Source organism: Delftia sp. JD2 (assembly GCF_001682645.1).
Taxonomy (GTDB): domain Bacteria; phylum Pseudomonadota; class Gammaproteobacteria; order Burkholderiales; family Burkholderiaceae_C; genus Comamonas; species Comamonas acidovorans.
This window is the reverse complement of sequence record NZ_LFJT01000032.1, coordinates 1-54,656: the sequence shown is the minus strand read 5'-3', so window position 1 is coordinate 54,656 and position 54,656 is coordinate 1. Positions and strand designations below refer to the sequence as shown.

General features: G+C 64.2%; 57 protein-coding genes, 6 tRNA genes and 1 pseudogene (1 of these 64 running past the window's edge). 49 read left to right on the top strand and 15 right to left on the bottom strand.

Going from position 1 to position 54,656, the window contains the following annotated elements:
- From rplB to ACM14_RS17935, 8 genes are all read left to right on the top strand, one after another.
- Positions 1-481 carry the 3' portion of a 50S ribosomal protein L2 gene (gene rplB / locus ACM14_RS17970; RefSeq protein ID WP_012202332.1) on the top strand. Its footprint begins 344 nt before the window's first position, so only the last 481 of its 825 coding nucleotides appear in the window; the start codon falls outside the window, past its left edge; it ends in the stop codon at positions 479-481.
- A 10-nt stretch (positions 482-491) separates the two neighbouring features.
- The gene (rpsS, locus tag ACM14_RS17965) at positions 492-767 is read left to right on the top strand and encodes a 30S ribosomal protein S19 (RefSeq protein ID WP_012202333.1); all 276 of its coding nucleotides are present in this window, start codon (positions 492-494) and stop codon (positions 765-767) included.
- Positions 768-777: 10 nt separating this feature from the next.
- Positions 778-1,110: a 50S ribosomal protein L22 gene (rplV, locus tag ACM14_RS17960; RefSeq protein ID WP_012202334.1), complete on the top strand. Its 333-nt coding sequence runs from the start codon at positions 778-780 to the stop codon at positions 1,108-1,110.
- 16 nt (positions 1,111-1,126) lie between these two features.
- On the top strand, positions 1,127-1,999 hold the full coding sequence (rpsC, locus tag ACM14_RS17955; RefSeq protein ID WP_012202335.1) for a 30S ribosomal protein S3: 873 nt from the start codon (positions 1,127-1,129) through the stop codon (positions 1,997-1,999).
- Between the two features lie 2 nt (positions 2,000-2,001).
- Entirely contained in the window at positions 2,002-2,418 is a 417-nt protein-coding gene (rplP, locus tag ACM14_RS17950; protein ID WP_012202336.1) for a 50S ribosomal protein L16, read from the top strand.
- A 10-nt stretch (positions 2,419-2,428) separates the two neighbouring features.
- Positions 2,429-2,626 (top strand): 50S ribosomal protein L29, encoded by a 198-nt coding sequence (gene rpmC / locus ACM14_RS17945; RefSeq protein WP_012202337.1) that lies wholly within the window; start codon positions 2,429-2,431, stop codon positions 2,624-2,626.
- Between the two features lie 13 nt (positions 2,627-2,639).
- Complete coding sequence (rpsQ, locus tag ACM14_RS17940) at positions 2,640-2,909, top strand: 30S ribosomal protein S17 (protein ID WP_012202338.1); 270 nt, start codon at positions 2,640-2,642, stop codon at positions 2,907-2,909.
- Positions 2,910-3,027: 118 nt separating this feature from the next.
- Complete coding sequence (locus ACM14_RS17935) at positions 3,028-3,534, top strand: peroxiredoxin (RefSeq protein ID WP_013800250.1); 507 nt, start codon at positions 3,028-3,030, stop codon at positions 3,532-3,534.
- Between the two features lie 112 nt (positions 3,535-3,646).
- Here ACM14_RS17935 and ACM14_RS17930 read toward each other — a convergent pair whose 3' ends face one another.
- Both ACM14_RS17930 and ACM14_RS17925 read right to left on the bottom strand, forming a co-directional pair.
- A complete protein-coding gene (locus ACM14_RS17930; protein ID WP_065346900.1) occupies positions 3,647-4,138 on the bottom strand; it encodes a GNAT family N-acetyltransferase in 492 nt (163 codons plus the stop codon).
- A gap of 65 nt (positions 4,139-4,203) precedes the next feature.
- Positions 4,204-4,902 carry a cytochrome b/b6 domain-containing protein gene (locus tag ACM14_RS17925; RefSeq protein WP_065346899.1) on the bottom strand — a complete coding sequence of 233 codons (699 nt, stop codon included), beginning with the start codon at positions 4,900-4,902 and terminating at the stop codon, positions 4,204-4,206.
- Between the two features lie 158 nt (positions 4,903-5,060).
- On the opposite strand from ACM14_RS17925, the gene ACM14_RS17920 reads away from it, so the two are divergent.
- Positions 5,061-5,507 carry a cytochrome c gene (locus ACM14_RS17920; protein ID WP_065346892.1) on the top strand — a complete coding sequence of 149 codons (447 nt, stop codon included), beginning with the start codon at positions 5,061-5,063 and terminating at the stop codon, positions 5,505-5,507.
- Between the two features lie 72 nt (positions 5,508-5,579).
- Here the strand turns inward: ACM14_RS17920 and ACM14_RS17915 are convergent, their stop codons facing one another.
- Positions 5,580-6,083 carry a TlpA disulfide reductase family protein gene (locus ACM14_RS17915; RefSeq protein ID WP_043780365.1) on the bottom strand — a complete coding sequence of 168 codons (504 nt, stop codon included), beginning with the start codon at positions 6,081-6,083 and terminating at the stop codon, positions 5,580-5,582.
- Positions 6,084-6,206: 123 nt separating this feature from the next.
- Here ACM14_RS17915 and ACM14_RS17910 point away from each other — a divergent pair, with 123 nt between their 5' ends.
- From ACM14_RS17910 to ptsP, 4 genes are all read left to right on the top strand, one after another.
- Positions 6,207-6,824, top strand: a complete 618-nt coding sequence (locus ACM14_RS17910) for a hypothetical protein (protein ID WP_170962108.1) — start codon at positions 6,207-6,209, stop codon at positions 6,822-6,824.
- Positions 6,825-6,949: 125 nt separating this feature from the next.
- Entirely contained in the window at positions 6,950-7,411 is a 462-nt protein-coding gene (locus tag ACM14_RS17905) for a PTS sugar transporter subunit IIA (protein WP_170962107.1), read from the top strand.
- Positions 7,380-7,649 (top strand): HPr family phosphocarrier protein, encoded by a 270-nt coding sequence (locus ACM14_RS17900; RefSeq protein WP_012202346.1) that lies wholly within the window; start codon positions 7,380-7,382, stop codon positions 7,647-7,649. Before ACM14_RS17905 ends, ACM14_RS17900 begins: the two co-directional genes overlap by 32 nt.
- Before the next feature lie 117 nt (positions 7,650-7,766).
- Positions 7,767-9,542: a phosphoenolpyruvate--protein phosphotransferase gene (ptsP, locus tag ACM14_RS17895; protein WP_012202347.1), complete on the top strand. Its 1,776-nt coding sequence runs from the start codon at positions 7,767-7,769 to the stop codon at positions 9,540-9,542.
- A gap of 393 nt (positions 9,543-9,935) precedes the next feature.
- Here ptsP and lipA read toward each other — a convergent pair whose 3' ends face one another.
- The 3 genes from lipA to ACM14_RS17880 all read right to left on the bottom strand — a co-directional run bounded on the left by lipA (position 9,936) and on the right by ACM14_RS17880 (position 11,966).
- Positions 9,936-10,916 (bottom strand): lipoyl synthase, encoded by a 981-nt coding sequence (lipA, locus tag ACM14_RS17890; protein WP_013800257.1) that lies wholly within the window; start codon positions 10,914-10,916, stop codon positions 9,936-9,938.
- Positions 10,917-10,926: 10 nt separating this feature from the next.
- The gene (lipB, locus tag ACM14_RS17885) at positions 10,927-11,568 is read right to left on the bottom strand and encodes a lipoyl(octanoyl) transferase LipB (RefSeq protein ID WP_254662080.1); all 642 of its coding nucleotides are present in this window, start codon (positions 11,566-11,568) and stop codon (positions 10,927-10,929) included.
- An 80-nt stretch (positions 11,569-11,648) separates the two neighbouring features.
- Positions 11,649-11,966 (bottom strand): YbeD family protein, encoded by a 318-nt coding sequence (locus ACM14_RS17880; protein WP_034397898.1) that lies wholly within the window; start codon positions 11,964-11,966, stop codon positions 11,649-11,651.
- A gap of 286 nt (positions 11,967-12,252) precedes the next feature.
- Between ACM14_RS17880 and ACM14_RS17875 the strand changes: the two genes are divergently transcribed.
- From ACM14_RS17875 to ACM14_RS17835, 9 genes are all read left to right on the top strand, one after another.
- Positions 12,253-12,735, top strand: coding sequence for an ATP synthase subunit I (locus ACM14_RS17875; protein WP_012202351.1), 483 nt, complete (start codon positions 12,253-12,255; stop codon positions 12,733-12,735).
- Between the two features lie 21 nt (positions 12,736-12,756).
- Positions 12,757-13,620: a F0F1 ATP synthase subunit A gene (atpB, locus tag ACM14_RS17870; RefSeq protein WP_012202352.1), complete on the top strand. Its 864-nt coding sequence runs from the start codon at positions 12,757-12,759 to the stop codon at positions 13,618-13,620.
- Between the two features lie 51 nt (positions 13,621-13,671).
- Positions 13,672-13,920: a F0F1 ATP synthase subunit C gene (gene atpE, locus ACM14_RS17865; protein ID WP_011803767.1), complete on the top strand. Its 249-nt coding sequence runs from the start codon at positions 13,672-13,674 to the stop codon at positions 13,918-13,920.
- A 35-nt stretch (positions 13,921-13,955) separates the two neighbouring features.
- Complete coding sequence (locus ACM14_RS17860) at positions 13,956-14,426, top strand: F0F1 ATP synthase subunit B (protein WP_012202353.1); 471 nt, start codon at positions 13,956-13,958, stop codon at positions 14,424-14,426.
- Between the two features lie 12 nt (positions 14,427-14,438).
- Positions 14,439-14,978, top strand: coding sequence for a F0F1 ATP synthase subunit delta (locus ACM14_RS17855; RefSeq protein ID WP_012202354.1), 540 nt, complete (start codon positions 14,439-14,441; stop codon positions 14,976-14,978).
- 48 nt (positions 14,979-15,026) lie between these two features.
- Positions 15,027-16,580 carry a F0F1 ATP synthase subunit alpha gene (gene atpA, locus ACM14_RS17850; RefSeq protein ID WP_012202355.1) on the top strand — a complete coding sequence of 518 codons (1,554 nt, stop codon included), beginning with the start codon at positions 15,027-15,029 and terminating at the stop codon, positions 16,578-16,580.
- An 18-nt stretch (positions 16,581-16,598) separates the two neighbouring features.
- Positions 16,599-17,471: a F0F1 ATP synthase subunit gamma gene (gene atpG / locus ACM14_RS17845; protein ID WP_043824939.1), complete on the top strand. Its 873-nt coding sequence runs from the start codon at positions 16,599-16,601 to the stop codon at positions 17,469-17,471.
- 34 nt (positions 17,472-17,505) lie between these two features.
- Entirely contained in the window at positions 17,506-18,915 is a 1,410-nt protein-coding gene (gene atpD, locus ACM14_RS17840; protein ID WP_012202357.1) for a F0F1 ATP synthase subunit beta, read from the top strand.
- Between the two features lie 160 nt (positions 18,916-19,075).
- Positions 19,076-19,492 carry a F0F1 ATP synthase subunit epsilon gene (locus tag ACM14_RS17835; RefSeq protein ID WP_012202358.1) on the top strand — a complete coding sequence of 139 codons (417 nt, stop codon included), beginning with the start codon at positions 19,076-19,078 and terminating at the stop codon, positions 19,490-19,492.
- 65 nt (positions 19,493-19,557) lie between these two features.
- Here the strand turns inward: ACM14_RS17835 and ACM14_RS17830 are convergent, their stop codons facing one another.
- The 4 genes from ACM14_RS17830 to ACM14_RS17815 all read right to left on the bottom strand — a co-directional run bounded on the left by ACM14_RS17830 (position 19,558) and on the right by ACM14_RS17815 (position 21,951).
- On the bottom strand, positions 19,558-19,818 hold the full coding sequence (locus ACM14_RS17830) for a hypothetical protein (protein WP_012202359.1): 261 nt from the start codon (positions 19,816-19,818) through the stop codon (positions 19,558-19,560).
- 107 nt (positions 19,819-19,925) lie between these two features.
- Entirely contained in the window at positions 19,926-20,468 is a 543-nt protein-coding gene (locus tag ACM14_RS17825; protein WP_012202360.1) for a TPM domain-containing protein, read from the bottom strand.
- A 1-nt stretch (position 20,469) separates the two neighbouring features.
- Positions 20,470-21,330, bottom strand: coding sequence for a YgcG family protein (locus ACM14_RS17820; protein WP_065346897.1), 861 nt, complete (start codon positions 21,328-21,330; stop codon positions 20,470-20,472).
- A 33-nt stretch (positions 21,331-21,363) separates the two neighbouring features.
- A complete protein-coding gene (locus tag ACM14_RS17815) occupies positions 21,364-21,951 on the bottom strand; it encodes a LemA family protein (RefSeq protein ID WP_065346891.1) in 588 nt (195 codons plus the stop codon).
- Between the two features lie 148 nt (positions 21,952-22,099).
- Here ACM14_RS17815 and ACM14_RS17810 point away from each other — a divergent pair, with 148 nt between their 5' ends.
- The gene (locus ACM14_RS17810; RefSeq protein WP_065346890.1) at positions 22,100-23,086 is read left to right on the top strand and encodes a YheT family hydrolase; all 987 of its coding nucleotides are present in this window, start codon (positions 22,100-22,102) and stop codon (positions 23,084-23,086) included.
- Positions 23,087-23,091: 5 nt separating this feature from the next.
- Positions 23,092-23,643, top strand: a complete 552-nt coding sequence (locus ACM14_RS17805; protein WP_065346889.1) for a DUF2946 family protein — start codon at positions 23,092-23,094, stop codon at positions 23,641-23,643.
- Between the two features lie 69 nt (positions 23,644-23,712).
- On the opposite strand, the pseudogene ACM14_RS17800 reads toward ACM14_RS17805, so the two are convergent.
- The 4 genes and pseudogenes from ACM14_RS17800 to ACM14_RS17785 form a co-directional block, all read right to left on the bottom strand.
- A pseudogene (locus ACM14_RS17800) lies at positions 23,713-24,231 on the bottom strand (cytochrome c5 family protein); the annotation flags it as partial.
- Positions 24,232-24,449: 218 nt separating this feature from the next.
- On the bottom strand, positions 24,450-25,907 hold the full coding sequence (locus ACM14_RS17795; RefSeq protein ID WP_065346888.1) for an efflux transporter outer membrane subunit: 1,458 nt from the start codon (positions 25,905-25,907) through the stop codon (positions 24,450-24,452).
- Positions 25,900-29,055, bottom strand: coding sequence for an efflux RND transporter permease subunit (locus tag ACM14_RS17790; RefSeq protein ID WP_065346887.1), 3,156 nt, complete (start codon positions 29,053-29,055; stop codon positions 25,900-25,902). Before ACM14_RS17790 ends, ACM14_RS17795 begins: the two co-directional genes overlap by 8 nt.
- Before the next feature lie 15 nt (positions 29,056-29,070).
- Entirely contained in the window at positions 29,071-30,363 is a 1,293-nt protein-coding gene (locus ACM14_RS17785) for an efflux RND transporter periplasmic adaptor subunit (protein ID WP_043825886.1), read from the bottom strand.
- A 192-nt stretch (positions 30,364-30,555) separates the two neighbouring features.
- Here ACM14_RS17785 and ACM14_RS17780 point away from each other — a divergent pair, with 192 nt between their 5' ends.
- From ACM14_RS17780 to ACM14_RS17680, 21 genes are all read left to right on the top strand, one after another.
- On the top strand, positions 30,556-31,188 hold the full coding sequence (locus ACM14_RS17780; protein WP_169807227.1) for a TetR family transcriptional regulator: 633 nt from the start codon (positions 30,556-30,558) through the stop codon (positions 31,186-31,188).
- Positions 31,189-31,268: 80 nt separating this feature from the next.
- Positions 31,269-31,344, top strand: a tRNA-Arg gene (locus tag ACM14_RS17775).
- Positions 31,345-31,435: 91 nt separating this feature from the next.
- Positions 31,436-31,521, top strand: a tRNA-Tyr gene (locus tag ACM14_RS17770).
- 55 nt (positions 31,522-31,576) lie between these two features.
- Positions 31,577-31,650, top strand: a tRNA-Gly gene (locus ACM14_RS17765).
- Positions 31,651-31,693: 43 nt separating this feature from the next.
- Positions 31,694-31,768 (top strand) — tRNA-Thr (locus ACM14_RS17760).
- Positions 31,769-31,846: 78 nt separating this feature from the next.
- Entirely contained in the window at positions 31,847-33,037 is a 1,191-nt protein-coding gene (tuf, locus tag ACM14_RS17755; RefSeq protein WP_013800270.1) for an elongation factor Tu, read from the top strand.
- A gap of 9 nt (positions 33,038-33,046) precedes the next feature.
- Positions 33,047-33,122 (top strand) — tRNA-Trp (locus ACM14_RS17750).
- Positions 33,123-33,208: 86 nt separating this feature from the next.
- Positions 33,209-33,592, top strand: coding sequence for a preprotein translocase subunit SecE (secE, locus tag ACM14_RS17745; RefSeq protein WP_012202436.1), 384 nt, complete (start codon positions 33,209-33,211; stop codon positions 33,590-33,592).
- Positions 33,592-34,176: a transcription termination/antitermination protein NusG gene (gene nusG, locus ACM14_RS17740; protein WP_012202437.1), complete on the top strand. Its 585-nt coding sequence runs from the start codon at positions 33,592-33,594 to the stop codon at positions 34,174-34,176. The genes secE and nusG overlap by 1 nt, the downstream gene beginning before the upstream one ends.
- 140 nt (positions 34,177-34,316) lie before the next feature.
- Positions 34,317-34,748 carry a 50S ribosomal protein L11 gene (gene rplK / locus ACM14_RS17735; protein ID WP_012202438.1) on the top strand — a complete coding sequence of 144 codons (432 nt, stop codon included), beginning with the start codon at positions 34,317-34,319 and terminating at the stop codon, positions 34,746-34,748.
- The gene (rplA, locus tag ACM14_RS17730) at positions 34,749-35,444 is read left to right on the top strand and encodes a 50S ribosomal protein L1 (protein ID WP_013800271.1); all 696 of its coding nucleotides are present in this window, start codon (positions 34,749-34,751) and stop codon (positions 35,442-35,444) included.
- A 226-nt stretch (positions 35,445-35,670) separates the two neighbouring features.
- Positions 35,671-36,198 carry a 50S ribosomal protein L10 gene (rplJ, locus tag ACM14_RS17725; protein ID WP_012202440.1) on the top strand — a complete coding sequence of 176 codons (528 nt, stop codon included), beginning with the start codon at positions 35,671-35,673 and terminating at the stop codon, positions 36,196-36,198.
- Between the two features lie 37 nt (positions 36,199-36,235).
- Positions 36,236-36,613 (top strand): 50S ribosomal protein L7/L12, encoded by a 378-nt coding sequence (rplL, locus tag ACM14_RS17720; RefSeq protein WP_012202441.1) that lies wholly within the window; start codon positions 36,236-36,238, stop codon positions 36,611-36,613.
- 276 nt (positions 36,614-36,889) lie between these two features.
- Positions 36,890-41,002 (top strand): DNA-directed RNA polymerase subunit beta, encoded by a 4,113-nt coding sequence (gene rpoB, locus ACM14_RS17715; RefSeq protein ID WP_013800272.1) that lies wholly within the window; start codon positions 36,890-36,892, stop codon positions 41,000-41,002.
- Between the two features lie 23 nt (positions 41,003-41,025).
- Positions 41,026-45,255: a DNA-directed RNA polymerase subunit beta' gene (gene rpoC / locus ACM14_RS17710; protein WP_065346886.1), complete on the top strand. Its 4,230-nt coding sequence runs from the start codon at positions 41,026-41,028 to the stop codon at positions 45,253-45,255.
- Positions 45,256-45,390: 135 nt separating this feature from the next.
- The gene (locus tag ACM14_RS17705; RefSeq protein ID WP_034397916.1) at positions 45,391-46,020 is read left to right on the top strand and encodes a LemA protein; all 630 of its coding nucleotides are present in this window, start codon (positions 45,391-45,393) and stop codon (positions 46,018-46,020) included.
- Positions 46,017-47,405: a 16S rRNA (cytosine(967)-C(5))-methyltransferase RsmB gene (gene rsmB, locus ACM14_RS17700; RefSeq protein ID WP_065346885.1), complete on the top strand. Its 1,389-nt coding sequence runs from the start codon at positions 46,017-46,019 to the stop codon at positions 47,403-47,405. The genes ACM14_RS17705 and rsmB overlap by 4 nt, the downstream gene beginning before the upstream one ends.
- A 64-nt stretch (positions 47,406-47,469) precedes the next feature.
- A complete protein-coding gene (locus ACM14_RS17695; RefSeq protein WP_034397920.1) occupies positions 47,470-48,033 on the top strand; it encodes a DUF4390 domain-containing protein in 564 nt (187 codons plus the stop codon).
- Positions 48,030-50,372 carry an ATP-binding protein gene (locus ACM14_RS17690; protein WP_065346884.1) on the top strand — a complete coding sequence of 781 codons (2,343 nt, stop codon included), beginning with the start codon at positions 48,030-48,032 and terminating at the stop codon, positions 50,370-50,372. The genes ACM14_RS17695 and ACM14_RS17690 overlap by 4 nt, the downstream gene beginning before the upstream one ends.
- A gap of 41 nt (positions 50,373-50,413) precedes the next feature.
- Positions 50,414-51,085, top strand: a complete 672-nt coding sequence (locus tag ACM14_RS17685; protein ID WP_012202448.1) for a response regulator — start codon at positions 50,414-50,416, stop codon at positions 51,083-51,085.
- Between the two features lie 66 nt (positions 51,086-51,151).
- Positions 51,152-51,227: transfer RNA gene (locus ACM14_RS17680), tRNA-Phe, on the top strand.
- A gap of 108 nt (positions 51,228-51,335) precedes the next feature.
- On the opposite strand, the gene ACM14_RS17675 is transcribed toward ACM14_RS17680, so the two are convergent.
- Positions 51,336-51,671, bottom strand: coding sequence for a cupin domain-containing protein (locus ACM14_RS17675; RefSeq protein ID WP_065346883.1), 336 nt, complete (start codon positions 51,669-51,671; stop codon positions 51,336-51,338).
- Between the two features lie 121 nt (positions 51,672-51,792).
- Here ACM14_RS17675 and ACM14_RS17670 point away from each other — a divergent pair, with 121 nt between their 5' ends.
- The 4 genes from ACM14_RS17670 to ACM14_RS17655 all read left to right on the top strand — a co-directional run.
- Complete coding sequence (locus ACM14_RS17670; RefSeq protein ID WP_065346896.1) at positions 51,793-52,986, top strand: NnrS family protein; 1,194 nt, start codon at positions 51,793-51,795, stop codon at positions 52,984-52,986.
- 13 nt (positions 52,987-52,999) lie between these two features.
- Positions 53,000-53,452: an Rrf2 family transcriptional regulator gene (locus ACM14_RS17665; protein ID WP_065346882.1), complete on the top strand. Its 453-nt coding sequence runs from the start codon at positions 53,000-53,002 to the stop codon at positions 53,450-53,452.
- Positions 53,449-53,901: a CopD family copper resistance protein gene (locus tag ACM14_RS17660; RefSeq protein WP_065346881.1), complete on the top strand. Its 453-nt coding sequence runs from the start codon at positions 53,449-53,451 to the stop codon at positions 53,899-53,901. The genes ACM14_RS17665 and ACM14_RS17660 overlap by 4 nt, the downstream gene beginning before the upstream one ends.
- Before the next feature lie 70 nt (positions 53,902-53,971).
- On the top strand, positions 53,972-54,656 hold a 685-nt coding region (locus ACM14_RS17655), incomplete at its 3' end, for an exodeoxyribonuclease V subunit gamma (RefSeq protein ID WP_139093451.1).

Sequence of the window (54,656 nt, the reverse complement as noted above, 5' to 3'; positions counted from 1 at the left end):
GATCGTCAGCGGTTCGGAAGCCCCGATCCGCGTGGGCAACACCCTGCCGATCCGCAACATCCCCGTGGGTTCGACCATCCACTGCATCGAACTGAAGATCGGCGCTGGCGCGCAGATCGCCCGTTCGGCAGGTACGTCGGCTACGCTGCTGGCCCGTGAAGGCATCTACGCCCAAGTGCGTATGCGTTCCGGCGAAGTGCGCAAGGTGCACATCGAATGCCGCGCGACCATCGGTGAAGTCGCCAACGAAGAACACAGCCTGCGCCGTCTGGGCAAGGCCGGTGTGAAGCGTTGGATGGGTATTCGCCCGACCGTTCGCGGCGTGGTGATGAACCCTGTCGATCACCCGCACGGTGGTGGTGAAGGCAAGACCGGTGAAGGTCGTCACGCTGTTGACCCATGGGGCAACCTGACGAAGGGCTACCGTACCCGTAACAACAAGCGCACGCAGTCGATGATTGTGTCGCGTCGCAAGAAGTAAAGGGTAGCAAATGACTCGTTCTCTTAAAAAGGGTCCGTTTGTTGACCATCACTTGCTGGCAAAGGCCGAAAAGGCCGTCGCCACCAAGGACAAGAAGCCCGTCAAGACCTGGTCGCGTCGCTCCATGGTTCTGCCCGAGTTCATCGGTCTGACCATCGCCGTGCACAACGGCAAGCAGCACGTGCCCGTGTATGTGACTGACCAGATGGTCGGCCACAAGCTCGGCGAATTCGCGCTGACCCGTACCTTCAAGGGTCACCCGGCGGACAAAAAAGCCAAGAAGTAAGGAATAGAACATGTCTGAAACACGTGCTGTTCTCCGTGGCGTCCGCCTGTCTGTGGACAAGGGTCGCCTGGTCGCGGACCTGATCCGCGGCAAGAAAGTGGACCAAGCCCTGAACATCCTGACGTTCACGCAGAAAAAAGCTGCCGTGATCATCAAGAAGGTGCTCGAGTCCGCCATCGCCAACGCCGAGCACAACGACGGCGCCGACATCGACGAACTGAAGGTCAAGACCATCTTCGTCGAACAAGGCACCACGCTCAAGCGCTTCACCGCGCGTGCAAAGGGCCGCGGCAATCGCATCAGCAAGCCCACGTGCCACGTGTACGTGACGGTTGGCAACTGAAAGGCCTGGGAAGAATATGGGACAGAAAATCCATCCTACCGGCTTCCGCCTGGCTGTTAGCCGCAACTGGGCCAGCCGTTGGTACGCAAGCAACCGTGACTTCGCCGGCATGCTGGCCGAAGACATCAAGGTGCGCGAGTTCCTGAAGGCCAAGCTGAAGAATGCCGCCGTGTCGCGCATCCTGATCGAGCGTCCTGCAAAGAACGCCCGCATCACGATCTTCTCGGCACGTCCTGGTGTCGTGATCGGCAAGAAGGGCGAGGACATCGAGAACCTGAAGAAGGAACTCGCAACCCGTCTGGGCGTGCCCGTGGCTGTGAACATCGAAGAAGTGCGCAAGCCTGAAATCGATGCCAAGCTGATCGCCGATTCGATCTGCCAGCAGCTCGAAAAGCGCATCATGTTCCGCCGCGCCATGAAGCGTGCAATGCAAAACGCCATGCGTCTGGGTGCCCAAGGCATCAAGATCATGTCTTCGGGCCGTCTGAACGGTATCGAAATTGCACGTTGCGAGTGGTATCGCGAAGGCCGTGTGCCACTTCACACACTGCGCGCCGACATCGACTATGGCTTCTCCGAAGCCAAGACGACCTACGGTGTGATCGGTGTGAAGGTCTGGGTCTACAAGGGTGACACGCTGGGTCGTAACGACCTGCCGGCAGCCGAGACCCCCCGCCCCGAAGAAGAACGTCGTCCTCGCGGCCCCCGCCGTGATGGTCGCGGCGATGGTCGTCGTGACGGTGCTGGCCGTGGTGCCCGCCGCCCCGCAGGCGCTAACGCAGCACCTGCTGACGGCAGCGATAAGCCCGCCGGCGCTGGCGCTGATTCCGTTAAGCGCGTTCGCAAGACTGACGCGCCCGCTACAGCAGCGGACGGTAAAGGAGAATAAAGATGCTGCAACCTGCTCGCCGCAAATACCGCAAGGAGCAAAAGGGTCGCAACACCGGTATCGCAACGCGTGGTAACTCCGTTGCTTTCGGTGACTTCGGCCTGAAGTCCACTGACCGTGGTCGCCTGACGGCGCGTCAGATCGAAGCGGCTCGCCGCGCGATCTCGCGTCACGTCAAGCGTGGCGGTCGTATCTGGATCCGCGTGTTCCCGGACAAGCCAATCTCTACCAAGCCCGCAGAAGTGCGTATGGGTAACGGTAAGGGCAACCCCGAGTACTACGTGGCCGAAATCCAGCCCGGCAAGGTGCTCTACGAAATCGTGGGCGTCCCTGAAGAGCTGGCTCGTGAAGCGTTCCGCCTGGCCGCTGCAAAGCTGCCGCTGCGTACGACCTTCGTGTCCCGTCAAATTGGTGCCTAAGGAGAACAACATGACGAAAGCTGCTGAACTCCGCCAAAAAGACGTTGCCGGCCTGGAAGCCGAAGTGAAGTCCCTGCAAAAGGCTCACTTTGGCCTGCGTATGCAAAAGGCTACGCAACAGCTGGGTAACACGAACACGCTGCGTACCACGCGCCGTGACATCGCCCGCGCCAAGACCATCCTTGCTGAAAAGCAAGCTGCCAAGTAATCAGGAAGCCGACATGACGGAAGCTAAAAAATCCCTCAAGCGCACCTTGATTGGCAAGGTGGTCAGCGACAAGCGTGCCAAGACCGTGACGGTCATGGTTGAACGCCGCGTCAAGCACCCGATCTATGACAAGATCATGATCAAGTCCAGCAAGTACCACGCTCACGACGAGCAAGGTGAATACAAGCTGGGCGACGTGGTTGAAATCACGGAAAGCCGCCCGCTGTCCAAGACCAAGAACTGGGTTGCTACCCGCTTGGTGCAAAAGGCTGCTCTGGTGTAAGCCTACACAGGCCCACCGGCTGCAAGGCCACAGGAAACGACCCACAATGTGGGTCGTTTTTTCGTTTGGGGACCACCATTTCGGCGGCCCCCGGTTTTGCACCACAAAGGAGATAGAGATGATCAAAGTCGGAGATGCCCTGCCCGCTGCCACCCTGATGGAATACGTGGAAGTCGAAGGCAATGGCTGCAGCATCGGCCCCAACCCCGTGAAGCTGCCCGAAGCCGCTGCCGGCAAGACCATCGCGGTCTTCGCCGTGCCCGGCGCATTCACTCCCACCTGCTCGGCCAAGCATGTGCCCGGCTTCGTGGAGCAGGCCGAAGCCTTCAAGGCTGCCGGCGTAGACGAGATCTGGTGCCTGTCGGTCAACGACGCCTTCGTGATGGGCGCGTGGGCCCGTGACCAGAAGACCGACGGCAAGGTGCGCATGCTGGCCGACGGCGATGCCGCCTTCGCCAAGGCCACCGGCCTGACGCTGGACCTGAACGGCAAGGGCCTGGGCCTGCGCAGCAACCGCTACTCCATGCTGGTCAAGGACGGCAAGGTCGCCACGCTGAACGTGGAAGGCCCTGGCAAGTTCGAAGTCAGCGACGCTGCCACCCTGCTGGGCCAGGCCAAGGCCTGATCCTGATCGTGCTGCAGGCCTGCAGGGCCTGGGCACCGCGCTTTTGCGAAAAAAGGCATTGCACCCAGGTGCAATGCCTTTTTGTGTTTCAGGGGGCTGCTTCAGCCGGGCCCTAGAAGATATCGGCCTTGAGGTAATGCGCCCCTGCGATGGGGTTGTGATAGTAGGGCGGGATTTCCTGGAAGCCCAGGTCCGTGTAGAGGGCGCGTGCCGACTCCATATCGTCCAGCGTGTCCAGCAGCACATGGTCATAGCCAGCCTGGCGCGCCACATCGAGCATGGCCTCGGCGAGCTGGCGGCCCAGGCCGAAACCGCGAAAGGCCTTGCGTACGAACAGGCGCTTCATCTCGGCGGCGTTGGCGTAATCGCAGTTGTCCAGCGGGCGCAAGGCGCAGCAGCCGGCCACGGCGCCATCGACCTTGGCCAGCAGGATGTGGCCGCGCGGCGATGCGTATTCGCCAGGCAGATCGGCGATCTCGGCCTCGAAATCTTGAAATTGCAGATCGACATCTAGGCTTGCGGCGTACTCCTGGAAGATCTGGCGGACTTCGTCCATGTCTTCCAGGGGATTCGGCGCCAGCAAGGCGACAGCAGGCTTGTCCACGGGCACTTGGCTAAAACGACGGAAAACGCAGTGTAGCGGCAAGCTGGCAACGTCTGGCCACGCCGTCAGAAAGCAGCCCCCAGCTGCTGCACCCACCATGCGGCGGCGCCCGCCACCAACGCCAGGACCAATGCCAACAGGCGGCTGGCTGCCGTGTCGCGTGAAGAGGGCAGGGGTTCGGGCAAGTGCTTGTCTCCCGTCACCATGGCGCGCACCAGACCCCGTCCGCGCCAGGCATAGAACAGGATGGCCAACAGGTGCAGGGCCACCAGCGCGTACAGCAGATACTGCCCCCAGTGCGCGTGGTAGGCGGTGGCCTGTGCCACGGTGTCGCCCGATACAAAGCGGCCCAGCGGCCCGGAGAACGCAATCTCGTCGTCGCTGAGCAACCCGCTGCCCACCTGGGCGATCAGCACGGCCAGCATGGCAAACACGGACAGGGCGCCCAGCGGGCTGTGGCCTGCGCTGTCGCTCTCCGTTCCTTGTCCCCGCACATGGCGCAGCACGGTGGCGGGCGCGTGGATGAAGCTGGCAAATCGCGACCAGCGGCCGCCCACCAGGCCCCAAAGCAGGCGGAACAGCAGCAGGGCCAGCATGGCATGGCCCAGCAGCAGATGCCAGTTCATGGCATTGCCGCCCAGCTTGGCCGTCACGACCAAGCCGACCACCGTTACGGCCAGCAGCCAGTGAAACAGCCGGGTGGGCAGGTCCCAGATGCGGACCTTGTGCTTGGCGGCGCCTTGTGCGGTCGATTCTTGTGCCATGGCATGAAAGCTGGGATGGGGATGGGGCATTGTGCCGCCCCGCATTCCTGCGAGCACCAGGAATGCACCCTGGCCGTGGTCAATCAAAGCGGCGCCGGCAAGATGCCGCTGCCATACTGGTCCGGCAGATTTCCCCACACTCCCAAAGGAAAACCACGATGAAGAAAGTTTCTGCATGGGCGCTGGCCGCCCTGGTGGCCGCCACGGCGCTGCCCGCGTCCGCACAGTTCGCCAAGTCTGAAGACGCCATCAAGTACCGCCAGGGCGCGCTCGCCGTGCTGGGCCAGCATTTCGGGCGCCTGGGCGCCATGGCGAACGGAAAGATCCCCTTCGATGCCAAGGCGGCCCAGGAAAACGCCGAGGTGGTGGCCTTCATGGCCAAGCTGCCTTGGGCCGCGTTCGGCGCGGGCACGGAAGGTGGAAAGGCCAAGCCTGAAATCTGGAAGGAGCAGGCCAAGTTCCAGGACCTGTCGGAGAAGATGCAGGCCGAGACGGTCAAGCTCGCGGCTGCGGCCAAGTCCGGCAACCTGGACCAGCTCAAGGCCGCCTTCGGCCCGGCCGCCGCCAGCTGCAAGGCCTGCCACGACAGCTTCCGCAGCCGTTGAGCGGCGGGCGGAGGATGCACCAATGAAAAACCGGCCTGATGCCGGTTTTTTTGTGCCCTGGTCTGCGCTGTATCAGGCCTCGGCCAGCAGCTTCTCGATCAGCCGATGCAACTCAGCGAAGTCAGGTGCGCCCACATAGCGCTTCACGATGTCGCCGCGCTTGTTGACGATGTAGGTGGTGGGAGTCAGTTGCACATCGCCCCAGGCCCGGGCCACGGCGCCGGTGTTGTCCAGCGCGACCTTGAAAGGCAGCTTGCGCGAATCGGCGAAGTTCACCACATAGCTGGGCGGGTCGTAGCTCATGGCCACGGCCAGGGTCTCGAACCCCTGGCTCTGGAATTTCTGGTGGGTGGCAACGATCTCGGGCATCTCGGCCACGCAGGTGGTGCAGCTGGTGGCCCAGAAATTCACCAAGGTCACCTTGCCCTTGAGGTCGGCCGTGGTCTGCTTGCTGCCGTCCAGCAGCACGAAGGTGGACTGCGGCGCGGCCGTTTGGCCGGCACCCGAATACACCCATGCGCCCATGCCGGCGGCTGCGGCGATCACCACGCCTGCGATCCAATGTTTGCTTGCCATAGCGACGATTGTGCCCAAAGTTGCGCCCGAAGGCCTGCACGCATGCCGTGCACCGCCTTTCGATGCGCAGCAAGGGCAAAAGTTCGGGGCTCGGACAGGTCGGGCCATGCCGATAATGCCGGCATGACATTGATGGAAAGCTTTTCGAAAGCAAAGGGCCGCGCTCTGGCCCTGCGGCTTGGCGCCGCGATGCTGGTGTTGGCGCCCCTGGCCGCCTGCAGTCCCAGGCTGGATTGGCGGCAGGTCGCGGTCGAAGGCACGCCGCTGCGCGTGCTCTTGCCCTGCGATCCGCAATCCGCAACACGGCCGGTGGAGCTGGGCCAGGGCATGGGCACGGTGCAGATGTCCATGATGGGATGCGATGCCGATGCGTCGACCTACGCGGTGTCCCACTTCCTGGTCAGCGAGCCGTCCAGAGCCGCCGAGATGCTGTCGTATTGGCAGGCAGCCGTGCTCGGCCAGATGAACCCGGGTGCTCCGGGGCAGGCCCCGGCGGGCGCCAAGCAACTGCGCTCCAAGGAAGATGGCCCTTTCCTGCCTGCAGGCGCACTGAATCTGCCGCAGTCGCTGCGCACCACGTTTGAAGGCGTGGGGCCCCAGGGCTGGAAGCTCACCGCCCATGGCGTGTGGTTTGCACGAATGGAGCCGGCAGGCGCACGCCTCTACCATGCCGTCATCTACAGCGACAAGCCGCGCACAGACGAGGCCAACAACTTCTTCGCCAGCCTGCAACTGCAATAGCAACGGCAACAGGTTTCGGAGCCACGGATGCGGGAGGCAGCTGTGGCATGGAACGCAGTGCAGGCGCGCCGGTTGCCCTGCATGCGCCTGCGCACGCCATAATCGACTCCGAACCCTGTGACTTCATGACCACGCGCATCCTTTTGTTCACCCACGCACCTTTGGCCCATGCACTGCGCGAATGCGCCTTGCATGTGTTCGCCGACAGTGCCGAGGACGTCCTTGCCCTGGATGTGCCCGCTCAGGAGCCGCCCGAGGCCACCCTGATGCGTGCCGAGCAGTTGCTTGAGGACCATGGCGGCCTGGTGGCGCTGCCCACGCTGGTGCTGACCGACCTCTTTGGCGCGACGCCCTGCAACGTGGCGCAGCGCCTGGTGGCGCAGCTGCCTGCCGGGCGGCTGGTGGCCGGAGTGAACTTGCCCATGCTGCTGCGCTCCATAGGCTATCGCCACGAGGCGCTGGAAGCCGTGGCCGAGCGTGCCTTGGCGGGAGGCAGCCATGGGGTGATGCAGGTGGGCGTGAACACGCCTCAGAACCAGAGTCCGCGACCATCCAATGATCAAGACCCCTATAACCATCAGCAATAAACTGGGCCTGCACGCCCGCGCCTCCGCCAAGCTCACCAAGCTTGCAGGCAGCTTTCCCTGCGAAGTCTGGATGAGCAAGGGCGAGCGGCGCATCAATGCCAAGAGCATCATGGGCGTGATGATGCTGGCTGCCGGCATGGGCTCCGAGGTGCTGCTGGAAACCGAAGGACCGCAGGAGCAGGAAGCCATGGATGCGCTGACGGCCCTGATCAACGACAAATTTGGCGAAGGCCAGTGATGGGCCTCCGCTGCGCTGGCAGACGGTGAGCGCAAAAGAGCAACACGCGCCGGGCCCGGACGATGCCGCATTGCGACGGCCCGGGGCCTGCGCAGCAGCAGGCAAAGGACAGGCGCAATGACGTTTGCAATCCACGGACTGGCCGTTTCACGGGGCATTGCGATAGGACGCGCGGTGGTGGTGGCCTCCAGCCGCATGGAGGTGGTGCACTACTTCATCCGGCCCGACCAGGTGGACGCGGAAATCGACCGCGCCCGCAGTGCACGCAACGCCGTCATCGACGAGCTGCGCCGTCTGCAGGATGAAATGCCCCAGGATGCGCCGGGCGAGCTCGATGCCCTGCTCGACGTCCACCTGCTGCTGTTGCAGGACGAGGCCCTGGCCGCCGCCATCAAGCACTGGATTTCCGATCGTCTCTACAACGCCGAATGGGCGCTGACCACGCAGCTCGAGGTCGTCTCGCGCCAGTTCGACGAGATGGAGGACGAGTATCTGCGCGAGCGCAAGGCCGACCTGGAGCAGGTGGTCGAGCGCATCCTGCGCTACATGAAGGGCATGGCCAGCCCCGTGCCCGCGCCTGCCGCGCTGCCGCGAGCCGATGCAACGGGGGAGGGCGCGCCGCAGCAGCCGCTGCTGCTCGACGAAGTCACCGATGTGCCCCTGGTCCTGGTGGCGCAGGACCTGTCGCCGGTGGACATGCTGCAGTTCAAGAGCCGGCTGTTTGCCGGCTTCATCACGGCCGTGGGCGGTCGCACCTCGCACACGGCCATCGTGGCGCGCAGCATGGACATCCCGGCCGTGGTCGGAGCGCGCGCGGCCAGCCAGCTGATCCGCCAGGACGACTGGATCATCATCGATGGCAACGCAGGCGTCGTCATCGTCGATCCTTCTCCCATCATCCTGGCCGAATATGGCTTTCGCCAGCGCCAGAACGAGCTGGAGCGCGAGCGCCTCTCACGCCTGCGCCACACGCCCGCGCTGACGCTGGACGGAGAGCGCATCGAGTTGCTGGCCAATATCGAGCAACCCGGCGACGGGCCTGCGGCCGTGCATGCAGGCGCCGTGGGCGTGGGGCTGTTCCGCACGGAATTCCTGTTCATGGGGCGCGGCGGCAACCTGCCCGGTGAGGAGGAGCAGTACCGTGCCTACCGCGAAGCGGTGGACGGCATGCAGGGCATGCCCGTGACCATTCGCACGCTGGACGTGGGCGCCGACAAGCCGCTGGACAAGGCACAGCCCAAGGATTACTACCTGAACCCCGCGCTGGGTCTGCGTGCCATCCGCTGGAGCCTGGCTGACCCTGCCATGTTCCGCACCCAGTTGCGCGCCATCCTGCGTGCGGCGGCGCATGGGCAGATCCATCTGCTGTTTCCCATGCTGGCCCACCAAAGCGAGATCGAGCAGACCCTGGCCCAGGTGCGGCTGGCGCAAAGCGAACTCGACGCGCGAGGCGTGGCCCATGGCCCGGTCAAGCTGGGCGCCATGATCGAAGTGCCTGCGGCCGCGCTGATCGTGCGCACCTTTTTGCGTTACTTCGACTTCCTGTCGATCGGCACCAACGACCTCATCCAGTACACGCTGGCCATCGACCGCGCCGACGAGACCGTGGCCCATCTCTATGACCCCTTGCATCCCGCCGTGCTCAAGCTGGTGGCAGACGTGATTGCCGAAGGAAGGGCGCAGGGCAAGAGCGTCTGTGTCTGCGGGGAGACCGCCGGGGATGTGGGCATGACGCGCCTGCTGCTCGGCCTGGGTCTGCGCAGCTTTTCCATGCATCCGGCGCAGATACTGGTCGTCAAGCAGGAAATCTTGCGTGCCGACACACGCAAGCTGACTGCCTGGGCGCAGGAAGTCCTCCGCTCGGACAGTCCCGCAGCGCTGCTGGGACCATGAATTCATGCAGGCGAGGATGCGCAGAAAAAGATTTGCAACTTTAGTTGCGATTGATTCTCATTCGATGCTATGATCAGCCCCAATGCAGCAAGAAACTCTCTGGTGGGGAATTCGAGCTGCAAGCCTTTTTCAGTTTCATCGTGGGGCGACTCGCCAGGCCTGTTCAGCCTGCAGCAAGTCGGTTTGCCAGCCAGCGGTCTGCCGGTTAGCCAGGCTTTTTTTCTACGATGTCAGAAGAGGCAACATCGCCTCCAATTCAAGCAGAGCATGCGTCAGCGGCTCTGCTTTTTTGTTGCCTGCGCGTCTTGATGTGCCGTCATGCGGCCATGAAAAAGCCCTCGGCAGCAGGGCTGGCGAGGGCTGGGCATTGAGGGCCGCCTGGGTGCGGCGAGCTCAAACGCCTGCGGCGTGTGCCTGCTGATCCGCGTGGTAGCTGGAGCGCACCATGGCGCCCACGGCGGCGTGCGTGAAGCCCATCTTGTAGGCTTCTTCCTCGAACATCTTGAAGGTGTCGGGGTGCACATATCGGCGCACCGGCAGGTGGCTGTTGCTGGGCGCCAGGTACTGGCCGATGGTCAGCATGTCGATGTCATGGGCGCGCATGTCGCGCATCACCTGCAGGATTTCCTCGTCGGTCTCGCCCAGGCCCACCATGATGCCGCTCTTGGTCGGAACCTTGGGGTGCAAGGCCTTGAACTTCTTGAGCAGGTTCAGCGAGAACTGGTAGTCCGAGCCGGGACGCGCTTCCTTGTACAGGCGCGGTGCGGTCTCCAGGTTGTGGTTCATCACATCGGGAGGTGCGGCCTTGAGGATTTCCAGCGCACGGTCGTCGCGGCCACGGAAGTCGGGCACCAGGATCTCGATCTGGGTTAGCGGCGAGAGCTCGCGGATGTTCTTGATGCACTCCACGAAATGGCCCGAGCCGCCGTCGCGCAGGTCATCGCGGTCCACGCTGGTGATCACCACGTACTTCAGGCGCAGCTCGGCAATCGTCTTGGCAAGATTGAGCGGCTCGTTGGTGTCCAGCGGGTCGGGGCGGCCGTGGCCCACGTCGCAGAACGGGCAGCGGCGCGTGCACTTGTCGCCCATGATCATGAAGGTGGCCGTGCCCTTGCCGAAACATTCGCCGATGTTGGGGCAGGAGGCTTCCTCGCAGACCGTGTGCAGCTTGTTGGCGCGCAGGATGTCCTTGATCTCGTAGAAGCGCGTGGTGGGGCTGCCCGCCTTGACGCGGATCCACTCGGGCTTCTTGAGGGCCTCGCCATGCTCGACCTTGATCGGGATGCGCGAAAGCTTCGCTGCCGCCTTCTGCTTGGCCAGCGGGTTGTACTCGGCTTGGGACTGCGCTTCGCGCACGACGGTGTTGGTGGTCATGGTTCTGGATTCAGGGGGCTAGGCGGCGCTGCAACTGTCGTCCCAGCACGCGCGCGGCTTCGTCCCAGGTTGTCTGAACGCCGATTGTAGAAAGGTCCACCGTTTGCAGTCCTGCATAGCCGCAAGGGTTGATCCGTTCGTAGGGTTCCAGGTCCATGGCGGCATTCAGGGCAACGCCGTGATAGGTGCAATGCCGGCTGACCTTGATGCCCAGGGCTGCAATCTTGCCCAGCCCCGAAAAATCGGGCTGGGGCGCGGGCGAGCCGGGTGCGCGCAGTTGCGGGCGCTGGGCCAGCATGGCGTGGCTGCGAGGATCGTCGAGGCGCACGTAGATGCCGGGGGCGCCTTCCACGCGGTGGCCGGTGATGCCGAAATGCTCCAGCGTGCGGATGACCGCATCTTCGATGCGGAACACGTATTCCTTGACGAAGTAGCCCAGGCGCTGCAGATCGAGCAACGGATAGGCGACCACCTGGCCCGGGCCGTGGTAGGTGACCTGCCCGCCGCGGTTGGTTGCGACCACGGGAATGTCGCCAGGGCTCAGCAAGTGGTCACTTTTCCCGGCAAGGCCTTGCGTGAAATGCGGGGCGTGCTCGCAGATCCAGAGCTCGTCGCGCGTGCCGGCATCGCGGCCGCTCGTGAATGCCTGCATGGCCTGCACCGTGGCTTCGTAGTCGGTGCGGCCCAGCAGGCGCAAGTCCAGCGTCTGCGCAAGCTCGGTGGCTGGGGCGCTCAAAGCACCACTTTCACAAGCGGGTGCGAGGTGAACGCCCGGTACAGGTCGTCGAGCTGCTCGCGGCTGGTGGCCGTCACCGTGACGGTGACACCCAGGTATTTGCCGCTGCTGCTGGGGCGCAACTCGATGGTGCTGGGGTCAAAGGCGGGGTCGAAGCGCTCGGCGATCTGGGTGATTTCATGCACCAGATGCTCGGCCTTGATGCCCATGACTTTGATGGGAAACTGCGATGGGTACTCGATCAACGAGTCCTTGCGCGGGTCCGCGCCCGGCGCGGCTGCTGGTGCGGAGGAGGGGGTGGGGGCGTCGGTCATAGGTGAATCAAGGTTAATCGCTTGGCGTTGGAGGCGATTGTGCGCTATCGTTCGCGGCCATGTCGCAGCCTGGGGCTGCCGCGCCGCCGGTCACGAAAACTCCACACACAACAAACAAGCTGCCTGCGGTGCGAGGCTGGCGTTGTTGGCCTGCTGCCACACAGCCAGGCTGCCGCCGCCGTTTTGGGCATGCCCGTAACAACCCCTATCGTTCGGCAGGGGTTTTTACTTATAATCAGAGGCTTTGTGAAAAAGTCTTGTCTGGTCTGCGGCCTTCGAGAACTCAATGAAAAACTACGCCGCTGACACAGACGCTGACAGGGAACTTGAGGGCGAGGATTCCGACTTCAAGCCCCTGACCTCCGAGGAGGCTCAGGAGTGGCGCACGCGAAACCCGCAGATGTCTGTGTGGCGCTTCGTGGTGGTCCAGGCGGTGGTTGGCGTGCTGGTGGCACTGGTCGCGTGGCTGGTGACGGGGCGCGCCGAGGTTGGATGGTCGGCTGCCTATGGCGCCTTGTCGGTGGTGCTGCCGGCTGCGCTGTTTGCGCGCGCCGTCGTGCGCAAGAGGCCTGGCGGCGCTGCAGCCGCCATGGTGGGAATTTTTGGCTGGGAACTGGTGAAGCTGGTGCTGTGCATTGCCATGCTGGCGGCTGCACCCAAGCTGGTCCCGGGGCTGAGTTGGCTGGCGCTGCTGGCGGGCTTGGTGATCGTCATGAAAACGTATTGGGTCGCGCTGATAGTGCGGGCCAATGTCCGAAAAACCGATTGATATTTGAAGAGAAGTTGACCGATGGCCGCAGACGCGCACGCACCTACTGCAAGTGAATACATCGTTCACCACCTGCAGCACCTCCAGAACATCAAGCAAAAGTCGATCATCGACTTTTCGGTCATCAACCTGGATTCGATCGTCGTCAGCGCCACGCTGGGCGTGCTGAGCCTGTTCGTGCTGTGGCTTGCCGCGCGCAAGGCCACATCGGGCGTTCCGGGCCGCTTCCAGGCGGCTGTAGAGCTGCTGGTCGAGATGGTGGACAACCAGGCCAAGGCCAACATCCACAACGCGCAAAGCCGCAAGTTCATCGCTCCCCTGGCACTGACCGTGTTCGTCTGGATCTTCATGATGAACGCCATGGACATGCTGCCCGTGGACCTGCTGCCGGTACTGTGGCAGGGCGTCCAGGGTGACTCGCACGCCTACCTGCGCGTCGTTCCCACGGCTGACCTCTCGACCACGCTGGGCCTGTCCTCGGCCGTGCTGATCCTGTGCTTCTTCTACAGCATCAAGATCAAGGGCATGGGCGGCTGGGCCCACGAACTGGTGACCGCTCCGTTCGGCACCAGCAAGAATCCCGTGTTTGCACTGATCCTGGGTGTTATCAACCTGGCCATGCAGATCATTGAATATGTCGCCAAGACGGTTTCGCATGGCATGCGACTGTTCGGCAACATGTACGCTGGTGAGTTGGTGTTCTGTCTGATCGCTCTGATGGGCGGTGCGGCTGCCATGTCGCTTTCCGGTGTGTTGCTCCCCTTGGGGCACATCATTGCAGGCTCTATCTGGGCGATCTTCCACATTCTGATCATCACCCTGCAGGCCTTCATTTTCATGATGCTGACGCTGATCTATCTCGGCCAGGCACATGAAGCCCACTGACCATTTCCTTTCCCTCTCAACCTTTCTCTTTCTTTAATCTCAGGAGTCATCATGGAAAACATTCTCGGTCTCGTCGCTCTGGCTTGTGGTCTGATCGTTGGTCTGGGCGCTATCGGCGCTTCGATCGGTATCGCCCTGATGGGTGGCAAGTTCCTGGAATCGTCGGCACGTCAGCCTGAGCTGATCAACGAACTGCAAACCAAGATGTTCATCTTGGCCGGTCTGATCGACGCTGCCTTCCTGATCGGTGTTGCTATCGCTCTGCTGTTCGCTTTCGCCAACCCCTTCGTCCTGGCCTAAGCTCCGATCAACGCCCTAGATAGAAAGGTGTTGCCGTGAGTATCAACGCGACCCTGTTCGTCCAGGCCATCGTTTTCCTGATCCTGGTGCTGTTCACGATGAAGTTCGTGTGGCCCCCGATCGCGAAGGCGCTGGATGAACGAGCTCTGAAAATCGCCGATGGCCTCGCTGCTGCCGACAAGGCCAAGACTGACCTGGCCGCCGCCAACAAGCGCGTCGAGCAGGAACTGGCCCAGACGCGCAACGAAACGGCATCGCGGCTTGCGGACGCCGAACGCCGTGCCCAGGCCATCATCGAAGAAGCCAAGGCCCGTGCCTCCGAAGAAGGCAACAAGATTGTTGCTGCTGCCCGCGCCGAGGCCGAGCAGCAGACAGTCCAGGCCCGTGAAGCCCTGCGCGAGCAAGTGGCTGCGCTGGCCGTCAAGGGCGCCGAGCAGATCCTGCGCAAGGAAGTGGATGCCGGCGTCCATGCCGACCTGCTGAACCGCCTGAAGACCGAGCTGTAAGGAAGAGCAAACATGGCAGAACTCGCCACCATTGCCCGTCCTTACGCAGATGCCCTGTTCAAGGCCAGCACCCAGCAGGGTGCTGACCTGTCCGGCACTGTTGCCTGGGCGGAGGAATTGGCGGCGATTGCCGCCAATCCGCAATTGCGCCAGCTGGCCGACGACCCCAAGGTGACCGACGAACAACTGTTCGACGTCATCAGCGGCGTGGCCGGCTCGGCATTGCCTGATGCCGCTCGCAACTTTCTGCGCGTCATCATTGAAAACGGCCGACTGCAAGCCCTGCCAGAAGTGGCGGCTCAGTTTCGCAGCCTCGTGAACCGCGCCGGTGGCTCGTCCGACGCCGTGGTTCAAAGCGCTTTTCCCATAGATGCTGCCGCTCTGGCTGCCCTCGGGACTTCGCTGGAGAAGCGTTTCGGCCGAAAGCTGAACCTGTCGGTGCAGCAAGATCAGTCCCTGATCGGTGGCATCCGCGTCGTGGTGGGTGATGAAGTTCTTGACACGTCCGTCAAGGCCCGCCTGGAACAAATGAAAGCGGCCCTCATTGCGTAACAACGCGACTGAGGTCTCGGCTAACCAAAGCTAAAGAAGGAAAGAGTCATGCAACTCAATCCCGCAGAAATTTCTGAACTGATCAAGAGCCGCATCGAGGGTCTGGCTGGCAGCAGCGACATCCGTAACGAAGGCACCGTGGTTTCGGTGACCGACGGTATCGTGCGCGTGCACGGCCTGTCGGACGTGATGCAAGGCGAAATGCTGGAATTCCCCGCAGGCAAGGATGGCCAGCCCTCCTTCGGCCTGGCGCTGAACCTCGAGCGCGACTCCGTCGGCGCCGTGATTCTGGGCGAGTACGAGCACATCTCCGAAGGCGACACCGTCAAGTGCACGGGCCGCATTCTGGAAGTGCCCGTCGGCCCCGAACTCATCGGCCGCGTGGTCAACGCCCTGGGTCAGCCGATTGACGGCAAGGGCCCGATCAACGCCAAGATGACGGACGTGATCGAGAAGGTCGCTCCCGGCGTGATCGCACGCCAGTCCGTGGACCAGCCCCTGCAGACCGGCATCAAGTCCATCGACTCGATGGTGCCCGTCGGCCGTGGCCAGCGCGAACTGATCATCGGCGACCGCCAGACCGGCAAGACCGCCGTGGCCATCGACGCCATCATCAACCAGAAGGGTCAGGGCGTTACCTGCATCTACGTTGCGATCGGCCAGAAGGCTTCCTCGATCAAGAACGTGGTGCGTGCCCTGGAGCAGGCCGGCGCGATGGAATACACCATCGTCGTGGCTGCCACCGCTTCCGAATCCGCTGCCATGCAGTACGTGTCGGCCTACTCCGGCTGCACGATGGGCGAGTACTTCCGCGACCGCGGCGAAGACGCCCTGATCGTCTATGACGACCTGTCCAAGCAAGCCGTGGCCTACCGCCAGGTTTCGCTGCTGCTGCGCCGTCCCCCAGGCCGCGAAGCCTTCCCCGGCGACGTGTTCTATCTCCACAGCCGCCTGCTCGAACGTGCAGCCCGCGTGAATGCCGACTACGTCGAAGCCTTCACCAAGGGTGAAGTCAAGGGCAAGACGGGTTCGCTGACGGCACTGCCCATCATCGAAACCCAGGCCGGTGACGTGTCGGCCTTCGTGCCCACGAACGTGATCTCGATCACGGACGGCCAGATCTTCCTGGAAACCAGCCTGTTCAACGCCGGTATCCGCCCCGCCATCAACGCCGGTATCTCGGTGTCGCGCGTCGGTGGTGCTGCACAGACCAAGCTGGTCAAGGGCCAGTCCGGCGGTATCCGTACCGACCTGGCGCAATACCGTGAGCTGGCTGCCTTCGCGCAGTTCGCCTCCGACCTGGACGAAGCCACCCGCAAGCAGCTGGACCGCGGTGCCCGCGTGACCGAACTGCTCAAGCAGGCCCAGTACAGCCCTCTGTCCACCGCTTTGATGGGCGCTTCGCTGTTCGCAGTGAACAAGGGTTACATGGACGACATCCAGGTCAAGCAAGTGCTGGCTTTCGAGTCTGGTCTGCACCAGTTCCTGAAGACCAGCCACGGCGCCCTGATCGACAAGCTGAACGCTTCCAAGGCCATGGACAAGGATTCCGAAGCCGAATTGAACGCCGCCATCGCTGCGTTCAAGAAGTCGTTCGCTTAAACCGGACGAGGAGCCATCATGGCAGCAGGTAAGGAAATTCGCGGCAAGATCAAATCGGTGGAAAACACCAAGAAGATCACCAAAGCCATGGAAATGGTGGCCGCATCCAAGATGCGCAAGGCGCAGGAACGGATGCTGGCTGCACGCCCGTACAGCGAAAAGATCCGCAACATTGCAGTCCATCTTGGCCAAGCCAACCCCGAGTACGTGCACCCGTTCATGCAAGTGAACGGTGATGCAAAGACAGCCGGCGTCATCGTGGTGACAACGGACAAGGGGTTGTGCGGCGGCATGAACACCAACGTGTTGCGTGCTGTCACGGCCAAGCTGCGGGAGCTGCAGGATCAAGGCGTGTCGGCAGAAGCAGTGGCCATTGGCAACAAGGGTCTGGGCTTTCTGAACCGTGTCGGCGCCAAGGTGGTTTCGCACGCGACGGGTCTGGGCGATACGCCCCATCTGGAAAAGCTGATCGGCCCTGTGAAGGTGCTGCTCGATGCATATGCAGCGGGCAAGCTGAGCGCGGTGTACCTGAGCTACACCAAGTTCATCAACACCATGAAGCAGGAATCGGTGGTGGAGCAGTTGCTGCCCCTGTCGTCCGAGAGCATGCAGGCCGAGAAGACGTCTGGCCATAGCTGGGACTACATCTACGAACCCGACGCGCAGTCCGTGATCGACGAGCTGCTCGTGCGCTACGCAGAGTCCCTGGTCTACCAAGCTGTCGCGGAAAACATGGCGTCCGAGCAATCGGCGCGCATGGTGGCCATGAAGGCCGCTACCGACAACGCAGGCAGCGTCATTGGCGAGTTGAAGCTGGTCTACAACAAGACGCGCCAGGCAGCGATCACGACCGAGCTGTCGGAAATCGTGGCTGGCGCCGCTGCTGTGTAAAGCAGCTCAACAGACAAACTAATTGGAGCAAAAAATGGCTCAAGTGCAAGGCAAGATTGTTCAATGTATTGGCGCTGTGGTGGACGTCGAGTTCCCCCGCAACGCAATGCCCAAGGTGTTCGATGCCCTGAAGCTCGACGGCTCGGCCCTGACGCTGGAAGTGCAGCAACTGCTGGGTGACGGCGTTGTGCGTACCATCGCCCTGGGTTCGTCCGACGGTCTGCGTCGCGGCCTGATGGTGTCCAACACCGGCAACCCCATCACCGTGCCCGTGGGCAAGGCGACGCTGGGTCGCATCATGGACGTGCTGGGCAACCCCATCGACGAACGCGGTCCCGTGGATCAGGCGCTGACGGCTCCCATCCACCGCAAGGCACCGGCTTATGACGAGCTGTCGCCTTCGCAGGAACTGCTGGAAACCGGCATCAAGGTGATCGACCTGATCTCGCCCTTCGCCAAGGGCGGCAAGGTGGGTCTGTTCGGTGGCGCCGGTGTGGGCAAGACCGTGAACATGATGGAACTCATCAACAACATCGCCAAGGGCCACGGTGGTCTGTCGGTGTTCGCCGGTGTGGGTGAACGTACCCGCGAAGGCAATGACTTCTATCACGAAATGTCGGACGCCGGCGTGGTCAACCAGGAGTCGCTGAACGACTCCAAGGTGGCCATGGTCTACGGCCAGATGAACGAACCCCCGGGCAACCGTCTGCGCGTGGCGCTGACCGGCCTGACCATGGCCGAAGCCTTCCGTGACGAAGGCAAGGACGTGCTGTTCTTCGTGGACAACATCTACCGCTACACGCTGGCCGGTACCGAAGTGTCCGCTCTGCTGGGTCGCATGCCTTCCGCCGTGGGCTACCAGCCCACGCTGGCCGAGGAAATGGGCCGCCTGCAAGAGCGCATCACCTCGACCAAGGTCGGTTCGATCACTTCCATCCAGGCCGTTTACGTGCCTGCCGATGACTTGACCGACCCCTCGCCTGCCACGACGTTCGCCCACTTGGATTCGACCGTGGTGCTGTCGCGTGACATCGCTTCGCTGGGTATCTACCCCGCCGTCGATCCGCTGGACTCCACCAGCCGCCAGCTGGACCCCCAAGTCGTGGGTGAAGAGCACTACAAGGTGGCCCGCGAAGTGCAGGGCACGCTGCAGCGCTACAAGGAACTGCGCGACATCATCGCCATTCTGGGCATGGACGAGCTGGCTCCCGAAGACAAGCTGACCGTGGCCCGCGCCCGCAAGATCCAGCGTTTCCTGTCGCAGCCTTTCCACGTGGCCGAAGTGTTCACTGGCGCTCCCGGCAAGTACGTGTCGCTGGCTGAAACCATCCGTGGTTTCAAGATGATCTGCGCTGGCGAGTGCGATCACCTGCCCGAGCAGGCCTTCTACATGGTTGGCACCATCGACGAAGCCTTCGAGAAGGCCAAGAAACTGGCGGCTTGAGCCTGCGGCACCCCCTGAGCGACTGCGTCGCTTCCCCCTCTCTACCCGCTTCGCGGGGGAGGGGGACGACACCCTCGCTGCGGGGTGGCCCTTGCTCGGTGTCCCCGATCTGGGCCCTGCCGGTTCCAAGTTCCAGTCCCACCTTTTCTGAGGAGCAAAGATGAACACCATCCACGTTGATGTGGTCAGTGCCGAAGAGTCCATCTTCTCCGGTGAAGCGCGCTTTGTCGCCCTGCCCGGTGAATCCGGCGAACTGGGCATTTTTCCCCGCCACACTCCGCTGATCACGCGCATCAAGCCCGGCTCGGTGCGTATCGAGATGGCGGACGGCAGCGAAGAATTCGTCTTCGTGGCCGGCGGCATCCTGGAAGTGCAGCCCAACTGTGTGACCGTGCTGTCCGACACCGCCATCCGCGGTGCCGACCTGGACGCCGAGAAGGCCGAGAAGGCCAAGCTCGAAGCCGAGGAAGCACTGAAGAACGCCAAGAGCGAAGTCGATCTGGCGCGTGCCCAGTCCGAGCTGGCCGTCATGGCCGCTCAGATCGCGGCCCTGCGCAAGTTCCGCCAAAAGCGCTGAGCCCTCCCGGGACCAGTCGCAAGAAGGCCGCCCTCGGGCGGCTTTTTTCATGGTGCGCAGGCGTCTCAGTCGCCGCAGCGGGCCTGGTACACGTAGGTCACGGCATTGTCCTTGGGGTCCACCGTGCGCGACTTGTGCGTCACGGCCTTGGCGGGCACGGGGCACAGGGCGCGGATCTGTTGCTCGCAGCGCTTGGGGTCGTCTTCGCGCAGCTTGCAGCTGAGCACATAGTCATATTCCTGCGAGTCGTCGAGTATGGGGCTTGCGCAGGCGCTCAGGGTCAGCACGGCGGCCAGCAGGCCCAGGCGGGCCAGGGTGTTCTTCATGGTGTGGATGCTCCTTGATGAAATGGCGTGACGCTATCACAGCCTCCGTGCCCGCGATAGCTTGATGAAGGGGGGGCTCGGCCCGGCCTGCGCAGCCTGCCTGCCTTTCAGTGGTGCTGTATCACGACAGCATCGGGAAGATTGTCGCTGCCATCGTGCACAGGCTGGAGCGGGTCACGCGGAAAGTTGGTTTCAAGCAGCAGGCTCACGCGCTCCAGGGCTGCTGTCATGCCCATGGCGTAATGGCCGCCCTGAAAGGCGGCACCCATGTCGCTGATCAGCGTTTGCCATTGTTCCGCCGGCAGGGTGCGCGCCAGGGCGCGGTCGGCGACGATTTCGATGGCGTGGTCGGCCAGCAGCAGATAGATCAGGGCACCGTTGTTGTGTTCGGTATCCCAGACGCGCAGCTTGCCGAACAGCGTGATGGCGCGCTCGCGCGGCGTGGCATCGCGCCACAGATAGCTGGGCGGCAGTCCGGGTTCGACGCAGATGCGAATCTGGCCTGTATGGCGCTGCTCGCTCATGGTGATCAGGCGCTCCAGCTCCGCCAGGCTTTCAGGCGGGAGTGCACGGCGCAACTGCCCTTCGGCCCAATGGTGGCGCAGCAGCCGGAGCAGACGCTGAACAAAGCCTGTGATTGCAGCCGCCATTTCACCAACTCCCCGAGGCGCCGCCGCCCCCGAAACTGCCGCCTCTGCCAGAGCTGAAGCCCCCGCCACCGCTGCGGCCGCCGCCGCCGCCACCGCCCCATCCACCGCCGCCGCCCCTGCCGGAGCGGCCGCTTCCCAGCAGAGTGAACAGCAGCGCGACGACTCCCGCTCCTGCGGCGACGAGCAGACTGGCCGTCACCACATAGGCGGCAATGCCGGCGCCTGCCCCCGCCAGCACGGAGGCCAGCGGCCGGCCCAGTACCGAGCGCAGGATGGGACCGACCACGGCCACGCCGAAGAAGAAGAACAGCATCAGGTCTTCCATGTCGAAGCCCCTGTCCGGGCTTTTGGAAGACTGGGGGCTGGAGGAGGGCGCCGGCAGTTGCTCGCCCGCAACGCGCGCTGCCACCTGGTCCAGCGCAGCGGTGATGCCGCCCACATAGTCCCCCTGGCGAAAGCGCGGTGCCATCTGCTGGTCGATGATGCGCGCGGCCGCCAGGTCGGGGATCGCGCCTTCCAGCGCGCGGGCCACTTCCATGCGCATGCGCCTGTCGTTCTTGGCAATCACCACCAACAAGCCGTCGCCCACGTCGCGGCGGCCGATCTTCCAGTCACTGGCCACGCGCCAGGCATAGGCGGCAATGTCCTCGGGCGCGGTAGTGGCCACCATCAGCACGACGACCTGCGAGCCCGACTTCTGTTCGATGCCACGCAGCCTGTCTTCAATGGCGCGTGCCTCATCGGCCGACAGCGTGCCCGTCTGGTCGATGAGCCGCGCCGAGAGGGCCGGCACGGGCTGCGGCGCCTGCGCCAGCGTGCTCCCGGGCAGCAGCAGCATAGTCAGGGCAAGGGCGCAAAGCATGCGCCACAGTGGCACCAGGGACATGGTCACGGCTTACTTGTTGCCGAAGTCCACCGTGGGCGGACGGGAGATTTCGGCCTCGTTCTGCACGCTGAAGCTGGGCTTGGGTTCGTAGCTGAAAACCTTGGCCGTCAGATTGGTCGGAAAGCTGCGCGCCAGCACGTTGTAGGACTGCACGGCCTGGATGTACTGGTTGCGCGCCACGGTGATGCGGTTCTCCGTGCCCTCCAGCGTCACGCGCAGGTCGCGGAAGCCCTGGTTGGCCTGCAGCTGGGGATAGCGCTCGGCCACCACCATCAGCCGCGACAGGGCACTGGACAGCTCGCCCTGCGCCTGTTGGAACTTGTTGAAGGCCTCGGGGTTGTTGACCAGCTCGGGCGTGGCCTGGATGGAGGTGGCCTTCGCGCGTGCCTCCACCACCTTGGTCAGTGTTTCCTGCTCGAAATTGGCCTCGCCCTTGGCCGAGGCCACGATGTTGGGCACCAGGTCGGCACGGCGCTGGTACTGGTTGAGCACCTCGCTCCAGGCCGACTTGGTCTGTTCGTCAAGACGCTGGAAGTCGTTGTAGCCGCAGCCGGTCAATGCCAGGACGGTGGCAAGCGTGGCGAGTAGACGTTTCATAAGATGGCAACCTGAAAGCGACAATGGAAAACAGTATCGCGCACGATGCATGCGCAATGCTGGCGATTGTGCTGCGCGCCCGGCCTGCTGCCCTGTAGGGCAAAGGCCATTGCGCAGCGGTGTGGCAAGGACTGCTAACAGGGCTTTTATGCACGAATTCACGGCGGCGCGCTGGTTGCCCGGGGGCCACGCCCAGACCATCTGGCCGGCACTGTTCGCGCGCCGCTGGCCGGTGGGCCAGGCGGCGCCCGCCTGGCGCTGGGAGCGCTGGGATACCCCCGATGGGGACTTCATCGATGTCGCCTTCGGCGGTGCTTCCACCCTGCCTGCCGATGCGCCATGGCTGGTGCTTTTCCATGGCCTTGAAGGCTCGGCGAACAGCCACTATGCCCAGGCCATGGCCTGGGTGGCCGCGCAGCGTGGCTGGCACATGGCCGTGCCGCACTTTCGCGGCTGCAGCGGCGAGGTCAACCGGGGCCCGCGCGCCTATCACTCGGGCGATGTGCAGGAGGTGGACTGGATACTGCGCCGCCTGCGCGCACGGTCCTCCCGCCCGCTCCATGTGGTGGGTGTTTCCCTGGGCGGCAATGCGCTTGCGCGCTGGGCCGGTATGCAGGCAGACAAGGCCGCCGAGGTGGTCCAGGCCCTGGCGGCGGTGAGTGCGCCGCTGGACCTGGCGGCTGGCGGCATGGCGCTGGGGCAGGGTCTGAACCGCTGGATCTACACACGCATGTTCCTGCGCACGCTGGTGCCCAAGGCGCGGGTCAAATGGGCGCAATTTCCCGGCCTCTTCGACCGCGATGCCGCGGTGCACGCGCGCGATCTGAAGGAGTTCGATGACGCGTTCACGGCACCGGTGCATGGCTTTCTCGATGCGCACGACTACTGGCGCCGGGCGGCAGCCAAGCCTGTGCTGGGCAGCATTGCCGTGCCCGCGCTGCTGCTCAATGCGCTGGACGATCCCTTTGTCCCTGCATGCAGCCTGCCAGGGCCAGGCGAGGTCGGCCCACGGGTTACGCTGTGGCAACCGCCGCATGGCGGTCATGTGGGTTTTGCACAGGGACATTGGCCAGGGCATGTACTGGGCATGCCGCAGGCCGTCACGCAGTGGCTGGCAGACAGCGAACAAGGATGAATGCAATGGACGATATCGTGAAGCAGGCCATGGCCAAATGGCCCCATGTGCCCGCCTGCAGCGGCTGGCTGGGGCTGGACGAGCGCGGGCGCTGGTATCTGCGCGATGAGGAGGCCCAGGCCTGCGGCGCTTTCGACAGCGGCATCCCGGGAGCCAAGGGCGCGGAGGTGCGCAACGAAAAGCTGGCGGACTTCATCGCCCGCAACTATCTTGCCGAGCCTGATGGTCGGTGGTTTTTCCAGAATGGTCCCCAGCGCGTGTATGTGGAATTGGAAAGCACACCCTGGATATGGCGGCTGCGCTGGGATGGCGAGCGCCTGCAGATGCACAGCCACACAGGGGCCGAGCTGCAGGCCGCAGACATCAAGGAGGTTTTGATGGATGAGACAGGGCGCCTGTATCTGGCCATGCCCTCCGGCCTGGGCCTGGTCCATACGCAGGACATGGTCGATGCCGCTGCCGCGCTGGACGCCGGCATGCTGCCTGCCTGTGAAGAGGTGCCGGCACAGACGTTGCCGCGACGCTACGGTTTTGTGCGCAGTCCGGCCCGGGCATGAAAAAACCGGCCGAAGCCGGTTGGTACCAGACATCCTGGGCCTTGCTCAGTTGGCGGGTGCCGCTGCACCTTCTGCTGCAGCGCCTTCTGCGGCCGGGGCCTTGGGCTCTTCAAACTTGCCACCTGCGGCATTGGCCATGTAGACCACGCCACGGGCAATTTCGGTGTCGTTGAAATCGCCGCCGCCTTGAGGCGCCATCGCTCCCTTGCCCTTGAGGGCCGAGTGCACCAGACCTTCCAGACCTTGTGCCAGGCGCGGGCCCCAGGCCGCGGCATCCGCGAACTTGGGAGCACCTGCGGCACCTGTGGCATGGCAGGCCGCGCATTGGCCCTTGAAGACTTCTTCACCCGAGCGCAGCGGGCGATTGGCATCCCGGATTTCCACGAGGCCGATTTTCTGCAGCCGCTGGGCCTTGGCCATTTCGGTCTGGGAAGCGCCGGCGCCGGCCTTGTCGGCCGAGCTCACGTATTGCACGAGGCCGATGATCACGAACACCGGAACCACGAACGAGAAAAACACCGCCATCAGCAGCTGCTTGGGGTTCTTGATCGGGCCCGTATGGGCTTCTTCGGTGTGGGTTGCGCTCATGAAGTCCTCTTGTGTTGTGGGGGCGTGAGTCAACAACAAATTATATCGACGGGCCTCTTGCAGACACTGCGCGCAGACCCGGGTTGACCTGGGGCGCACATATGCCATGAGATGGATCAAGCAAATGGCAAATGCTTTCCGCGCGCCATGAAAAAGAGGTGTTCACCTTGCGGAGAACACCTCTGTGCGTTTGGCGCGGCAGATGCCTGCCTTGGGTCTTACTGCACGGGCGCGGGAGCCGGCGTGGCTGCCGCTGCTGTCGCCGTCCTGTCGGTCCAGCCTCCGCCAAGCGCCTTGTACAGCTCGATCTGGTTGAGCAGCTGCGCCAGACGCACGCTCACGGTGGACTGCTCCAGCGCGAACAGGGTGCGCTGTGCATCCAGCAGGTCCAGGTAGCTGGCCACGCCGTTGCTGTAGCGCAGGTCGGACAGCTTCAGGCGTGCCTGCTCGGCTTCGAGCTGGGCGCGCTGGGCCATGATCTGGTCACGCAGCGTGCCCTGGCTGTCCAGTGCGTCGGAGACCTCGCGGAAGGCGCTCTGGATGGACTTCTCGTACTGGGCGATGGCCACTTCGCGCTCGACCTTGGCCGCAGCCAGATTGGCCGAATTGCGGCCCGCATCGAAGATGGGCAGGAGGGCGGATGGCGCGAGGGTGAAGCCCCAGCTGCCGCTCTTGAACAGGCCCGACAGCTCGTTGCTGGCCGTGCCGAACTGCCCCGTCAGCGTGATGCGCGGGAAGAAGGCGGCACGCGCGGCACCGATGTTGGCGTTGGTGCTGATCAGCTGCTGCTCGGCCTGGCGAATGTCGGGCCGCTGCGTGAGCAGGTCCGAAGGCAGGCCGGCCGGCACGGCGGGCAGGTCGGCCGTGTCGCGCAGGCCCTGGCTGGAGCCCAGGCTGGCGAGCACGTCCGCTGGCAGGGACTGGCCCAGCAAGAGCACCAGGGCGTTCTCGTCCAGGGCGCGCTGGCGCTGCTGCTGCGCCAGCGTGGCGCGCGCAGCCTCGGTCAGCGAGACGGCCTGGCGGTAGTCCAGCTCGGACGCCACGCCCGTGTCGAAACGCAGCTTGGTCAGCTTGATCGACTCTTCACGGGTCTGCAGCGTGTCGCGCGAGATCTTCAGCAGTTGCTCGTCGGCCAGCAGCGTATACCAGCCGCTGGCCACGGCGGCCACCAGGCTGGTCTGCGCGGCGCGACGAGCTTCCTCGGTCGCCAGGTACTGGGCCAGGGCGGCTTCCTTCAGGCTGCCGATGCGGCCGAAGAAGTCCAGTTCCCAGGAAGTGACGGCCAGGCCAACCTGGTAGCTGTTGACGTACTTGGTGCCCGAGCCCGTGGTGTTCGGGGCGCGGCTGGCGTTGACGCCTGCACCGACCGTCGGGAACTGGTCGGCGCGCGTGATCCGGTACTGGGCCTGGGCGCGCTCGATGTTGAGCGCGGCCACGCGCAGGTCACGGTTGTTGTCCAGCGCGGTGCGAACCAGCTGCTGCAGGCGTGCGTCCTGGAAGAAATCCTGCCAGGGCAGCTGCGCTGCAGCCGTGCCGCCTTCCGCCGCAGCGGTGGCGTTCGCGCGGGTGTACTGCGCCGCGACCGGAGCGGCAGGGCGCTCGTAGGTGGGGATGAGCGAGCATCCCGCCAGGAGCACGGCGGTGGCGATGGCCACCGGGGTACTGCGATTAATCATGGCTCAAGGCCTCCTTGCCGGCCGGTGTGGACGGCGGGTTGTGCGTTTTGATCTTGCCCTTGAACAGCTTGCGCACCACGACGAAGAAGGTGGGCACGAACAGCACGGCCAGCACAGTGCCGGTGATCATGCCGCCGAGCACGCCGGTGCCGATGGCACGCTGGCTGGCCGAGCTCGCGCCCGTGGCGATCACCAGAGGCACCACGCCCAGGCCGAAGGCCAGCGAGGTCATGATGATGGGGCGGAACCGCAGGTGGGCGGCTTCCAGCGCAGCCTCGATCAGTCCCTTGCCTTCGGCCTGCAGGTCCTTGGCGAACTCCACGATCAAGATCGCGTTCTTCGCCGACAGGCCGATCACCGTCACCAGTCCGATCTGGAAGTACACGTCGTTGGAGTAGTTGCGCAGCAAGGTGGCAAGCACCACGCCCAGCAGACCCAGCGGCACGACCAGAATCACCGACAGCGGAATCGACCAGCTCTCATACAGAGCAGCCAGGCACAGGAACACGGCCAGGATGGCGAAGGCGTACAGGAAGATGGCTTGCGAGCCCGCCAGCTTTTCCTCACGCGACTGGCCGGTCCACTCGAAGCCGAAGCCTTCGGGCAGCTTGGCAGCCAGCTTTTCCATCTCGTCCATGGCATCGCCCGAGCTGAAGCCCGGAGCAGCCGAGCCTTCGATACGCACGGCTGGGTAGCCGTTGTAGCGCACCGTCTGCTGGGCGCCCTTGACCCACTTGGTGGTCGCGAAGGTGGACAGCGGCACCGGATCGCCCTTGGCGTTGCGCGCGTTCAGGCGCAGCAGGTCGTCGGGCTGCATGCGGGCCGGAGCATCGGCCTGCACGATCACGCGCTGCAGACGACCCTGGTTGGGGAAGTCATTGACGTAGGACGAGCCCAGCGCCGTGGACAGTGCGGCATTGATCGAGGTGAAGTCCACGCCCAGGGCGTTGGCCTTGTCGCGGTCGATCTCGATGCGCAGCTGGGGCGCGTCCTCCAGACCATCGGGACGCACGCCGGCCAGCACCTTGCTCTGCCCGGCCATGCCCAGCATCATGTTGCGGGCATTGATCAGCGCATCGTGTCCGTGGCCGGCACGGTCCTGCAGGCGGAACGAGAAGCCCACGGCGTTGCCCAGTTCGGGAATGGGCGGCGGGTTCACGGCGAACACGAAGGCATCGCGGATGCCCGACGTCATGCCCATGATGCGGCCCGTCATGGCGTCCACCGTGGAGTTCGCTCCCTTGCGCTCGGACCAGTCCTTGAGCGGCACGAAGGCGAGGGCGGCATTCTGGCCCTGGCCGGAGAAGCTGAAGCCCAGCACGCTGACCATGTTGGCCACTTCGGGCTGCGGCAGCACGGCTTCTTCCACCTGCTTCATCACCTCCAGCGTGCGCTCCTTGGCGGCGCCAGGGGGCAGTTGCACGTTGACGATGAAGTAGCCCTGGTCCTCGGTCGGCAGGAACGAGGTCGGCAGGCCACGGAACACCACCACGGCGCCCGCGATCACGGCCAGGTACACGCCGATCATCAGCACCGAGCGCTTGAGCAGTCGGGCCACCCAGCCTTCATAGGACTTGGCCGAGCGTGCGAACGTGCGGTTGAACCAGCCGAAGAAGCCCTTCTTCTCGTGGTGGTGACCGGCTTCCACGGGCTTGAGCAGCGTTGCGCACAGGGCCGGTGTCAGCGTCAGCGCCATGAAGGCCGAGAAGCTGATGGAGGCGACCATCACGATGGAGAACTGCCGGTAGATATTGCCGGTGGACCCCGCGAAGAAGGCCAGCGGTATGAACACCGCGATCAGCACCAGCGTAATGCCCACGATGGCGCCCGAGATCTGGCCCATGGCCTTGATCGCGGCTTCGCGCGGCGGCAGGCCTTCCTCGCTCATGATGCGCTCGACGTTCTCCACCACCACGATGGCGTCATCCACCACGATGCCGATGACCAGCACCATGCCGAACATGGCCAGCACGTTGATCGAGAAGCCCACGGCCTGCATGACCGCGAAGGTGCCCAGCAGTGCAATGGGCACCACGATGGTCGGGATCAGTGTGTAGCGCCAGTTCTGCAGGAACAGGTACATCACCAGGAACACCAGCACGATGGCTTCCAGCAGCGTGTGGGCCACCTTCTCGATGGAGATGCTCACGAACTTGGAGCTGTCGTAGGGAATGGAGTACTTCACGCCCTTGGGGAAGAACTTCTGCAGCTCTTCCATGCGCGCATGCACCGCCTTGGCAGTCGCCAGCGCATTGCCGCTGGGCGTCAGCTGGACGCCGATACCCACGGCATCCTTGCCGTTCAGGCGGGCGGAGGTCGCGTAGGCCTGGCCGCCGATCTCGATGGTGGCCACGTCCTTGAGGCGCACGGTGGAGCCATCGGGATTGGCGCGCAGCACGATGTTCTCGAACTGGCCGATCGAAGACAGCTGGCCCATCACCGTCACCGTGGCGGCGATCTTCTGGCCCGTGATGTTGGGCAGGTCACCGATGGCGCCGCTGGCCACCTGGGCGTTCTGGCTGCGGATGGCGGCCGTCACGTCCTCGGCCGAGAGCTTGTAGCCCTGCAGCTTGGCGGGATCGAACCAGATGCGCATCGCCTTTTCGGTACCGAACAGCTGTGCCTGGCCCACGCCAGCCACACGCTGGATTTCGGGAACGATGTTGCGCGAGGCGTAGTCACCCAGGGCCACCGTGTCATAGGCCTTGGCGTCCTCGGACGACAGCATGATGAACAGCAGGAAGTTGGACGACGCCTTGTCCACGCGCACGCCCTGCTGCGTCACGGACGCAGGCAGGCGTGGCGTGGCGCGCGACAGGCGGTTTTGCACGTCCACCTGCGCCAGGTCCACGTTGGTGCCGGCCTCGAAGCTGATGGTGATGCTGCCCGTGCCATCGGCCTGGGCCACCGACTCCATGTAGACCAGACCGGGCGAGCCGTTCATCTCGCGCTCGATCACGGACAGCACGCTGTCTTCGAGCACCTTCGCGGACGCGCCTGGATAGGCGGTGTTGATGACGATGGCCGGAGGAGCCACCTTGGGGTATTGAGCGATCGGAAGCTTGGTCAGCGCGATACCACCGAGGACGATGATGAATAGCGCGACGACCCATGCAAAGATCGGTCTGTCAATAAAGAACTTGGCCATTGCTGAGCCCCTTGATTACTTCTTGTCTGCCTGGTCCGCAGGCTTGGCATCGGCTGCGGCTTGCGGGGCTGGCGCTGCCGCGCCGGCCGGCTTCTGGGCACCTGCGGCCTCGGGCTGCCAGGGCACGGGCTTGACCGGCGTGCCGGGCGGCAGCATCTGCAGCTTCTGGAAGCCGTCGACCATGACCTTCTCACCCGCCTGCAGGCCTTCGCTGACCAGCCACTGGTTGTTCTGGGCCGTGGTCACCTTCACCTGCCGCTTGGTGATCTTGCCGTCGTCGCTGACCACGCTCACGGTGTCGCCGGTTTCGGTGCGCGTCACCGCCTGCTGGGGCACGGCAATGGCGTTGGACGCCTGGGCCTGCTCCATGCGCACGCGCACATACATGCCGGGCAGCAGCAATCCCTTGGGATTGGGCACCTCGGCGCGCAGCGTGACCTGGCCGGTGGAGCTGTCCACGGTCAGGTCGGTGAACAGCAGCTTGCCCTTGAGCTCATAGGCCGTGCCGTCGTCCAGGCGCACCTCGACGCTGGCAGCCTCGGCGCCATCGGCCTTCTTGAGCTTGCCCTGCTCCATCGCGCGGCGCAGCCGGAAGGCCTCGCTGGACGACTGGGTGAAGTTCACATAGACAGGATTGATCTGCTGGACCACGGCCAGCGGAGTCGCCTCGCCCTGGCCGACCAGCGCACCTTCGGTCACCAGCGACTGGCCGATGCGGCCGGAGATGGGAGCCGTGACGTTGGTGTAGCCCAGATTGATCTCGGCCGTGCGCACCGACGCCTTGCCGGCCGCCACATCGGCCTGGGCCTGCTTGTAGGCTGCCTCGGCGTTGACGAAATCCTGCTTGCTGATGGCGTTGGCGGCAACCAGCGGACGGTAGCGTTCCAGTTGCGCCAGTGCCTGCGCCTGGTTGGCTTCGGCGCGGGCCTGCGTGGCCTTGGCGCTTTGCAGCGTGGCCTGGTAGGGTGCGGGATCGATGCGGTACAGCACCTGGCCGGCCTTCACATCGCTGCCTTCCCGGAACAGTCGTTCCTGCACGATGCCGGCGCTGCGGGCGCGGATCTGGGCCACGCGGCGCGCATCCACGCGACCAGGGAGTTCGGTCACAAGGCCCACGTCGGCGGGGGTGGCGACCACCACGCCCACCGGCACGGCGGGCATCTGCTGCTGCGCGGCAGCTTGTTCTTCGGGCTTTTTCCCGCAGGCCGCCATGGCCATTGCGGCAGTGACGGCCAGGGCCACGGTGGTGAGGCGCAGACTGCTGTAAGGGGACGGAGCGGCTGACACATTGCTGCGTGTGCTGGGCATGATGGGTCCTTGTGCTGAATCAAATAACGATGTTGACGTTCCGGTCAGCGCTATCCGGAACGCCCGTGTCCACGGGCAAGTCGCGGATTATACATACATACATGAATGTATAATGACCGCTGTTGCTGCAAGGCGGCGCGAAGCATGGCGTAGCGTGGCATGGCCGGGCTCAACGATGGAAGGAAATACATCTTGGCACGACGAACGAAAGAAGATGCGTTTGCAACGCGCAACAGTCTGCTGGACGCTGCGGAGCAAGTGTTCTACGAACAGGGTGTCGCCCGGGCCTCGCTCAACGAGATTGCCCAGCGAGCCGGCGCCACGCGCGGTGCGGTCTACTGGCATTTCAAGGACAAGCTGGATCTCTTCTACGCCATGCTGGACCGCGTCACGCTCCCGCTGGAGCAGGCGGCCCAGGGCGACTGCGAGGACGATTCGGAGTGCGATGCACTGGAATATGTGCGGCGCCTGATGGCTGTGGTCTTCGGGCGCATCGCTGATGACGACAGCACGCGGCGCGTCTTCGAGATCCTGCTGCTCAAGGTGGAATACGTGGGCGAGCTCATGCCTGTGCAGGAGCGCAACCGTGCCGCGCTGGACTCTTTTTCCGCGCAACTGGAGCTGGCGCTGCGCGCGGCTGCCGAAAGCCATGCGGTGACCATGTCCATGCCGGCTCCCCAGGCCTCGATCGCGCTGTGCGCCATGTTCGATGGCCTGTTGCAGAGCTGGCTGCTGGGAAGGGCCTTCGATCTCAAGCAGGTGGGCGCGCAGGCGGTGGATGTCTGCCTGCGGGGGTTGGGCTTCACGGTGCCGCAGGCGCAATAGCGCCGGGTCCTGGGGGCTTGGACGTGCCGGGGCAAAGTCATGCGACAATGCTCGGCTTGTGCAGGGCAGCGATGCCCTGAGCGGCTGTAGCTCAGTGGATAGAGTATTGGCCTCCGAAGCCAAGGGTCGTGGGTTCGATCCCCGCCAGCCGCACCACAATTTTTCTTGGATCGCCCAGGTGGCCTGAGAAAAAAAAGCACTGAAAATTTTCTGACGAAAAAAACGGTGCTAGAATTCAAATCTCTTCGGAGGGGTGCCCGAGTGGCTAAAGGGGGCAGACTGTAAATCTGTTGGCTTACGCCTACACTGGTTCGAATCCAGTCCCCTCCACCAGTAATGGTGAAGAAGAGAAGTCATCTGAAAAGATGGCGACGTGCAGTCAATCTGTGCGGGAGTAGTTCAATGGTAGAACCCTAGCCTTCCAAGCTAATGACGCGGGTTCGATTCCCGTCTCCCGCTCCAGTTGGCGAGCAAAGTTTTTTGAGATTGCTTCGGCAGCCTCAAGGCCCATGTGGCTCAGTGGTAGAGCACTCCCTTGGTAAGGGAGAGGTCGGCAGTTCGATCCTGCCCATGGGCACCATTATCTCTGGTGCGCTCGCTAGATGGGGTTGCGCCAAATCCTGTTGTAGTGATTTAGATTTTTTTCGGAGTCGGAAAAATGGCTAAAGCAAAATTCGAGCGTACCAAGCCGCACGTCAACGTTGGCACCATCGGTCACGTGGACCACGGCAAGACGACCCTGACGGCTGCTATCGCTACCGTTCTGTCCAAGAAGTTCGGCGGCGAAGCCAAGGCTTACGACCAGATCGACGCAGCACCTGAAGAAAAGGCTCGCGGCATCACGATCAACACCGCCCACGTCGAGTACGAAACGGCCGGTCGCCACTACGCTCACGTTGACTGCCCCGGCCACGCCGACTACGTCAAGAACATGATCACCGGCGCTGCTCAAATGGACGGCGCCATCCTGGTGTGCTCGGCCGCTGACGGCCCCATGCCCCAGACCCGCGAGCACATCCTGCTGGCCCGTCAGGTGGGCGTGCCCTACATCATCGTGTTCCTGAACAAGTGCGACATGGTGGACGACGAAGAGCTGCTGGAACTGGTCGAAATGGAAGTGCGCGAGCTGCTTGCCAAGTACGACTTCCCCGGCGACGACACCCCCATCATCCGCGGCTCGGCCAAGCTGGCCCTGGAAGGCGACCAGTCCGACAAGGGCGAACCTGCCATCCTGCGCCTGGCTGAAGCACTGGACTCCTACATCCCCACGCCCGAGCGCGCTGTGGACGGTGCCTTTGCAATGCCCGTGGAAGACGTGTTCTCGATCTCTGGCCGTGGCACCGTGGTGACTGGCCGTATCGAGCGCGGCATCATCAAGGTCGGCGAAGAAATCGAAATCGTCGGTATCCGCGACACCCAGAAGACCATCGTCACCGGCGTGGAAATGTTCCGCAAGCTGCTGGACCAAGGTCAAGCTGGCGACAACGTGGGCCTGCTGCTGCGCGGCACCAAGCGTGAAGACGTGGAACGCGGCCAAGTGCTGTGCAAGCCCGGCTCCATCAAGCCCCACACCCACTTCACGGCTGAGGTGTACGTGCTGTCCAAGGACGAAGGTGGTCGCCACACTCCGTTCTTCAACAACTACCGTCCCCAGTTCTATTTCCGTACGACCGACGTGACCGGCTCCATCGAGCTGCCCGCCGACAAGGAAATGGTGATGCCTGGCGACAACGTGTCGATCACCGTCAAGCTGATCGCCCCCATCGCCATGGAAGAAGGTCTGCGCTTCGCTATCCGCGAAGGTGGCCGTACCGTGGGCGCTGGCGTGGTTGCCAAGATCATTGCCTAATTGATTCGTAGGGGTATAGCTCAATTGGCAGAGCGTCGGTCTCCAAAACCGAAGGTTGTAGGTTCGATTCCTACTGCCCCTGCCACCTGATGGTGGAATCGCAACGAGCCCGCCCCAAAGCGGGCTTCGGTGTCTTGGCGTTGCGCAAAAGATGCGCATTAGAAATGGATTATGGCCACTACTCAGGTTGAAACGGTCAGCTCCGGAGCTGACAAAGCCAAGCTTGCCGCAGTCGCGGCTTTAGTCGTTGCTGCGATCGCAGGTTTCTATCTGCTGAGCAAGCAAGGCCCCATCGTCCAGTGGCTGGTGCTGTTGGTTGGCCTGGCTGCAGCTGCTGGCACGTTCCTTGTTTCCGAGCCCGGAAAGCGTTTCGTGAGCTTTGCCCAGGATGCCTGGCGCGAAGTCAAGAAGGTCGTCTGGCCGACGCGCAAGGAAACCATGCAGATGACCTTGTACGTCTTCGGCTTTGTCGTCATCATGGCCTTGTTCCTGTGGTTCACGGACAAGACGCTTGAGTGGGTCTTGTACGACCTGATTTTGGGCTGGAGGAAGTAATGGATGCTGTCGAAACGGGTGTGAACGACGGAGGGGCAGCGCCTGCCAATCCGGATCTGCGCTGGTACATCGTCCATGCCTACTCCGGCATGGAAAAGGCGGTTGAGCGCAACATCATCGAGCGCATCGCGCGCTCTGACATGCAGTCCAAGTTCGGTCGCATTCTTGTCCCCACTGAAGAAGTGGTGGAAATGAAGAATGGCCAGCGCCGCACTACCGAACGCCGTCTGTTCCCTGGCTACGTGTTCGTCGAGATGGTCATGGACGACGATACCTGGCACTTGGTCAAGCACACCAGCAAGGTGACGGGTTTCGTGGGCGGTGCCAAGAACCGTCCTGCGCCCATTTCCGAAGAGGAAGTGCGCAAGATCGTCAGCCAGATGCAGGAAGGCACGGAGAAGCCGCGCCACAAGGTCGAGTTCATGCCCGGCGAGCTGGTGCGTGTCAAGGAAGGTCCGTTCACGGACTTCAACGGCTCTGTCGAAGAGGTCAACTACGAGAAGAGCCGTCTGCGCGTCTCCGTGATGATCTTCGGTCGCTCCACGCCGGTCGAGCTTGAATTTGCCCAGGTTGAAAAAACCTGAGTTACCGCTTACAATCTCTGGCTCTGCATTTTTAGGCTTGGTGCAGGGCGTTCTCACAAGAGTCTTTTAACCCCCGGGGAGCTGTCGGCTGCAACTGTTGTTGGTTGGGTCGGCGGCGCTATACCCGCAAGGAGCATTCAATGGCGAAGAAAATCGTCGGCTTCATCAAGCTGCAAGTGCCAGCTGGTAAGGCCAATCCCTCTCCCCCGATCGGTCCTGCGCTGGGTCAGCGCGGCCTCAACATCATGGAATTCTGCAAGGCGTTCAACGCCCAGACCCAAGGTGTCGAGCCCGGACTGCCCCTGCCCGTGGTCATCACGGCCTTCGCGGACAAGAGCTTCACCTTCATCATCAAGACGCCTCCGGCGACTGTGCTGATCAAGAAGGCCATCAAGCTGGACAAGGGTTCTTCCAACCCCCTGAAGAACAAGGTCGGCAAGATCACCCGCGCTCAGCTGGAAGAGATCGCCAATACCAAGCTGAAGGACATGAACGCTGCTGACGTGGACGCCGCCGTGCGTACGCTGGCTGGTTCGGCTCGCTCGATGGGCGTGATTGTGGAGGGCGTGTAAATGGCCAAGTTGACCAAGAAGCAAAAGGCTCTCCAGGGCAAGGTGGAGTCCACCAAGCTGTACGCTTTCGCTGACGCAGTCGCGCTGGTGAAGGATGCTGCCACCGCCAAGTTCGATGAATCCATCGACGTGGCCGTGCAACTGGGCGTGGACGCCAAGAAGTCTGACCAAGTGGTTCGCGGCGCTGTCGTGCTGCCCCATGGCACCGGCAAGATTGCCCGCGTGGCTGTGTTCGCCCAAGGCGCCAAGGCTGAAGAAGCCAAGGCTGCCGGCGCCGACGTGGTCGGCATGGACGACCTGGCTGCCCGCGTGAAGGCTGGCGACATGCCCTTCGACGTGGTCATCGCTGCCCCCGACGCCATGCGCGTCGTCGGTACGCTGGGCCAGATCCTGGGCCCGCGCGGCCTGATGCCCAACCCCAAGGTTGGCACGGTGACTCCCGATGTGGCCACGGCTGTGAAGAACGCCAAGGCTGGTCAGGTGCAATACCGCGTCGACAAGGCCGGCATCATCCACGCCACCATCGGCCGCCGCTCGTTCGACAACGAGAAGCTGCAAGGCAACCTGGCTGCGCTGATCGACGCCCTGAACAAGTCCAAGCCCGCTTCGAGCAAGGGCCTGTACCTGCGCAAGGTCGCTGTTTCGTCGACCATGGGTGTGGGCGTTCGCGTCGACACGCAAACCATCTCGGCCTGATAGCCAAGAAATCTTGAGACACCTTTCGGGGTGCCTCAGTGGTGGGCCGGTGCAGCGATGCGCCGGGTCATCCAAGACCGTTGGTGTGCCTTGCGGCACTTAAACCCCCGGGGCCAACGCAGATGGCGATCCCGCTGCAGATGGATGCATTTCCAAAACAGTTGGTCGCTGCAACAAGAGCGCGCATGAGGGGCTTGCCCCGAGTGCGCATTTGAAGGAGTAGACCTTGAGTCTTAATCGCAGTGAGAAAGAAGCGGTCATCAATGAAGTGACCAGCCTCGCCGCAAAAGCTCAAACGCTTGTGATCGCGGAATACCGCGGCATCACGGTCGCCGACATGACCAAACTGCGTTCTGATGCTCGCAGCAAGGGTGTGAGCCTGAGCGTGTTGAAGAACACGCTGGCCCGCCGTGCTGTGGCTGGCAGCCAGTTTGACGTTGTCGCCGACCAGATGACCGGCCCTCTGATCTATGGCTTCTCTGAAGACGCAGTGGCCGCCGCCAAGGTGGTGGCCGACTTCGCGAAAACCAACGACAAGCTGGTGATCCGCGGTGGTGCGTTTGCAGGCAAGGCCCTGGACGTGAACGGTGTGAAGCAACTGGCGAACATCCCCTCGAAGGAAGTTCTGCTGGCACAACTGTGTGGCTTGCTGATGTCGCCTATCTCGCGTACGGCCGTTGTGCTGGGCGCCCTGGCGGCAAAGAAGAGCGAAGGCTCTGCCGAAGAACCGGCAGCCGAAGCAGTCGCAGCCTGAGCGCGCGGCAGTTAACCAATATTGTTAGGAAATCAAAATGGCATTCGATAAAGACGCATTTCTGACCGCGCTCGACGGCATGACGGTCCTGGAACTCAATGACCTGGTGAAGGCCATTGAAGAGAAGTTTGGCGTGAGCGCTGCCGCTATGGCTGCTCCCGCTGCTGGCGGCGCTGCTGGCGGCGCTGCTGCTGCAGAAGAAAAGACCGAGTTCAACGTTGTGCTGACCGAAGCCGGCGCGAACAAGGTTTCCGTCATCAAGGCCGTGCGTGAAATCACCGGCCTGGGTCTGAAGGAAGCCAAGGACCTGGTCGACGGCGCTCCCAAGAACGTCAAGGAAGGCGTTGCCAAGGCTGACGCTGAAGCCGCTGTGAAGAAGCTGGTGGAAGCCGGTGCCAAGGCTGAACTGAAGTAATTCAGTCCCCTCAAGGGCTGGAGGCTCCGAAAAAGGGCCTCCAGCCTTTGGCGCTTGTGGAGCGCTGATCCATAGAGCACACTAAAAAGCAGTCAGCACAGTCTGTTTTTTAGTGTCTTCTGACAACCCGACAGCAGAAGATGCCTTGGTTCGGGCGATGTGCAACGCATCGCCGTCAGCCATGGTTGGTAGTGGCCAACCGCCAAGCCCGCAGGGAGCTTTCCATGTGGGGCAGTCGTCGCAGACCCAGGACTCATGTCTTTGCCCGGAGATCTCATGGCCTATTCTTACACCGAACGCAAGCGAATCCGCAAAAGCTTCGGGAGCCGCGACAGCGTGCTCGAAGTGCCTTACCTGCTGCAGATGCAAAAAGATGCATATACCGCATTCTTGCAGTCAGATGTAGCCCCCAAAAAACGCACCATCGAAGGCCTGCAAGCGGCCTTCAACTCCGCCTTCCCCATCGTCTCCCACAACGGTTTTGTGGAGATGAAGTTCGTCGAGTACAACCTCGCCAAGCCTGCTTTCGATGTGCGCGAGTGCCAGACCCGTGGTCTGACGTTCGCCTCCGCCGTGCGCGCCAAGGTCCAGTTGATCATCTATGACCGTGAGTCTTCGACCTCGCAGTCCAAGGTGGTCAAGGAAGTCAAGGAGCAAGAGGTCTACATGGGCGAAGTGCCCCTGATGACCGAAAAGGGCTCGTTCATCATCAACGGTACCGAGCGTGTCATCGTCTCGCAGCTGCACCGCTCGCCTGGCGTGTTCTTCGAGCACGACAAGGGCAAGACCCACAGCTCGGGCAAGCTGCTGTTCTCGGCACGCATCATTCCTTACCGCGGCTCGTGGCTGGACTTCGAGTTCGACCCCAAGGATCTGCTGTTCTTCCGCGTCGACCGTCGCCGCAAGATGCCCGTGTCCATTCTGCTGAAGGCCATCGGCCTGACGCCGGAATCGATCCTGGCCAACTTCTTCGTCAACGACAACTTCCGCCTCATGGATTCGGGCGCGCAGATGGAGTTCGTCTCCGAGCGCCTGCGCGGCGAAGTCGCGCGCTTCGACATCACCGACAAGTCGGGCAAGGTCGTGGTCGCCAAGGACAAGCGCGTCACCGCTCGCCACACCCGCGAGCTGGAGCAGTCGGGCACCAAGTTCATCAGCGTCCCCGAAGATTTCCTGATCGGCCGCGTGGTCGCCAAGAACATCGTCGATCCGGACACGGGCGAGATCATCGCCAAGGCCAATGAAGAGCTGACCGAGTCCCTGCTCAAGAAGCTGCGCAGCGCCGGCATCCAGGATCTGCAGTGCATCTACACGAATGAGCTGGACCAGGGCGCCTACATCTCGCAGACCCTGCGCACTGACGAAACCGTCGATGAGTTCGCTGCACGCGTGGCCATCTACCGCATGATGCGCCCCGGCGAGCCGCCGACCGAAGACGCCGTGCAGGCCCTGTTCCAGCGCCTGTTCTACAACGCCGACACCTACGATCTGTCGCGCGTGGGCCGCATGAAGTTCAACGCCAAGGTCGGCCGCGATGGCGCCACCGGCCCCATGGTGCTGTCCAACGAGGACATCCTGGCCGTGGTCAAGATCCTGGTGGATCTGCGCAATGGCAAGGGCGAAGTCGACGATATCGACCACCTGGGCAACCGCCGCGTGCGTTGCGTGGGCGAACTGGCCGAAAACCAGTACCGCACGGGCCTGGCACGTATCGAGAAGGCTGTGAAGGAGCGTCTGGGCCAGGCCGAGCAAGAGCCGCTGATGCCCCATGACCTGATCAACAGCAAGCCGATTTCGGCCGCCCTGAAGGAATTCTTCGGTGCGTCGCAGCTGTCGCAGTTCATGGACCAGACCAACCCTCTGGCCGAAATCACGCACAAGCGTCGCGTCTCGGCCCTGGGCCCGGGCGGTCTGACCCGCGAGCGTGCAGGCTTCGAAGTGCGCGACGTGCACGTGACCCACTACGGCCGCGTCTGCCCTATCGAAACGCCTGAAGGCCCGAACATCGGCCTGATCAACTCGCTGGCCCTGTACGCCCGCCTGAACGAGTACGGCTTCATCGAGACGCCTTACCGTCGCGTGGCCGACGGCAAGGTCACGATGGAGATCGACTACCTGTCGGCCATCGAGGAAGGCAAGTACATCATCGCCCAGGCCAATGCCGAGCTGGATGCCGAAGGCCGCCTGATCGGCGACCTGGTGTCGGCGCGCGAAAAGGGTGATTCGACCCTGGTGTCGGCCGAGCGCGTTCAGTACATGGACGTGTCGCCCGCACAGATCGTGTCGGTGGCTGCCTCGCTGATTCCGTTCCTGGAGCACGATGACGCGAACCGCGCATTGATGGGCGCCAACATGTCGCGTCAGGCCGTGCCTGTGCTGCGTCCCGAAAAGCCCATGGTGGGCACGGGCATCGAGCGCGTGGCGGCAGTGGACTCCGGCACCGTGGTGACGGCAACCCGGGGCGGTATCGTGGACTATGTCGATGCAACGCGCATCGTGGTCCGCGTGAACGATGCGGAAGCCGTGGCCGGCGAAGTCGGCGTGGACATCTACAACCTCATCAAGTACCAGCGTTCCAACCAGAACACCAACATCCACCAGCGTCCCATCGTCAAGCGTGGCGACAAGCTGGCCAAGGGTGACGTGGTGGCCGACGGCGCATCGACCGACCTGGGCGAAATCGCCATCGGTCAGAACATGCTGATCGCCTTCATGCCCTGGAACGGCTACAACTTCGAGGATTCGATCCTGATCAATGAGCGCGTGGTGGCCGAAGACCGCTACACCTCGATCCACATCGAAGAACTCGTGGTGATGGCCCGCGACACCAAGCTCGGTGCCGAGGAAATCACGCGCGACATCCCGAACCTGTCCGAGCAGCAGCTCAACCGCCTGGACGAGTCCGGCATCATCTACGTGGGTGCGGAAGTGCAGCCCGGCGATGTGCTGGTCGGCAAGGTCACGCCCAAGGGCGAGACCACGCTGACGCCTGAAGAGAAGCTGCTGCGCGCCATCTTCGGCGAGAAGGCTTCCGACGTGAAGGACACCTCGCTGCGCGTGGACCAGGGCTCGCAAGGCACCGTGATCGACGTGCAGGTCTTCACCCGTGAAGGCATCCAGCGTGACAAGCGCGCCCAGCAGATCATCGACGATGAACTCAAGCGCTACCGCCTGGACCTGAACGACCAGCTGCGCATCGTCGAGGCCGACGCCTTCGACCGTATCGAAAAGCTGCTCAATGGCCGCGTGGCCAACGGCGGCCCGCAGAAGCTGGCCAAGGGCGCCAAGATCGACAAGGCCTACCTGGATGGCGTGGAGAAGTTCCACTGGTTCGACATCCGTCCTGCAGAGGACGAAGTCGCCACCCAGCTCGAGTCCATCAAGAACTCGCTGGAGCAGACGCGCCACAGCTTCGACCTGGCTTTTGAAGAAAAGCGCAAGAAGCTCACCCAGGGCGACGAGCTGCCCGCTGGCGTGCTCAAGATGGTCAAGGTCTACCTGGCCGTCAAGCGCCGCCTGCAACCCGGCGACAAGATGGCCGGCCGCCACGGCAACAAGGGTGTGGTCTCCAAGATCGTTCCGGTCGAGGACATGCCCTACATGGCCGACGGCTCCACTGCCGACATCGTGCTGAACCCGCTGGGCGTGCCTTCGCGTATGAACATCGGCCAGGTGCTGGAAGTGCATCTGGGCTGGGCCGGCAAGGGCCTGGGCCAGCGCATTGGCGACATGCTGCAGCAGGAAGCCCGCGCTGCCGAGATCCGTACCTTCATGGAAGAGATCTACAACTCGCGCGGCCGCAAGGAAGACCTGACGCAGCTCGACGACAAGGAGATCGTGTCCATGGCGCAGGCGCTGACCACGGGCGTGCCGTTTGCCACGCCGGTGTTCGATGGTGCGTCCGAGCAGGAAATCCAGGACATGCTGCATCTGGCATATCCGGAGGAACTGGCCCAGCGCAAGGGGCTGACCGAGTCGCGCACGCAGGCCTACCTGTATGACGGCCGCACCGGCGACCGCTTCGAGCGTCCGACCACCATCGGCTACATGCACTACCTGAAGCTGCACCACTTAGTCGACGACAAGATGCACGCCCGCTCCACGGGTCCGTACTCTCTGGTGACGCAGCAGCCGCTGGGCGGCAAGGCCCAGTTCGGTGGCCAGCGTTTCGGGGAAATGGAAGTGTGGGCGCTGGAAGCTTACGGCGCCGCCTATGTGCTGCAGGAAATGCTGACCGTGAAGTCCGACGACGTGGTGGGCCGTACCAAGGTGTACGAATCCATCGTCAAGGGCGAGCACGCCATCGAGGCAGGCATGCCCGAGTCGTTCAACGTGCTGGTCAAGGAAATCCGCTCCCTGGGCCTCGACATCGAGCTTGAGCGTTCTTAAATATTGAAAAGGGAAAGAGTCTTATGAAATCTCTACTCGACCTGTTCAAGCAATTCACGCCTGATGAGCATTTCGATGCCATCAAGATCGGTCTGGCTTCTCCCGAGAAGATCCGTTCCTGGTCCTTCGGCGAGGTGAAGAAGCCCGAGACCATCAACTACCGCACGTTCAAGCCCGAGCGCGATGGTCTGTTCTGCGCCAAGATCTTTGGCCCCATCAAGGACTACGAGTGCCTGTGCGGCAAGTACAAGCGCCTCAAGCACCGCGGTGTGATCTGCGAGAAGTGCGGCGTCGAAGTGACCCAGACCAAGGTGCGCCGCGAGCGCATGGGCCACATCGACCTGGCTGCGCCCTGCGCCCACATCTGGTTCCTGAAGTCGCTGCCGTCGCGTCTGGGCCTGGTGCTCGACATGACGCTGCGCGACATCGAGCGCGTGCTGTACTTCGAAGCCTACGTGGTGACCGACCCCGGCATGACCCCGCTGAAGAAGTTCAGCATCATGACCGAGGACGATTACGAGGCCAAGCGCACCGAATACGGTGACGAGTTCGAAGCCAAGATGGGCGCCGAAGGCATCAAGGACCTGCTCGAAGGCATCGACATCGACGTCGAGACAGAGCGCCTGCGCGGCGATCTGACCGGCTCCGAAGTCAAGGTCAAGAAGAACGCCAAGCGCCTGAAGCTGCTGGAAGCGTTCAAGAAGTCCGGCATCAAGCCGGGCTGGATGGTCATGGAAGTGCTGCCCGTGCTGCCCCCGGACCTGCGTCCGCTGGTGCCGCTGGACGGCGGCCGCTTCGCGACGTCCGACCTGAACGACCTGTATCGCCGCGTCATCAACCGCAACTCGCGTCTGCGCCGCCTGCTGGAGCTGAAGGCTCCGGAAATCATCGCGCGCAACGAAAAGCGCATGCTGCAGGAAGCGGTGGACTCGCTGCTGGACAACGGCCGCCGTGGCAAGGCCATGACGGGCGCCAACAAGCGTGCCCTGAAGTCGCTGGCCGACATGATCAAGGGCAAGAGCGGTCGTTTCCGCCAGAACTTGCTGGGCAAGCGCGTGGACTATTCGGGCCGTTCCGTGATCACGGTGGGTCCGTACCTCAAGCTGCACCAGTGCGGTCTGCCCAAGCTGATGGCGCTGGAACTGTTCAAGCCCTTCATCTTCGCGCAGCTCGAGCAGCGCGGCATCGCCACCACCATCAAGGCGGCGAAGAAGGAAGTCGAATCCGGCACGCCCGTGGTGTGGGACATCCTCGAAGAGGTCATCAAGGAGCACCCGGTCATGCTGAACCGTGCTCCCACGCTGCACCGACTGGGTATCCAGGCCTTCGAGCCCATCCTGATCGAAGGCAAGGCCATCCAGCTGCACCCGCTCGTCTGCGCGGCCTTCAACGCCGACTTCGACGGTGACCAGATGGCTGTCCACGTTCCGCTGTCGGTGGAAGCACAGATGGAAGCTCGCACGCTGATGCTGGCCTCCAACAACGTGCTGTTCCCCGCATCGGGCGAGCCCTCCATCGTTCCTTCGCAGGACGTGGTGCTGGGTCTGTACCACGCAACGCGCGAGCGCATCAACGGCAAGGGCGAAGGCATGATCTTCGCCGACATCGGTGAAGTGCAGCGCGCGCTGGACTCCGACCAGGTCGAACTGGCCGCCAAGATCAGCGTGCGTCTGACCGAGTGGACCAAGAACAAGGACTCCGGCGAGTTCGAGCCTTCGACCAGCCTGGTGGAAACCACCGTGGGCCGCGCCCTGATGTCCGAGATCCTTCCCAAGGGCCTGCCGTTCAGCCACATGAACAAGGCGCTCAAGAAGAAGGAAATCTCCAAGCTCATCAACGCCTCGTTCCGCAAGTGCGGTCTCAAGGCCACGGTGGTGTTTGCCGACAAGCTGCTGCAAAACGGCTTCCGCCTGTCCACGCACGCCGGTATCTCGATCGCCATCGGCGACATGCTGGTGCCGCCGCAAAAGGCCGAGATCATCGGCCGTGCCGAAGCCGAGGTGAAGGAGATCGAACAGCAGTACGTCTCCGGTCTCGTGACCGCTGGCGAGCGCTACAACAAGGTGGTGGACATCTGGGGCAAGGCCGGCGACGAAGTCTCCAAGGTCATGATGGCCCAGCTTGCCAAGGAAAAGGTCATCGACCGCCACGGCAACGAAGTCGAGCAGGAATCGTTCAACGCCATTTACATGATGGCCGACTCCGGCGCCCGCGGCTCGGCCGCGCAGATCCGCCAGCTGGCCGGCATGCGTGGCCTGATGGCCAAGCCTGACGGCTCCATCATCGAGACGCCCATTACGGCGAACTTCCGTGAAGGCCTGAACGTTCTGCAGTACTTCATCTCCACCCACGGCGCCCGAAAGGGTCTGGCCGACACGGCGTTGAAGACGGCCAACTCCGGCTACCTGACGCGTCGTCTGGTGGACGTGACGCAGGATCTGGTGGTCAACGAGGACGATTGCGGCACGACCAATGGCGCACTGATGCGCGCCATCGTCGAAGGCGGTGAAGTGATCGAGTCGCTGCGCGACCGCGTGCTGGGCCGTACCACGGCCGAGGACGTCGTGCATCCCGAGACGCTGGCCGTCCTGCTGCCCGCAGGCACGCTGCTCAACGAAGACGGGATCGATGAACTCGAGTTGCAAGGCGTGGACGAGATCAAGGTCCGCACCGCGTTGAACTGCGAAACCCGCTACGGCCTGTGCGCCAAGTGCTACGGCCGCGACCTGGGCCGCGGCGGCCAGATCAACCTCGGCGAAGCCGTGGGTGTGATCGCCGCCCAGTCCATCGGCGAGCCCGGCACGCAGCTGACCATGCGTACCTTCCACATCGGTGGTGCCGCTTCGCGCGCTGCCATCGCATCGAGCGTGGAAGCCAAGTCCAACGGCGCCATCAGCTTCAACAGCACGATGCGTTACGTCAGCAACACCAAGGGTGAGCTGGTCGTGATTTCGCGTTCGGGCGAAATCGTCATCAGCGACAACGGCCGCGAGCGTGAGCGCCACAAGGTGCCTTACGGTGCCGTGCTGACCGTCAGGCCCGACCAGCAGGTCAAGGCCGGTCTGATCCTGGCCAACTGGGATCCGCTGACCCGACCCATCATTACCGAGTACGCCGGCCAGGTGCGCTTCGAGAATGTGGAAGAGGGCCTGACCGTGGCCAAGCAGGTCGACGAAGTGACCGGTCTGTCCACGCTGGTGGTGATCGATCCCAAGCGCCGTGGCTCTGCCAAGGTCGTGCGTCCTCAGGTCAAGCTGATCGATGCCAACAACCAGGAAGTCAAGATCCCCGGCACCGACCACTCGGTGACGATCGGCTTCCAGGTCGGCGCTCTGATCCAGGTGCGTGACGGCCAGGACGTGGGCCCCGGCGAAGTGCTGGCCCGTATCCCTGTCGAAGGCCAGAAGACCCGCGACATTACCGGCGGTCTGCCCCGCGTGGCCGAGCTGTTCGAAGCCCGTACGCCCAAGGACAAGGGCACGCTGGCCGAGATGACCGGCACCATCTCCTTCGGCAAGGAAACCAAGGGCAAGGTGCGCATGCAGATCACCGATCTGGATGGCAAGGTCTGGGAAGAGCTCGTGCCCAAGGAAAAGAACATCCTGGTGCACGAAGGCCAGGTGGTCAACAAGGGCGAATCCATCGTCGACGGTCCCGCCGATCCGCAGGACATCCTGCGCCTGCTGGGCATCGAGGAGCTGTCGCGCTACATCGTTGATGAAGTGCAGGACGTCTACCGTCTGCAGGGTGTGAAGATCAATGACAAGCACATCGAGGTGATCGTTCGCCAGATGCTGCGCCGCGTCGTGGTCGAGAACACCGGCGATTCGACCTACATCGCTGGCGAGCAGGTCGAGCGTTCGGAAATCCTCAATACCAACGAGGCCCTGCAGCGCGAAGGCAAGATCCCCGCCACGTACTCCAACGTGCTGCTGGGTATTACCAAGGCTTCGCTGTCGACCGACTCCTTCATCTCCGCCGCGTCGTTCCAGGAAACGACCCGCGTGCTCACCGAGGCTGCCATCATGGGCAAGCGCGACGAGCTGCGTGGCCTGAAGGAAAACGTCATCGTGGGTCGCCTGATCCCCGCTGGTACGGGTCTGGCCTACCACCAGGCACGCAAGGCCAAGGACGCCATGGACGACGCAGAGCGCCGCGCCATCGCCGACGCCGAAGCGGCCGAACTGGCCGGTGTGATGGCCGATGACGACACTGCTGCAGTGTCTGTCGCCGGTGACGCTTCCGCCGACTGATGCACTCGGGCGAGCGTCAAGCGAGCCCTTGAAGTGACGTGACGCTCCCGGCCTGCCCAGCGCAGGCGGGAGCGTTTTTCTTTGGGAATAACCAGAGTTCGGCCGGACCAGCCTCCGGCCGGGCCATTGCAGACGATGTGGTCCTTGTCTCTTGAATGGATGCTGCTGGCCCTGCTCGTGTTCTGGGCCGTCGGCGCATACAACCGGCTGGCCCGGCTGCGCAGCGGCTGCGTGCAGCAGTTCGGAGCGCTCGATGCGCACCTGGGCCAGTGGCATGCCATGCTGCAGGCCTTCGAGGCCCAGCCCAAGGCCGAAGGCCAAAGCCCCGCCCTTGTGCATGCCCAGGCCGCACTGCACCAGACCGCCGCACAGCTGCAGGCGGCCCTGGTCGATGCCCGTGGCCGGCCGCTGCGCGAGACCGCGCTGGCCTCGCTGGAGCACGCCTGTTCGGCGCTGGACGTGGCCTGGCAGGCCATGACCAAGGTCGCCGTTGATACCGGCGCCGGCGCCGCTGGCACTGGCGCTGCGCCATCAGATGCCCCATCGCCGGACCCCGATCCGCTGCAGCCCTGGCAGCAGCGCTGGACCGAGCACCAGGTGCGCAACCGCCTGGGACTGCAGCAATTCAACGCCGCGGCCGAGCGCTACAACGCCGCCATTGCGCAATATCCGGCCAGGCTGCTGGCTTGGCTGCTGGGCTTTCGACCGGTGCGCAGCCTGCTGGTCGAGCCTGTCGCCAGCAAGGCACAGGAAAGTGGAACATGAACCAACGCACGCATTCTTCCCCGCGCCGCGCTGTGGCGCCCTCGCAGGCACCTGCCGCACCGCCTCTTTGGCAGCAGCTCGACGCCGTCGCCCAATGCCTGCAGTCCGTGCTTGAAGGCCAGTCCAGCCGCAGCGTGCTGGCGCGCGTGGCGCAGCCGCTGCGCCCCGGCGTCCAGGCGCTGCTGTTCCAGGTGCTGCGCCAGTTGGGCCGTGCCCAGGCGCTGCAAAAGCAGCTGGCCTCGCGCAACCCGCCGCCGCGCGTCAGCGCATTGCTGAACACGGCCCTGGCCCTGGCCTGGGATGAGTCCCGGGCACCGTACCCGCCATTCACCCTGGTCAACCAGACGGTGGAGGCTGCCAAGCAGGGGCCGACGCGCGCCCAGTCCGGCTTCATCAATGCCTGCCTGCGCCGCTTCCTGCGCGAGCGCGATGCCCTGGTCGCCGCCACCGACGACCAGCCGCAGGCCGTCTGGAACCACCCGGCCTGGTGGATCGCCCGTTTGCGCAAGGACCATCCCGATCATTGGCAAGCCATCCTGCAGGCCAACAATGAACAGCCGCCGATGACGCTGCGCGTCAACCGCCAACAAACGGACCGCCAGTCCTACCAGGCAGCGCTGCAGGCCATGGACGTGCCTTCCCTGGCCGTGGCCGACAGCGGCCTGCAACTGCAGCAGGCCCTGCCGGTGCAATCCCTGCCGGGCTTCGACGAAGGCCTGGCCTCGGTGCAGGATGCGGCCGCGCAACTGGCCGCGCCGCTGCTGCTGCAGGGGCTGGAGCAGCCCGCCGGCCGCGCGCTGCGTGTGCTCGATGCCTGCGCCGCCCCGGGCGGCAAGACGGCCCACCTGCTGGAGTACGCAGCACCGCAGACCCTGGAGGTCACGGCGCTGGAGATAGATGCCGAGCGCGCCGCGCGCATCGCGGACACGCTGGGGCGGCTGCGCCTGCAGGCCCGCGTGGTGGTGGCCGACGCATCCCGGCCCGACCAGTGGTTCGATGCGCAATGCGGCGGCCAGCGGTTCGACGCCATCTTGCTGGACGCGCCCTGCACGGCCTCGGGCATCGTGCGGCGCCAGCCCGACGTGCGCTGGCTGCGCCGCGAGAGCGATGTGCGCCAGCTGGCCGAGATCCAGGCGCGCCTGCTCGACACCCTGTGGCCCCTGCTGCAGCCCGGCGGGCGCCTGCTCTACTGCACCTGCTCGGTCTTCAGGGAAGAGGGCGAGGCCCAGGTTCAAGCGTTTGTTACACGCAACAGTGAGGCGCGAACCCTGGCGGCACCGGGGCATTTAATCCCGGGCAAAGCCGACAAAGCCGGCATGCTGGCTGACAATGCTTTGGGTGACCACGACGGTTTCTTCTACGCCTTGCTGCAAAAGACGCGCTGACCCCCCCCATCGGGCCTGGTCGCCAGCCTGGCTGCGCCTGCTGGCGCGGCTGGCCGGGGCGCTTTTGCTGGCCGGCGTGCTGGCGGGCCTGGGCCTGCAGGCCAGGGCCGATGCCCTGACGGCCGAGATCGGCCCCATGCAGCTCGATCGCTCCGACGACGGCCTGCTGCTGTCGGCCAACCTCCATTTCGAGCTGCCCTACCAGATCGACGATGCGCTGCGCCAGGGCATCCCCATGTACTTCGTGGCCGATGCCCAGATCCAGCGCGAGCGCTGGTACTGGTCCGATCAGCAACTGGCCACCGCCAGTCGCCACTACCGCCTCAGCCACCAGCCGCTGACGCGCCGCTGGCGCCTGCACATCTCCAGCACCCCGTTCTCCAGCAGCGGCCTGGGGCTGGCGCTGGGCCAGACCTTCGAAAGCCTGGACGATGCGCTGGCCTCCATGCAGCGCATCTCGCGCTGGAAGATCATGGACACGGCGCCCACGCAATCGGGCGTATCGGTGCAACTGCGCTTTCGCATCGACCTGTCCCAGCTGCCCAGGCCGCTGCAGATCGGCGCGCTGGGCCGCTCGGGCTGGAACCTGCAGCTGTCGCGCACCCAGATGCTGGAAGACGCGCCATGAGCAGGGCCTCAGCCGACGACGAACGCGTGGCCCTGCCGGCCTCGGCCGGCCTGTCGCGCGGCACACGCTGGGCCGTGGGCGTGGGCGCCGGCCTCATGGGTCTGGTCGGCGTGCTGCTGCTGTTCCTGCTCACCCTGGCCACCAACAACCGCCTGGACTACGAGCGCAACTACAACTGGCTGTTCGCCGCCAACGTGGTCGTGGCCGGCCTGCTGCTGGCCATCCTGGCCTGGGGCGGCATCCGCCTGGCCATCCGGCTGCAGCGCGGGCGCTTCGGCAGCCGCCTGCTGCTCAAGCTGGCCGGCATCTTCACGCTGGTGGGCCTGGTGCCGGGCCTGCTGATCTACATCGTCTCCTACCAGTTCGTCTCGCGCTCCATCGAAAGCTGGTTCGATGTGCAGGTCGAGGGCGCGCTGTCGGCCGGCGTCAGCCTGGCCAGTGCCACGCTGGAGACCGTGGCCAATGACATGGCCAACAACACGCGCACCGCAGGCGCCCAGCTGTCCCAGGTCTCCGATGCCGGCGCCGCGCTGATCCTGGAGCGCGTGCGCGACCAGTTGGGTGCCACCGATGTCGTGCTGTGGAGTGCATCGGAGCTCGCCATCATGGGCCCGACGCAGACCACCCGCAGCGGCGACCTTGCGGGCCTGCGCGCCATCGCCAGCGTGGGCCAGTCGCGCTTCAACCTGCAGCCCGAACGCCCCAGCGCGCAAATGCTGCGCTCGCTGCGCGAGCAGCGCGCCGTGGCCAGCATCGAAGGCCTGGACGACGACGGCATGGCCCAGCCCGGCGCCACCGCGCCTGGCGCCCAGGTCCGCACCCTGGCCCTGGTGCCCAACCCGAGCGTGGGCCTGCTGACCGAGCCGCGCTACCTGCAGGCCACCATTGCACTGCCGCAGGCCCTGGTGACCAATGCCCTGGCCGTGCAGGCAGCCAACCGCGAATACCAGGAGCGCGCGCTGGCACGCGGCGGCCTGCAGCGCATGTACATAGGCACGCTCACGCTCAGCCTGTTCCTGGCCGTCTTCGGCGCCGTGGTGCTGGCCATCGTGCTGGGCAACCAGCTGGCCAGGCCGCTGCTGCTGCTGGCCCAGGGCATGCGCGACGTGGCGCGCGGCGACCTGCGGCCCAAGCCGGCGCTGCAGACGCGCGACGAGATCGGCGGGCTCACGCGCTCCTTTGCGCTCATGACCCAGCAACTGGCCGACGCCCGCGCCGAAGCCAACCGCAGCATGGGCCAGCTCGATGCCGCACGCGGCAACCTGCAGACCATCCTCGACAACCTCACCTCGGGCGTCATCGTGCTGGACGCGCGGGGCGCCATCGTGCTGAGCAATCCCGGCGCCACGCGCATATTGCGCGCGCCCATGGCCGTCCATGAAGGCCGGCTGCTGTCCCAGGTGCCGGGGCTGGAGCAGTTCGGCGAAGTCGTGCAGGAGCAGTTCGCGCTCTTCCTGGGCGAGCAGGGGCGCGATCGCTGGCAACTGGTGCATGAGCTGCATGCCTCCACCGACGGCGGCGTCATCCAGCACACCACCACCCTGGTCATGCGCGGGGCGGAACTGCCCGATGCGCAGCGCCTGCTGGTCTTCGACGACATCTCGGAAATCGTCTCGGCCCAGCGTGCCCAGGCCTGGGGCGAGGTGGCGCGCCGCGTGGCCCACGAGATCAAGAACCCGCTCACGCCCATCCAGCTGTCGGCCGAGCGCATGGCCATGCGGCTGACCGACAAGCTGCAGCCGGCTGACCAGGCGCTGCTGGCCAAGTCCGTCAAGACCATCGTCGATCAGGTCGGCGCCATGAAGCGCCTGGTCGATGAATTCCGCGACTACGCGCGCCTTCCAGCCGCCAACCTGCAGTCGCTGGATCTCAACGCGCTGGTCACCGATGTGCTCCAGCTGTATGGGGAAGAGAACGCCGAAGTGCGCGTGGACTGCGTGCTGGACCCGCAATGCCCGCCGATTTCCGGCGATGGCCAGCAGCTGCGCCAGGTCATTCACAATCTTTTGCAGAATGCCCAGGACGCCACGGCCCAGCGCGCGCAGGAAAGCGGCCAGCCCCCCGGCCCCGTGACCATAGAGACGCGCTGGAACGAGTCCACGCGCCGCGTGCGCCTGAGCATCAGTGACAGCGGCACGGGCTTCGCTGCCAACATCCTTCAACGGGCCTTCGAGCCCTACGTCACGACCAAGGTGCGAGGCACCGGCCTGGGCCTGGCCGTGGTCAAGAAAATCGCAGACGAGCATGGCGCCCGCATCGACCTGGGCAACAGGGAAGACGACGGGGTGATTCAAGGTGCGCAAGTGTCGCTATCATTTGCGCCTGAGCGTACGGGATAGGCCTGACGCCCCCCGCGCCTCAGCACATAGGCTTAAGACACATGGCAAACATACTGGTGGTCGACGACGAACTGGGGATCCGGGATTTGTTGTCGGAAATCCTCAACGACGAAGGTCATAGTGTGGACGTGGCCGAGAACGCCGGTCAGGCACGCTCGGCGCGCGCCTCCAACACCTACGACCTCGTGCTTCTCGACATCTGGATGCCCGACACCGATGGCGTATCGCTGCTCAAGGAATGGGCCTCGGCAGGTCTGCTGACCATGCCCGTGATCATGATGAGCGGTCACGCCACCATCGAGACGGCCGTGGAGGCCACGCGCATCGGCGCGCTGTCCTTCCTCGAAAAACCCATCACCATGCAAAAGCTGCTCAAGGCCGTGGAGCAGGGCCTGGCGCGCAACGCCGCCAGCCAGGCACCGGCTGCAGCGCCCGTGGCGGTGGTCGAGCCGGACACTGCGGCCGTGGTCACGCCTGCGGCCAGCCGCGTGCCGGTGGACAACAACGTGCCGCATGCACACCAGGGTTTCGACCTGGACCGCCCGCTGCGCGAGGCGCGCGACGGCTTCGAGAAGGCCTACTTCGAATTCCACCTGGCACGCGAAGGCGGCTCCATGACACGCGTGGCCGAGAAGACCGGCCTGGAGCGCACCCACCTGTACCGCAAGCTGCGCCAGCTGGGCGTGGACCTGGGCCGCAACAAGCGCGGATAGACTTTTTGAAGGAATTTTGGCTTTTTCGTTTTTGGGTCAAAAAATCCTGCATATAATCTAGTTCTCGGCCCGGTAGCTCAGTCGGTAGAGCAGAGGATTGAAAATCCTTGTGTCGGCGGTTCGATTCCGTCCCAGGCCACCAAATTCAGTAAAAAATTACGGACTGCTTCGCAAGAAGCGGTCCGTTTTTCTTTGTGCTGCTGAAAAGCCTGCCGTTGTTCAGGACGCCCGGGCCACACGCTTGAGTCACTCAGGCGGGGGGCGGCTGCATTGTCACGGTCACCAGCAGCACGCAGCCCTGTTCGCCCCGGGCGTGCACGTCATGGGGTTCGCCCGCCGGCACCAGTACCACCGAGCCGGCCACCAGCCGCAGGCTGGCCACGCGCGTGGCGATGCCGGCTTCGCCCGCCAGGCAGTGAATGGTGGCCTCGCCGGGCACCTGGTGGCGCGGCAGTGCATGGCCGGGCGGCAGCACCAGCCGAAGCAGCTGCAGCTGGGGCGTTCTGATCAGGCTGGTGCTGATGTGCATGCCGTCGCGTGCGTGCAGGGCGATGACATCCAGTGGCTTTGCGTGTTCGAGTGCCATGCTTGGCTCCTGCTTGATGTGGGTCAGAAGGTGGTGCCGCAGCGGCCCCGCCCGCGCGCCTGAAGATGTACGCTGAATACATCTTATGCAGGCGCACGGCGGGCCGGAAGGAGTGGACATCATGGCGCAATGGCTGGAACTGGAGGAACCCCTGCGAACCCGGGAGGCTCCGCAATGGAAGGCTTTCCTGGAGCTGGGATTCCGGCCGCTGTACCTGCTGGGCTGCCTCTGGGCTGCACTGTCGGTGGCGCTGTGGGTCCATGCGCCGCAGTGGATCGCGGGGCGCATGCCCGGCGTGTTCTGGCATGCGCACGAGATGCTGTGGGCCTTCGTGGCCACCATTGCCGTGGGCTTTCTGTTCACGGCGGGCAGCAACTGGACAGGGCGCAACCCCCTGCAGGGCCGGGCATTGGGCGCGCTGTGCCTGCTGTGGCTGGTGGCCCGCGCAGGCTTCTTGCTGCCGGGGCCGCAGGCCTTTGCGGTCGCCGCGCTGTGCGAGACGGCCTTCTTCTGCTGGGCCGCGCTGGCGCTGGGCCGTGCCATTCAGGTGGCGCGCAGCCGGCGCAACTACGGGCTGCCCCTGCTGCTGGCGGGCCTGGGCGTGGCCGATGCGCTGTACCTGTGGTCCATCTGGCAAGGCGACTACGGCTCGCTCATGCAGCGCTTCAACGCTGGCCTGCTGTGCATGGCCGTGATTGCGCTGCTGATCGCGCGGCGCGTGATCCCCTTCTTCGCCATGCGCGCCGTGTCCGGCCTGCAGATCCCCATGCACACGGCCAGCGGCCAATGGCAACTGGGCGCGGGCGTGGTGGCCATCGCCTGCCTGCTGGCGGGCTGGTGGCCGGGCCTGGCCGCCGGCCTGGCCGTGGCAGGCCTGATCGCCCTGTGGCAGGTGCTGGCCTGGAAGCCCCAGGCCGTGCGCCGCGTGCCGCTGCTGTGGATTCTCTACCTGGGCCACGGGGCGCTGGGTGCGGGCCTGCTGGTGGCGGGCGCGCATGCGGCCGGATGGGTGCTGCGCCCCGCCTGGGCCGTGCATGTGATCGGTGCGGGCGGCTTTGCCCTGCTCATCATAGGCATGTGCACACGGACGTCGATGGGCCACCTGGGCCTGCCGCTGCGCACCGACCGCAGCATGGTCGCCGCCTATGCCCTGGTCATTGCCGCTGCCGTGCTGCGCCTGGCGGCCCTGCTGCCCACGGCGCTGTCGCTGGCGGCGCTGCATGCCTCGGCCGCTGCCTGGGTATTGGCCTTTGCGCTGTACCTGTGGCGTTTCGCCCCGCTGCTGGTGCGCCCGCGTGCCGACCGGCAGGCATGATCGCAGGCCTGCCATGCGCCTGACCCTGATGACCGACTACGCGCTGCGCCTGCTCATGCATGTGGCGCGCCACCCCGGGCGGCTGTGCACGATTGCCGAGATCGCCCAGGCCCATGCCATCTCCGAAGCCCACCTCATGAAGGTCACGCACCAGTTGGCGCTGCGCGGCTGGATCGTCACCGTGCGCGGCAAGGGCGGCGGCATGCGCCTGGCCCATGCGCCGGCCGACATCGGCCTGGGCGACGTGGTGCGCGGCATGGAGCCGGACCTTGCCATCGTCGAATGCTTCACGGGCACCAGCCCACCTGCCTGCACGCTTGCGCAGGACTGCCGGCTGGCCGGCGTGCTGGGCGGGGCGCTGGACAGCTTCATGGCCCATCTGGACGGCTTCACGCTGGCCGATCTGCTGCCGGCTCCCGCATCCCTGCCGCTGCCCCTGCCTCTGCCGCAAAGGAGCCGCGCATGAGCTACGGACTGCTGCTGACCCTGCACCTGCTGGCGGCCATTGCCTTTGCAGGCACGGTGTTCTTCGAAGTCGTGCTGCTGGCCGGGGCGCGCCGCCATCTGCCCGCTGTCGTGGCGCGCGCCACCGAGCAGGCGCTGGGCGACCGCGCGGTCGCCGTCATGCCCTGGGTGCTGATGGTGCTGTACGGCGCGGGGCTGGGGCTGGCCTGGCAGCACCGCGCGGCATTGGCTGCCGCCTTTGCCGCTCCGCTGGCCGGCAGCTTCGGCCTGCTGCTGGCGCTCAAGATCGTGCTGGCGCTCAGCGTGTTCGGGCATTTCCTGGCGGCCATGTGGTGGCGTCGGCGCGGTGTGCTTGGCGGGCGCCGCTCGCACCGCCTGCACCTGAGCGTGTTCTGCCACGTGCTGGCCATCGTGCTGCTGGCCAAGGCCATGTTCTACCTGCATTGGTAAACAGCCTGCAGGCAGGCCCTGCCCGCGTTAAGCTCGCTGCTCGCATGGCTTGGAGCACGGGGGCGCAGAGGTGGCATCGCATTGGCAGCCGGGCTTGATCGCCCTGCACGGGAATCAGACGGAGGTGCTGGCCGACACGGTGCTGGCATGGCTGGCTGCGCACCCGCTGGATGTGCTGGAGCCCGAGGTGGTGCTGGTGCAGAGCAACGGCATGGCCGAGTGGTTCAAGATGCGCATGGCCGAGCAGCTGGGCGTGTGTGCCGCCGCGCGCGTGGAACTGCCCGCGCGCTTTGTGTGGCGCAGCTACCGCCAGGTGCTGGGCCGCCAGGCCGTGCCGCGCGAATCGCCGCTGGACAAGACGCCCATGACCTGGCGGCTCATGCGCCTGCTGCCGCAGTGCCTTCATGACCCGGCCTTCGCCCCCATTGCAGGCTTTCTGCGCCCCGGCGAGCCCGAGCGGCTGCTGCAGTTGGCCCAGCGCCTGGCCGACCTTTTCGACCAATACCAGATCTACCGCGCCGACTGGCTGGACGCCTGGGAGGCCGGGCATGACGTGCTGCCCATGCCCTTGCGCCCTGGTGTGGCGGACGCCCCGGTGCCCGAAGGCCAGCAGTGGCAGCCGCGCCTGTGGCGCGCCGTGCTGGCCGAGCTGGACGAGGACCAGCGCGGCGCCACGCGCGCGCGCCTGCAGGGCAGGGTGCTGGCCGCGCTGCAGTCCGGCGAGGCGCCGGCCGCGCCGCTGGCGCGCCGCGTGG

Coding starts and splice junctions, on each gene's coding strand:
- ACM14_RS17920 (WP_065346892.1), top strand. CDS start 5,061: ATGAAGAAAGTTTCTGCATGGGCGCTGGCCGCCCTGGTGGCCGCCACG.
- atpE (WP_011803767.1), top strand. CDS start 13,672: ATGGAAAACATTCTCGGTCTCGTCGCTCTGGCTTGTGGTCTGATCGTT.
- rplV (WP_012202334.1), top strand. CDS start 778: ATGTCTGAAACACGTGCTGTTCTCCGTGGCGTCCGCCTGTCTGTGGAC.
- lipB (WP_254662080.1), bottom strand. CDS start 11,568: ATGCAGGCATTCACGAGCGGCCGCGATGCCGGCACGCGCGACGAGCTC.
- rsmB (WP_065346885.1), top strand. CDS start 46,017: ATGAACCAACGCACGCATTCTTCCCCGCGCCGCGCTGTGGCGCCCTCG.
- rpsS (WP_012202333.1), top strand. CDS start 492: ATGACTCGTTCTCTTAAAAAGGGTCCGTTTGTTGACCATCACTTGCTG.
- rpoB (WP_013800272.1), top strand. CDS start 36,890: ATGGCCTATTCTTACACCGAACGCAAGCGAATCCGCAAAAGCTTCGGG.
- ACM14_RS17875 (WP_012202351.1), top strand. CDS start 12,253: ATGAAAAACTACGCCGCTGACACAGACGCTGACAGGGAACTTGAGGGC.
- ACM14_RS17905 (WP_170962107.1), top strand. CDS start 6,950: ATGACCACGCGCATCCTTTTGTTCACCCACGCACCTTTGGCCCATGCA.
- rpsC (WP_012202335.1), top strand. CDS start 1,127: ATGGGACAGAAAATCCATCCTACCGGCTTCCGCCTGGCTGTTAGCCGC.
- ACM14_RS17880 (WP_034397898.1), bottom strand. CDS start 11,966: ATGACCGACGCCCCCACCCCCTCCTCCGCACCAGCAGCCGCGCCGGGC.
- atpD (WP_012202357.1), top strand. CDS start 17,506: ATGGCTCAAGTGCAAGGCAAGATTGTTCAATGTATTGGCGCTGTGGTG.
- nusG (WP_012202437.1), top strand. CDS start 33,592: ATGGATGCTGTCGAAACGGGTGTGAACGACGGAGGGGCAGCGCCTGCC.
- ACM14_RS17855 (WP_012202354.1), top strand. CDS start 14,439: ATGGCAGAACTCGCCACCATTGCCCGTCCTTACGCAGATGCCCTGTTC.
- ptsP (WP_012202347.1), top strand. CDS start 7,767: ATGACGTTTGCAATCCACGGACTGGCCGTTTCACGGGGCATTGCGATA.
- ACM14_RS17825 (WP_012202360.1), bottom strand. CDS start 20,468: ATGGCGGCTGCAATCACAGGCTTTGTTCAGCGTCTGCTCCGGCTGCTG.
- ACM14_RS17670 (WP_065346896.1), top strand. CDS start 51,793: ATGGCGCAATGGCTGGAACTGGAGGAACCCCTGCGAACCCGGGAGGCT.
- atpB (WP_012202352.1), top strand. CDS start 12,757: ATGGCCGCAGACGCGCACGCACCTACTGCAAGTGAATACATCGTTCAC.
- ACM14_RS17820 (WP_065346897.1), bottom strand. CDS start 21,330: ATGCTTTGCGCCCTTGCCCTGACTATGCTGCTGCTGCCCGGGAGCACG.
- ACM14_RS17830 (WP_012202359.1), bottom strand. CDS start 19,818: ATGAAGAACACCCTGGCCCGCCTGGGCCTGCTGGCCGCCGTGCTGACC.
- ACM14_RS17805 (WP_065346889.1), top strand. CDS start 23,092: ATGGACGATATCGTGAAGCAGGCCATGGCCAAATGGCCCCATGTGCCC.
- rpsQ (WP_012202338.1), top strand. CDS start 2,640: ATGACGGAAGCTAAAAAATCCCTCAAGCGCACCTTGATTGGCAAGGTG.
- ACM14_RS17900 (WP_012202346.1), top strand. CDS start 7,380: ATGATCAAGACCCCTATAACCATCAGCAATAAACTGGGCCTGCACGCC.
- ACM14_RS17685 (WP_012202448.1), top strand. CDS start 50,414: ATGGCAAACATACTGGTGGTCGACGACGAACTGGGGATCCGGGATTTG.
- secE (WP_012202436.1), top strand. CDS start 33,209: ATGGCCACTACTCAGGTTGAAACGGTCAGCTCCGGAGCTGACAAAGCC.
- rpmC (WP_012202337.1), top strand. CDS start 2,429: ATGACGAAAGCTGCTGAACTCCGCCAAAAAGACGTTGCCGGCCTGGAA.
- atpA (WP_012202355.1), top strand. CDS start 15,027: ATGCAACTCAATCCCGCAGAAATTTCTGAACTGATCAAGAGCCGCATC.
- tuf (WP_013800270.1), top strand. CDS start 31,847: ATGGCTAAAGCAAAATTCGAGCGTACCAAGCCGCACGTCAACGTTGGC.
- lipA (WP_013800257.1), bottom strand. CDS start 10,916: ATGACCACCAACACCGTCGTGCGCGAAGCGCAGTCCCAAGCCGAGTAC.
- ACM14_RS17835 (WP_012202358.1), top strand. CDS start 19,076: ATGAACACCATCCACGTTGATGTGGTCAGTGCCGAAGAGTCCATCTTC.
- ACM14_RS17810 (WP_065346890.1), top strand. CDS start 22,100: ATGCACGAATTCACGGCGGCGCGCTGGTTGCCCGGGGGCCACGCCCAG.
- ACM14_RS17665 (WP_065346882.1), top strand. CDS start 53,000: ATGCGCCTGACCCTGATGACCGACTACGCGCTGCGCCTGCTCATGCAT.
- ACM14_RS17795 (WP_065346888.1), bottom strand. CDS start 25,907: ATGATTAATCGCAGTACCCCGGTGGCCATCGCCACCGCCGTGCTCCTG.
- ACM14_RS17690 (WP_065346884.1), top strand. CDS start 48,030: ATGAGCAGGGCCTCAGCCGACGACGAACGCGTGGCCCTGCCGGCCTCG.
- atpG (WP_043824939.1), top strand. CDS start 16,599: ATGGCAGCAGGTAAGGAAATTCGCGGCAAGATCAAATCGGTGGAAAAC.
- ACM14_RS17705 (WP_034397916.1), top strand. CDS start 45,391: ATGTGGTCCTTGTCTCTTGAATGGATGCTGCTGGCCCTGCTCGTGTTC.
- rpoC (WP_065346886.1), top strand. CDS start 41,026: ATGAAATCTCTACTCGACCTGTTCAAGCAATTCACGCCTGATGAGCAT.
- ACM14_RS17925 (WP_065346899.1), bottom strand. CDS start 4,902: ATGGCACAAGAATCGACCGCACAAGGCGCCGCCAAGCACAAGGTCCGC.
- ACM14_RS17785 (WP_043825886.1), bottom strand. CDS start 30,363: ATGCCCAGCACACGCAGCAATGTGTCAGCCGCTCCGTCCCCTTACAGC.
- ACM14_RS17815 (WP_065346891.1), bottom strand. CDS start 21,951: ATGAAACGTCTACTCGCCACGCTTGCCACCGTCCTGGCATTGACCGGC.
- ACM14_RS17915 (WP_043780365.1), bottom strand. CDS start 6,083: ATGGCAAGCAAACATTGGATCGCAGGCGTGGTGATCGCCGCAGCCGCC.
- rplL (WP_012202441.1), top strand. CDS start 36,236: ATGGCATTCGATAAAGACGCATTTCTGACCGCGCTCGACGGCATGACG.
- ACM14_RS17675 (WP_065346883.1), bottom strand. CDS start 51,671: ATGGCACTCGAACACGCAAAGCCACTGGATGTCATCGCCCTGCACGCA.
- ACM14_RS17660 (WP_065346881.1), top strand. CDS start 53,449: ATGAGCTACGGACTGCTGCTGACCCTGCACCTGCTGGCGGCCATTGCC.
- ACM14_RS17790 (WP_065346887.1), bottom strand. CDS start 29,055: ATGGCCAAGTTCTTTATTGACAGACCGATCTTTGCATGGGTCGTCGCG.
- ACM14_RS17935 (WP_013800250.1), top strand. CDS start 3,028: ATGATCAAAGTCGGAGATGCCCTGCCCGCTGCCACCCTGATGGAATAC.
- rplK (WP_012202438.1), top strand. CDS start 34,317: ATGGCGAAGAAAATCGTCGGCTTCATCAAGCTGCAAGTGCCAGCTGGT.
- rplP (WP_012202336.1), top strand. CDS start 2,002: ATGCTGCAACCTGCTCGCCGCAAATACCGCAAGGAGCAAAAGGGTCGC.
- rplA (WP_013800271.1), top strand. CDS start 34,749: ATGGCCAAGTTGACCAAGAAGCAAAAGGCTCTCCAGGGCAAGGTGGAG.
- ACM14_RS17910 (WP_170962108.1), top strand. CDS start 6,207: ATGACATTGATGGAAAGCTTTTCGAAAGCAAAGGGCCGCGCTCTGGCC.